Annotated in this window: 50 protein-coding genes; 21 read left to right on the top strand and 29 right to left on the bottom strand. The window is 63.6% G+C overall.

The features are described 5' to 3' along the window. Positions 1-218 precede the first annotated feature (218 nt). Together ACOZ4H_RS05280 and ACOZ4H_RS05275 are read left to right on the top strand one after the other, a co-directional pair. Entirely contained in the window at positions 219-1,442 is a 1,224-nt protein-coding gene (locus ACOZ4H_RS05280) for an FAD-dependent oxidoreductase (protein WP_424328307.1), read from the top strand. Positions 1,443-1,530: 88 nt separating this feature from the next. Continuing rightward, the gene (locus ACOZ4H_RS05275) at positions 1,531-2,382 is read left to right on the top strand and encodes a translation initiation factor eIF-2B (RefSeq protein WP_424328306.1); all 852 of its coding nucleotides are present in this window, start codon (positions 1,531-1,533) and stop codon (positions 2,380-2,382) included. A 6-nt stretch (positions 2,383-2,388) separates the two neighbouring features. Here ACOZ4H_RS05275 and malQ read toward each other — a convergent pair whose 3' ends face one another. Further along, complete coding sequence (malQ, locus tag ACOZ4H_RS05270) at positions 2,389-3,879, bottom strand: 4-alpha-glucanotransferase (protein ID WP_424328305.1); 1,491 nt, start codon at positions 3,877-3,879, stop codon at positions 2,389-2,391. A gap of 214 nt (positions 3,880-4,093) precedes the next feature. Here malQ and ACOZ4H_RS05265 point away from each other — a divergent pair, with 214 nt between their 5' ends. Then, positions 4,094-5,149, top strand: coding sequence for a glycosyltransferase family 4 protein (locus tag ACOZ4H_RS05265; protein ID WP_424328304.1), 1,056 nt, complete (start codon positions 4,094-4,096; stop codon positions 5,147-5,149). 13 nt (positions 5,150-5,162) lie between these two features. Here ACOZ4H_RS05265 and ACOZ4H_RS05260 read toward each other — a convergent pair whose 3' ends face one another. The 4 genes from ACOZ4H_RS05260 to malA all read right to left on the bottom strand — a co-directional run bounded on the left by ACOZ4H_RS05260 (position 5,163) and on the right by malA (position 13,275). Next, positions 5,163-5,492, bottom strand: coding sequence for a DUF7510 family protein (locus ACOZ4H_RS05260; RefSeq protein ID WP_424330339.1), 330 nt, complete (start codon positions 5,490-5,492; stop codon positions 5,163-5,165). 126 nt (positions 5,493-5,618) lie between these two features. Beyond that, entirely contained in the window at positions 5,619-6,563 is a 945-nt protein-coding gene (locus ACOZ4H_RS05255) for a sugar phosphate nucleotidyltransferase (protein ID WP_424328303.1), read from the bottom strand. A 50-nt stretch (positions 6,564-6,613) separates the two neighbouring features. Further along, the gene (locus ACOZ4H_RS05250; protein WP_424328302.1) at positions 6,614-11,149 is read right to left on the bottom strand and encodes a glycoside hydrolase family 15 protein; all 4,536 of its coding nucleotides are present in this window, start codon (positions 11,147-11,149) and stop codon (positions 6,614-6,616) included. Between the two features lie 122 nt (positions 11,150-11,271). Then, positions 11,272-13,275 carry an alpha-amylase MalA gene (malA, locus tag ACOZ4H_RS05245; protein ID WP_424328301.1) on the bottom strand — a complete coding sequence of 668 codons (2,004 nt, stop codon included), beginning with the start codon at positions 13,273-13,275 and terminating at the stop codon, positions 11,272-11,274. Between the two features lie 97 nt (positions 13,276-13,372). Here malA and ACOZ4H_RS05240 point away from each other — a divergent pair, with 97 nt between their 5' ends. Next, positions 13,373-13,708: a hypothetical protein gene (locus tag ACOZ4H_RS05240; protein ID WP_424328300.1), complete on the top strand. Its 336-nt coding sequence runs from the start codon at positions 13,373-13,375 to the stop codon at positions 13,706-13,708. A gap of 913 nt (positions 13,709-14,621) precedes the next feature. Here ACOZ4H_RS05240 and ACOZ4H_RS05235 read toward each other — a convergent pair. The 7 genes from ACOZ4H_RS05235 to ACOZ4H_RS05205 all read right to left on the bottom strand — a co-directional run bounded on the left by ACOZ4H_RS05235 (position 14,622) and on the right by ACOZ4H_RS05205 (position 21,088). After that, positions 14,622-14,942 carry a hypothetical protein gene (locus ACOZ4H_RS05235; protein ID WP_424328299.1) on the bottom strand — a complete coding sequence of 107 codons (321 nt, stop codon included), beginning with the start codon at positions 14,940-14,942 and terminating at the stop codon, positions 14,622-14,624. A gap of 162 nt (positions 14,943-15,104) precedes the next feature. After that, a complete protein-coding gene (locus tag ACOZ4H_RS05230) occupies positions 15,105-17,054 on the bottom strand; it encodes an aldehyde ferredoxin oxidoreductase family protein (protein WP_424328298.1) in 1,950 nt (649 codons plus the stop codon). Positions 17,055-17,214: 160 nt separating this feature from the next. After that, positions 17,215-17,613: a diol dehydratase small subunit gene (locus ACOZ4H_RS05225; protein ID WP_310895255.1), complete on the bottom strand. Its 399-nt coding sequence runs from the start codon at positions 17,611-17,613 to the stop codon at positions 17,215-17,217. A 2-nt stretch (positions 17,614-17,615) separates the two neighbouring features. Then, positions 17,616-18,188, bottom strand: a complete 573-nt coding sequence (locus ACOZ4H_RS05220) for a propanediol/glycerol family dehydratase medium subunit (RefSeq protein ID WP_424328297.1) — start codon at positions 18,186-18,188, stop codon at positions 17,616-17,618. Between the two features lie 2 nt (positions 18,189-18,190). Continuing rightward, a complete protein-coding gene (locus ACOZ4H_RS05215; protein ID WP_424328296.1) occupies positions 18,191-19,918 on the bottom strand; it encodes a propanediol/glycerol family dehydratase large subunit in 1,728 nt (575 codons plus the stop codon). A gap of 234 nt (positions 19,919-20,152) precedes the next feature. Further along, positions 20,153-20,563, bottom strand: a complete 411-nt coding sequence (locus tag ACOZ4H_RS05210; RefSeq protein WP_121511503.1) for a GlcG/HbpS family heme-binding protein — start codon at positions 20,561-20,563, stop codon at positions 20,153-20,155. A gap of 99 nt (positions 20,564-20,662) precedes the next feature. Beyond that, on the bottom strand, positions 20,663-21,088 hold the full coding sequence (locus ACOZ4H_RS05205; RefSeq protein ID WP_424328295.1) for an OsmC family protein: 426 nt from the start codon (positions 21,086-21,088) through the stop codon (positions 20,663-20,665). A gap of 126 nt (positions 21,089-21,214) precedes the next feature. Here ACOZ4H_RS05205 and ACOZ4H_RS05200 point away from each other — a divergent pair, with 126 nt between their 5' ends. Further along, a complete protein-coding gene (locus ACOZ4H_RS05200) occupies positions 21,215-22,051 on the top strand; it encodes a universal stress protein (RefSeq protein WP_424328294.1) in 837 nt (278 codons plus the stop codon). 31 nt (positions 22,052-22,082) lie between these two features. On the opposite strand, the gene ACOZ4H_RS05195 is transcribed toward ACOZ4H_RS05200, so the two are convergent. Further along, on the bottom strand, positions 22,083-22,874 hold the full coding sequence (locus ACOZ4H_RS05195) for a CbiX/SirB N-terminal domain-containing protein (RefSeq protein WP_424328293.1): 792 nt from the start codon (positions 22,872-22,874) through the stop codon (positions 22,083-22,085). 220 nt (positions 22,875-23,094) lie between these two features. Between ACOZ4H_RS05195 and ACOZ4H_RS05190 the strand changes: the two genes are divergently transcribed. From ACOZ4H_RS05190 to ACOZ4H_RS05155, 8 genes are all read left to right on the top strand, one after another. Then, entirely contained in the window at positions 23,095-24,990 is a 1,896-nt protein-coding gene (locus tag ACOZ4H_RS05190) for a diol dehydratase reactivase subunit alpha (RefSeq protein WP_424328292.1), read from the top strand. A 112-nt stretch (positions 24,991-25,102) separates the two neighbouring features. Further along, positions 25,103-25,474 carry a glycerol dehydratase reactivase beta/small subunit family protein gene (locus ACOZ4H_RS05185; protein WP_424328291.1) on the top strand — a complete coding sequence of 124 codons (372 nt, stop codon included), beginning with the start codon at positions 25,103-25,105 and terminating at the stop codon, positions 25,472-25,474. A 54-nt stretch (positions 25,475-25,528) separates the two neighbouring features. Next, complete coding sequence (locus tag ACOZ4H_RS05180) at positions 25,529-25,699, top strand: hypothetical protein (protein WP_158600442.1); 171 nt, start codon at positions 25,529-25,531, stop codon at positions 25,697-25,699. A gap of 8 nt (positions 25,700-25,707) precedes the next feature. Continuing rightward, positions 25,708-26,244 (top strand): cob(I)yrinic acid a,c-diamide adenosyltransferase, encoded by a 537-nt coding sequence (locus ACOZ4H_RS05175; RefSeq protein WP_424328290.1) that lies wholly within the window; start codon positions 25,708-25,710, stop codon positions 26,242-26,244. A 103-nt stretch (positions 26,245-26,347) separates the two neighbouring features. Continuing rightward, the gene (locus ACOZ4H_RS05170; RefSeq protein WP_424328289.1) at positions 26,348-27,289 is read left to right on the top strand and encodes an alpha/beta hydrolase; all 942 of its coding nucleotides are present in this window, start codon (positions 26,348-26,350) and stop codon (positions 27,287-27,289) included. Positions 27,290-27,397: 108 nt separating this feature from the next. Further along, the gene (locus tag ACOZ4H_RS05165; protein WP_424328288.1) at positions 27,398-28,210 is read left to right on the top strand and encodes an SDR family NAD(P)-dependent oxidoreductase; all 813 of its coding nucleotides are present in this window, start codon (positions 27,398-27,400) and stop codon (positions 28,208-28,210) included. 83 nt (positions 28,211-28,293) lie between these two features. Beyond that, entirely contained in the window at positions 28,294-29,691 is a 1,398-nt protein-coding gene (locus ACOZ4H_RS05160; RefSeq protein ID WP_424328287.1) for an E3 binding domain-containing protein, read from the top strand. 120 nt (positions 29,692-29,811) lie between these two features. Beyond that, a complete protein-coding gene (locus ACOZ4H_RS05155) occupies positions 29,812-30,891 on the top strand; it encodes a 2,3-butanediol dehydrogenase (RefSeq protein ID WP_424328286.1) in 1,080 nt (359 codons plus the stop codon). Between the two features lie 36 nt (positions 30,892-30,927). Here the strand turns inward: ACOZ4H_RS05155 and ACOZ4H_RS05150 are convergent, their stop codons facing one another. The 5 genes from ACOZ4H_RS05150 to ACOZ4H_RS05130 all read right to left on the bottom strand — a co-directional run bounded on the left by ACOZ4H_RS05150 (position 30,928) and on the right by ACOZ4H_RS05130 (position 35,677). Further along, positions 30,928-31,947, bottom strand: a complete 1,020-nt coding sequence (locus ACOZ4H_RS05150; RefSeq protein WP_424328285.1) for an NAD(+)/NADH kinase — start codon at positions 31,945-31,947, stop codon at positions 30,928-30,930. 4 nt (positions 31,948-31,951) lie between these two features. Continuing rightward, entirely contained in the window at positions 31,952-32,956 is a 1,005-nt protein-coding gene (locus ACOZ4H_RS05145) for an alpha-ketoacid dehydrogenase subunit beta (RefSeq protein WP_424328284.1), read from the bottom strand. After that, the gene (locus tag ACOZ4H_RS05140; protein WP_424328283.1) at positions 32,953-33,999 is read right to left on the bottom strand and encodes a thiamine pyrophosphate-dependent dehydrogenase E1 component subunit alpha; all 1,047 of its coding nucleotides are present in this window, start codon (positions 33,997-33,999) and stop codon (positions 32,953-32,955) included. Before ACOZ4H_RS05140 ends, ACOZ4H_RS05145 begins: the two co-directional genes overlap by 4 nt. Positions 34,000-34,096: 97 nt before the next feature. Continuing rightward, on the bottom strand, positions 34,097-34,522 hold the full coding sequence (locus ACOZ4H_RS05135; RefSeq protein WP_424328282.1) for a hypothetical protein: 426 nt from the start codon (positions 34,520-34,522) through the stop codon (positions 34,097-34,099). A 390-nt stretch (positions 34,523-34,912) separates the two neighbouring features. Continuing rightward, positions 34,913-35,677: an IclR family transcriptional regulator gene (locus ACOZ4H_RS05130; protein ID WP_424328281.1), complete on the bottom strand. Its 765-nt coding sequence runs from the start codon at positions 35,675-35,677 to the stop codon at positions 34,913-34,915. 414 nt (positions 35,678-36,091) lie between these two features. Between ACOZ4H_RS05130 and aceB the strand changes: the two genes are divergently transcribed. Further along, the gene (gene aceB / locus ACOZ4H_RS05125) at positions 36,092-37,399 is read left to right on the top strand and encodes a malate synthase AceB (RefSeq protein WP_424328280.1); all 1,308 of its coding nucleotides are present in this window, start codon (positions 36,092-36,094) and stop codon (positions 37,397-37,399) included. 44 nt (positions 37,400-37,443) lie between these two features. Here aceB and ACOZ4H_RS05120 read toward each other — a convergent pair whose 3' ends face one another. Next, positions 37,444-37,824 carry a VOC family protein gene (locus tag ACOZ4H_RS05120; RefSeq protein WP_424328279.1) on the bottom strand — a complete coding sequence of 127 codons (381 nt, stop codon included), beginning with the start codon at positions 37,822-37,824 and terminating at the stop codon, positions 37,444-37,446. 102 nt (positions 37,825-37,926) lie between these two features. On the opposite strand from ACOZ4H_RS05120, the gene ACOZ4H_RS05115 reads away from it, so the two are divergent. Continuing rightward, positions 37,927-40,977 carry an FAD-binding and (Fe-S)-binding domain-containing protein gene (locus ACOZ4H_RS05115; protein ID WP_424328278.1) on the top strand — a complete coding sequence of 1,017 codons (3,051 nt, stop codon included), beginning with the start codon at positions 37,927-37,929 and terminating at the stop codon, positions 40,975-40,977. Positions 40,978-41,069: 92 nt separating this feature from the next. Continuing rightward, positions 41,070-41,954: a VOC family protein gene (locus ACOZ4H_RS05110; protein ID WP_424328277.1), complete on the top strand. Its 885-nt coding sequence runs from the start codon at positions 41,070-41,072 to the stop codon at positions 41,952-41,954. Between the two features lie 428 nt (positions 41,955-42,382). Here ACOZ4H_RS05110 and ACOZ4H_RS05105 read toward each other — a convergent pair whose 3' ends face one another. The 3 genes from ACOZ4H_RS05105 to ACOZ4H_RS05095 form a co-directional block, all read right to left on the bottom strand. Continuing rightward, positions 42,383-43,681 carry a DUF362 domain-containing protein gene (locus ACOZ4H_RS05105; RefSeq protein WP_424328276.1) on the bottom strand — a complete coding sequence of 433 codons (1,299 nt, stop codon included), beginning with the start codon at positions 43,679-43,681 and terminating at the stop codon, positions 42,383-42,385. Between the two features lie 120 nt (positions 43,682-43,801). Beyond that, complete coding sequence (locus ACOZ4H_RS05100; RefSeq protein WP_424328275.1) at positions 43,802-44,935, bottom strand: serine hydrolase domain-containing protein; 1,134 nt, start codon at positions 44,933-44,935, stop codon at positions 43,802-43,804. 126 nt (positions 44,936-45,061) lie between these two features. Then, entirely contained in the window at positions 45,062-46,225 is a 1,164-nt protein-coding gene (locus ACOZ4H_RS05095) for an acyl-CoA dehydrogenase family protein (RefSeq protein WP_424328274.1), read from the bottom strand. A 319-nt stretch (positions 46,226-46,544) separates the two neighbouring features. On the opposite strand from ACOZ4H_RS05095, the gene ACOZ4H_RS05090 reads away from it, so the two are divergent. Continuing rightward, positions 46,545-46,880, top strand: a complete 336-nt coding sequence (locus ACOZ4H_RS05090; RefSeq protein ID WP_011223975.1) for a hypothetical protein — start codon at positions 46,545-46,547, stop codon at positions 46,878-46,880. 534 nt (positions 46,881-47,414) lie between these two features. Further along, the gene (locus ACOZ4H_RS05085; protein ID WP_424328273.1) at positions 47,415-47,762 is read left to right on the top strand and encodes a four-helix bundle copper-binding protein; all 348 of its coding nucleotides are present in this window, start codon (positions 47,415-47,417) and stop codon (positions 47,760-47,762) included. Positions 47,763-47,867: 105 nt separating this feature from the next. On the opposite strand, the gene ACOZ4H_RS05080 is transcribed toward ACOZ4H_RS05085, so the two are convergent. Beyond that, positions 47,868-48,116 (bottom strand): PRC-barrel domain containing protein, encoded by a 249-nt coding sequence (locus tag ACOZ4H_RS05080; RefSeq protein WP_424328272.1) that lies wholly within the window; start codon positions 48,114-48,116, stop codon positions 47,868-47,870. Between the two features lie 145 nt (positions 48,117-48,261). Between ACOZ4H_RS05080 and ACOZ4H_RS05075 the strand changes: the two genes are divergently transcribed. Further along, a complete protein-coding gene (locus tag ACOZ4H_RS05075) occupies positions 48,262-48,921 on the top strand; it encodes a helix-turn-helix domain-containing protein (RefSeq protein WP_424328271.1) in 660 nt (219 codons plus the stop codon). A gap of 29 nt (positions 48,922-48,950) precedes the next feature. On the opposite strand, the gene ACOZ4H_RS05070 is transcribed toward ACOZ4H_RS05075, so the two are convergent. From ACOZ4H_RS05070 to ACOZ4H_RS05060, 3 genes are all read right to left on the bottom strand, one after another. Continuing rightward, entirely contained in the window at positions 48,951-49,127 is a 177-nt protein-coding gene (locus ACOZ4H_RS05070; protein ID WP_424328270.1) for a hypothetical protein, read from the bottom strand. Between the two features lie 392 nt (positions 49,128-49,519). After that, entirely contained in the window at positions 49,520-50,509 is a 990-nt protein-coding gene (locus tag ACOZ4H_RS05065) for an aldo/keto reductase (RefSeq protein ID WP_424328269.1), read from the bottom strand. A 122-nt stretch (positions 50,510-50,631) separates the two neighbouring features. Beyond that, on the bottom strand, positions 50,632-50,781 hold the full coding sequence (locus tag ACOZ4H_RS05060; protein WP_023843402.1) for a hypothetical protein: 150 nt from the start codon (positions 50,779-50,781) through the stop codon (positions 50,632-50,634). Positions 50,782-51,041: 260 nt separating this feature from the next. Between ACOZ4H_RS05060 and ACOZ4H_RS05055 the strand changes: the two genes are divergently transcribed. Beyond that, a complete protein-coding gene (locus ACOZ4H_RS05055) occupies positions 51,042-52,223 on the top strand; it encodes a pyridoxal-phosphate-dependent aminotransferase family protein (protein ID WP_424328268.1) in 1,182 nt (393 codons plus the stop codon). 243 nt (positions 52,224-52,466) lie between these two features. Next, on the top strand, positions 52,467-53,285 hold the full coding sequence (locus ACOZ4H_RS05050) for a universal stress protein (protein ID WP_424328267.1): 819 nt from the start codon (positions 52,467-52,469) through the stop codon (positions 53,283-53,285). Between the two features lie 391 nt (positions 53,286-53,676). Here ACOZ4H_RS05050 and ACOZ4H_RS05045 read toward each other — a convergent pair whose 3' ends face one another. From ACOZ4H_RS05045 to ACOZ4H_RS05035, 3 genes are all read right to left on the bottom strand, one after another. Further along, on the bottom strand, positions 53,677-54,783 hold the full coding sequence (locus tag ACOZ4H_RS05045; RefSeq protein WP_424328266.1) for a glycosyltransferase family 4 protein: 1,107 nt from the start codon (positions 54,781-54,783) through the stop codon (positions 53,677-53,679). Between the two features lie 401 nt (positions 54,784-55,184). After that, entirely contained in the window at positions 55,185-56,228 is a 1,044-nt protein-coding gene (locus ACOZ4H_RS05040) for a tyrosine-type recombinase/integrase (protein WP_424328265.1), read from the bottom strand. After that, positions 56,225-56,482 carry a hypothetical protein gene (locus ACOZ4H_RS05035; protein WP_424328264.1) on the bottom strand — a complete coding sequence of 86 codons (258 nt, stop codon included), beginning with the start codon at positions 56,480-56,482 and terminating at the stop codon, positions 56,225-56,227. The genes ACOZ4H_RS05040 and ACOZ4H_RS05035 overlap by 4 nt, the downstream gene beginning before the upstream one ends. Positions 56,483-56,813: the final 331 nt, after the last annotated feature.

Below are 56,813 nucleotides of genomic sequence, written 5' to 3'. Positions count from 1 at the left end.
TGCTTTTTCGTAATTTAAACTCGAATCTATATCCAGAAGATCGATAAAAACGGAATGGGAGTAATACGCACGTCCGTCTATCGACCGTTCGAGCCAGCAGCACTGCGCTGTGTCCTGTCCACCGGCTGCAACCAGTCTCTCCCCGCTGAAACGGGATACACAGTTATCGAAACCCCCGGTATCGGTAGCATCTTACGTCAGCTGACCTAACAGTACACATGGCGATTGATACGGATGTCCTCGTCGTCGGTGGTGGCGCGACCGGCGCTGGCGTCGCTCGTGACCTTGCACTCCGTGGTATCGACGTGACGCTCGTCGAACGCGACGGGCTGACCAGCGGTACCTCCGGGCGCTCGCACGGACTGCTGCACAGCGGCGCCCGCTACGCCGAGGCGGATCGGGTCGGTGCAGAGGAGTGCATCACCGAAAACCGGATACTCAAGGAGATCGCCGGGGCCTGCATCCGCGACACCGGGGGCTTGTTCGTCCAGCTCGCCGAGGACGACCCCGACTACTTCGAGGCCAAGCGGGCGGCCTGTGAGGATATCGGCATCCCCGTCGAGACGCTGGACGCCGACGCGGCCCGGGAGCGAGTGCCCGACCTCGCTTCGGACATCGAGCGCGCGTTCGAGGTCCCCGACGCCGTCATCTACCCGTCGCGGCTCGTCGCCGCAAACGCCGCAGACGCCCGCGACCACGGCGCGGCGATACACCCGCACGCGCCTGTCGAGGACGTGCTTGTCGAGGACGGACAGGTGACTGGCGTGCAGGTCGGCGGGGCAATCGACGACGCTATCGAGGCCGACTACGTCGTCAACGCGACCGGTGCCTGGGCGGGCCGGTTCGCCGCGATGGCCGGCCTCGACGTCGAGATGCAACCGACGCGGGGCGTGATGGTCTCCGTCGAGTACGACGACCTCGGGCCGGTGCTCAACCGCTGTCGGGACCCCGACGACGGCGACATCGTCGTCCCACACGAGCGCGAGGCCGTCCTCGGGACGACGAGCGTGCCGGTCCGCGACCCGGACGAGTACGAGACGGAGCAGTGGGAGATCGAGGAGAGCATCGAGGAGTGTGCGGCGATGCTGCCGCCAGTTGCAGACGCACCCGAGGTCCGGACCTGGTGGGGCGTCCGGCCGCTGTACGCCCCAGACGAGGACGAGCGGGGCGGTCGCGGCATCTCGCGGGGCTTCTTCCTGCTCGACCACGCCGACGGCGGCGTGGACAACATGGCGAGCATCGTTGGCGGCAAGCTGACCACCTACCGACAGATGGCCGAGGCGACGGCCGACCTCGTCTGTGACGACCTCGCTGTCCACGCCGACTGCCGGACCGCCGACCAGACGCTCCCGAGCGTCGACGACCCGGAGCAGTTGGACGCGCTCGTGGCCGAGTTCGACGGTCAGGGACCGACCGACGAGGACGTGGTCAAGTCGGCGTAACCACGCCTATCGTTGTCATGACTCAAGACGGATGGAAGGGCGATCCGCCGGCTGTACCGTTATAAGGGAGGGAGTCACAGATAAACGCATGATAAACGAGACCGTGCGGCAGATCGAGGAAATGGAGACACAGAGTTCCTCTATTGCCGCCGTGAAAGCCGCTGAGGCGCTCCGCGAACTGACAGAGCGCGAGTGCCACACGGTCGAGGACTTCCTCCGCGTGGTCGAGCGCAACAGCAGCGCGCTCCAGCGGGCGAACCGCTCGCACGCGCCGCTGTACACGACACAGCAACGCATCGTCACAGACCTGAAAGACGCCGACCCCGACTCTGTCTCGGCGGCCAAGGAACGGTTGCTCGACACAATCGACGAAGTCGTCACGGAAATCGAGACCAGCAAGGACCGCGCGGCCGAGCGGGCGGCGACGCTCATCGACGACGGCGACGTGCTGGTGACCCACGAGAACTCCTCGACGGTGATGGCGACGCTGATGAGGGCGCTCGACGACGGCAAGGAGTTCCACCTGTACGCGAGAGAGTCCCGGCCGCATTTCCTGGGCCGGCGAACCGCCCGCCAGTTGGCCGACCGGGACGGGGCCGACGTGACGCTCATCGTCGACGGTGCGGCGGGCCACTACCTCTCGGAGGCCGACCGCGTGTTCGTCGGCATGAACTGCCTCATCGACGACACGGTGTACAACCGTATCGGGACGTTGCCGCTGGCCGCGACGGCCAACGAGATGGACGTGCCCGTGACCGTCGTCGGGACCTCGTCGAAGTTCATCGGCAGCGGCTTCTCCTTCAGGAACACGTTCCGACAGGGCTCGGACGTGATGCTCGAACCGCCGGAGGGGTTCGACATCGGCAACCCGGGCTACGACGCGACGCCGACCCGGTTGCTCGATACGGTCGTCACGGAAGACGGTATCCTGCAGTTCTGAAGGTACTCAGCGGATCGTCCTGTCGGTGACCTGTCTGAGCCGTTCGGCGACCTCGTCGTCGAGGGCGTCTTCGGTCACCCGCCACTGCCAGTTCCCGGTCGCCGTGCCGGGGACGTTGAACCGGGCGTCGCTGTCGAGCCCGAGCAGGTCCTGGACGGTCGTCATCGCGACGACGGCGTTCGAGTTCCACACCGACTCGATGAGGTCCCAGTTGATCTCGTCTCCGTCGGTGCCGAGGTTGTAGTGGAGGCAGTCCCGCTGCCGGTCCGAGAGGTCGCGGTAGTAGCCGACGATAGTGTCCGTGTCGTGGGTCGAGGTGTAGCCGACGGCCGACTCCGGGTAGTGCATCGGCTGGTACATATGCCCCTCCTCGCACCAGTCGGCGTACTGCGGCACGCGCATGCCGGGGAAGCCGAACCGGTCCCGAAGCGCGACGATGCTCTCGTCGAGAAAGCCCAGATCCTCGACGAAGAACGGCAGTTCACCGAGTCTGTCTTCGACCGTCTCGAAGAAGTGCGCGCCGGGGCCGTCCCGCCACTGCCCGGCGGCCGGGTCCTCGGCCTCGGCCGGAATCGACCAGAACTCGTCGAAGCCCTTGAAGTGGTCGATGCGGGCGATGTCGACGAGGTCGAACAGCCGCTCGAACCGGTCGACCCACCAGCCGTAGTCGTTCTCTCGCAGGGCGTCCCAGTCGTACACCGGGTTCCCCCACCGCTGGCCGTCGTCGCCGGGATTGGGCGGGACGCCGGCCACCTCTGCAGGGTGGTGGTCGTCGTCGAGTCGGAACACCTCGGGATACGCCCAGACGTCCGCCGAGTCGAGGCCGACGTAGATTGGGAGGTCGCCGACAAGATCAATATCCCGCTCGGCCGCGTACTCGGCCAGCGCCTGCCACTGGCTGTCGAAGCACCACTGGACGAACTTGTGGTAGCGGATGTCACCAGACAGTTCGTCCCGGTACCGCTCCATGGCCGCCGGCTCTCGCGTTCTGATATCGTCCGGCCAGTCCATCCAGCCGGCGTCGTCGAACTCGGCTTTCAGCGCCGTGAACAGCGCGTAGTCGTCCAGCCAGCCGGCCTCGCGGTCGCAGAACTCGGTGAACGACTGCTGGTCCGCGTCGCTTGCGCTCTCGTCGAAAGTGGCGTACGCGTCCCGGAGCCGGGCCTCCTTGAACTCGGTCACGCGGTCGTACTTGACGTGCTGTTGTGAGAGGTCCTCCGGTGGTTCGATATCGTCCTCACCGAGATAGCCACGGTCGACGAGATCGCGGAGATCGATGAGCAGCGGGTTTCCGGCGAAGGCGGACGACGACTGGTACGGGGAGTTCCCGTGGATGCTCGCCGTGGGACCCAGCGGACAGAACTGCCACAGCGACTGGTCCGCCCGGTCGAGGAAGTCGACGAACGCCCGCGCGCCGGCACCGAGGTCACCGATGCCGTGTGGCCCCGGGAGCGACGTCTGGTGGAGAAACACGCCACTCTGCCGTTCGAATTGCATACGCACCTGTTGCCCTGACAGGCATTTCAATGGGCGGGGTTTTTCGAGGCGAGGGGCGCGAACGAAGTGAGCGGCCCTCGGCGAAGCGAGCGGGGAGGGACGACCCGCGAGCAGTGAGCGGCCGCAACAAAGCGAGCGCTGGATGCCGCGAGAGGGGAGTACGCAAACATATATATTGTATCCATTTGATGCTATGAGAGAGCCAGTTACAGAGATGCCACCGAACGTTCTGATGCTTGGCTGGGGCTTCCCACCCAACATCACCGGCGGGCTTGATACCGCTATCGGGGAGCTGTTCGAGCAGCTCGAACCGAGAGACGACGTCGAGTTCGAATTGGTGTTGCCCGCCGAGTACGCGCCGCCGGACCGCGACAGCATCCACGGCGTCTCGACGGGAAGCGGCGACATCATCACCCGCATCGGCCGGCTGGCCGGGGAGTTCGCCGACCGGGCGGCCGACGCCGACATCATCCACACGAACGACTGGTTCGGCTACAACCCCGGTTCACGGGCCAAATCGTCACACGACGTCGAATGGATCTCGACGTTCCACTCGCTGTCGGCGGACCGGAACGTGACCCCACCACAGCGGGAGGTCGAGACGGAACAGCGGGTCGCCAACCGCTCGGACCACCTCGTCGCGGTGAGCAAGTTCACGCAGCGACGGATCCGCGAGCAGTACGACGCCGACTCGACGGTCATCTACAACGGGTTCTCGTCGGTAGAGCCGACGGACCGGGACATCAAAGCGGAGCTCGGTATCGACGGGAAGATGCTGTTTTTCGTCGGCCGACACACCGACCAGAAGGGGCTCTCGTATCTGTTGTACGCGCTCTCGAAGCTCGGCCGGGACGACGTCAGCCTGGTGCTTGGCGGCTCGGGCCACCTCACCGAACAGCTCGAGCGGTTCGCGGAGCTCCTGGGCGTCGAGGACCGGGTCTACTTCCCGGGGTATCTCCCCCAGTCGGAGCTCGGGGACTACTACAACAGCGCCGACCTGTTCGTCTCGCCGTCACTGGCGGAACCGTTCGGCATCACTATCGTCGAAGCACTGTCGGTCGGCACGCGCGTCGTCGCCTGCGAGAGCGGGGCCGCGGAGCTGTTGAACGAGGACTGCGTCATCGAGGTCGAACCCGACTCCGACTCGATTGCCGAGGGCATCGAGTACGCCCTGTCGCTGTCGACGCCCATCGAGTACGAGGTCCGGACCTGGGAGGAAGTGGCCGACGAACACGTCGAGTTCTACCACGAGGTTCTCGACGAAGCCTGACCGGCGGCCCCGCCTATCGGAGAAAGCGAACGTCCGTGACCGGCTCCGGATGGACGATCAGGTAGCCGTCGGCGGTCGGCTCCAGCCCCGTCACGGACGTTGTGTCGGTTTGGGTCCGATACGGGCTGTCGGCGGTCCCGTCAGCCGACTGGTAGGGGCTGTCGTAGGGCGTCTGTCTGTCCTCCGGCGGGCGGTCGAAGTCCTCGGGCGGCAGGTATATTTTCTCGCCAGATGCCGAGCGGACGACGACGGCCGTATCGCGGTCGCCCGAAACGTCGATTCTGGTCCGGCCATCGTCGATTGTCATCTCGAACGTGACTGGCTCGGTCTCTGATTGGCCCATGTTGTCAGATGACTTGCTCATGGCGAGTAGACGGTGCTGTGTCACTTAGTCCTTCGCCAGCGGCCCGGTGACCGAGGGCGGGCCGTCCGAATCCCACACCCGGGTGTAGCTCGGGTGAGCGACCTATTAGCGGTTGATGATAAGTGACCCCGACATATTGAGCCCCTCGACGTGGACATCTTCACCGAGAATCGTTTCGTCGAGGGCGCAGTCGTGGACTTCGGCGCCCGGGAAGATGATGGCCCGTTCGAGACTGCTGTCGGTCACTTCCGCCCCGGCCATCACGTGGACGGTGTCGCCGATCTCGGAGTTCTCGACAGTCGCGTCGGGGTGGATGAGCGAGCCCCCGTCGAGTTTCCACTCGACCGTCTCGAAGTACGAGTCGGGCGTCCCGATGTCGAACCAGACGTCGTCGAACGTGAACGCGTACACCGGTTCCTGCTGTTGCAGCCAGTCGATGTACCAACCGGGTTCGTCAGGGTTGTTGTCGCCCGAGAGGTACTCCTCGAAGCGAAGCGAATCGGCCGGGAAGGCGTAGCAGGCAATCGAGACGAGCGTGCTCTTGGGGTTGTCGGGCTTCTCCTGGAAGTCCACGACGCGCTCGCCGTCGAGTTCGACGAGCCCGTAGGACTTGGCTTTCTCCCGCGAACCGACATCGTAGGCGGCGAGTGCCGGCCCGTCTCGCGCCTCGAAGAAGTCCAGAAACTCCGATGGGTCGAAGCCGATGAGGTTGTCGCCGCCGATGATAAACAGGTCGTCGTCGATGTCCTCGCGGTCGATCAGTTGCGCGAGCGCGCCGACGACGCCGAACTTCTCGTCTTCGTCCTCCGTGCTCTCGACGGAGAGCTGGACCTTCTCGTAGCCCATCTCGTCGATGTGGATCTGGAACTCGTCGGCAAAGGCCTCGTTCGTGCTCAGGTACGTCGTCTCGATTCGGTCGTCGGCTTCGAGTGATTGCAGGACTCCATCGATGACGGTCGTCTCGCCGACCGGGAGCAGCATCTTCGGTCGACGACGAGTGATCGGCCACAGTCGTGTCGCGTAGCCGCCAGCTAGAACTATCGCGTCCATATCCCACAGTCAGACCCGAATTATAAAGTGGTAACTAATTGTTGGTTTCTCTAGAGGTTAAGCTGCCAGACGGTCGTTCCGGCGGTGACCAGGTCCTCGTCGTCCGCGGCGGCGACGATCACCTGGTTCTCACCGGGGTCGACGTCGACCGCGACCTCGAACTCACGGTCTTCGACGGGGATGTACGTGATATCGGCAGGGGTCTTGACGACGACACAGACACCGGTCGTCTCGCCGGAGACGACCAGTTCGTTCCCGCGGAACTGCGTGTCGACGCGCAACGCCGGGCTGCGGTCGGGCGTGTGGGCTCGGCGCTCCCGGTAGCGCTCGTCGACGAACGCCGGCGTCTCGACCGGCTCGCCGGCGCTGATGCCGTGAGCCAGCCGCACGTATTGGGCCATCGACCACGCCAGCGGCGTCGCCGAGCCGGTCCCTTCGGCGAACTCCCAGTCGTAGTCGGTCGCGTGGCCCCGGTCCCATATCTGTTCGGCGATCATCCGGCCGGAGTTCGCCACGTCCTGCATCATCCGGAGGCAGTTCTCGGGCGGGATGTCCGGATCGTCACGGTGGAGTTCGTACTCGGCGCGCTCGCCGGTGAGCAGCGGCCAGAGGCGACCCTTCCCCTTGTGTTCGACCGTCCACGGTGCGCCCTGGTCGTCCCGGCCACGCTCGCCGTAGCCGTCGCCGTTGTACCGGTAGAACCCGGGCGCGTGCTCCGTGTCCACGCTGATCGTGTCGTCAACCTCGACGAGCGAGTTCCGGATTGCTTCGTCGTCGTCGGGTTTGATGCCAAGTCGGACGAGTTCGAGGAAGCCGCCGTCGATGATGTTCCGTTCGTCCAGCGTCGGGCCGTCGTTGGCGAGCGTGCGGAGGTGGCCCGTCTCGGGGTTCCCATCGAGCGTGACCCGCGTGTAGTAGGGCGTGTTGGTGTGGCGCTCGGTCCCGGTTTCGGTCGCGGTCCAGGCCTCCACGTTGTTCGCCCACTGGTCGGCCAGCGCCAGCCAGACGAGCGCATCAGCCTCGTTGCCGGTGTCGAGTGCGAGCTTCGCCGCACACGCGAGGCCGGCGATTTCAGCCGCGATCGAGGACGGCGAGAAGCCGGCCTCCTCCTCCCAGCGTTCCTGGGCGGTCTCGGGACCGTGGCGGACGACGTACTCGGCCGACCGCCGGACGTTCTCGTAGCTGTACTCGACGTCATCGAAGCCGACGCCGCTCTCGGCGAGGCGGTACGCCATCACCTGCGGGAACGAGATGTTGTCCATCTGCTCTCCCCCCCAGCGGGTCGTCCCGTTGACGTAGGTGTTCTGCGGGATGAAGCCGGCCTCGTCCTGCTGGTACTCGTAGATGTACTCCAGTTGCTCCGTGGCGATATCCAGCGACCCGATAGCGTCGAACACGCTGAACACCTGGTACAGGTCCCGGGACCAGACGAAGTTGTAGCCGTAGCCCTTGGGCTCCTCGGCGTGGACGGCCTCGCCCCACGGCACGGACGGCGAGGCAATCGACGCGCCGCGGTAGGTCTTGTCCTCGACCGCTAACAGCGTCATCAGTGCGGTTCTGTACTGGTTCGCCAGTTCCTCGTCGCCGGCAACCGACTCCGGGAGTGGCTTGTCCGAGAGGAAGTCGGCCCAGCTGTCGGCGTACTCCGCGCTGACTGTCTCGTAGCCGCGGTCGAGCGCGCCGTCGGCTTCGCCCAGCGCGGCGGCGGTGTCGGCCTGCCGCGCGAAGCCGAGCGCGACCGTGTCGCTGACTCTGGTCCCCGAGTCCAGCCGACCGATGAGGACGAGGTTCGTCCCGTCGATGGATTCGACCGGGTCCGGGAGGTCGCCGTCGGAGTACAGCCCGTCGAGGCGGTCGCTGCCGGCCGCGCCGACGGTTGCCCAGTCGAAGCGCCCGGCCGCGGCCATCGCCACGGCGATGGAGTAGGCGTCGCCGTTCTCGTCGACGAGCAGGTCGTTGTCCGTCTGGTCGGTGTATGCGCGGGGGTTCCGGCCGACGAGGTGGTAGCTCCCGGGCTGGCCGTATCTGATGGCGCGGTCCTCGGTGACCGTGCTGGTGAGCGCGATGTCCGCGACCGAGAACACGTCGTATGATTTGCCGTCCTCGGCGCTGAAGGACACGTCGGCGACGATGGCGTCGTGCTCGGGGTCGGTCGCGTAGTCGACGGTCAGCGTCCACTCGTGGCCCCGGCCGTCGCCGGTCTCGGTGAAGACGTGGCGATAGAGGAGCGCCTCGTCGTCGACGGGCTCGACGCGTCGCCTGACGCTGTCGTCGGTCCGGCGGTTCTCCCGGTGGGTCCGGACGGCGTAGTCCGTCTCGTCCCTACACCGGACCAGAAAGTCGAGCGTCCGCAGGTTCATCAGGTCGACCTGCGGATAGCGAGCCTCAGTCAACGCGCCCTCTGTGAGCGTGAACCAGACGCGGGAGGGGTCCGGTTCGTCGTGGTCTGCGACGGTGCCGACGCCGTACTTCTCCCCGGTCGTCCAGGTCGGGCGCTCGCTCGGCCCCTCGGTCCCGGCCGATGTCGTCGGGAGCGCGTTCAGCTCGTCCAGACGGGCAGTCGCGTGGAGCCGCAGCGCGTGGGACCAGCCAAGCGGCGTCGCACTGTCGAGGGCGCCGTCGTCGAAGGCCTGTTCGGCGAGGTAGCCGGCGTCGGTCGTGAGCGGCCCGTCGTCCTCGAGCAGTTCGTACAGGTCGCTCGCGCGGTCGAGGTAGGCGTCGCCGCTCTCGTCGCGGTCGTTCAGCATGTCGCCGACGCGGGCGGCGGCGAGGGCCCCCATCGCCGTCGTAACCGTCCAGATCTTCTCGCTGTCCTGGTGCCCGGTCCGCCAGCGGTCGCCCTCGTAGCGGGCCAGTCCCGCGACCCGGCTCTCGGTGGGGTTCCGAAAGAGCGTGTCGAGCGTCGTGCTCACGTGATCAGCCAAGCGGGTGAGGTGCTGATCAGGAAGCGTGGTCGACTCGACGCCGTCGTACTCCTGCAGCGCGTCCGCGAGGTGGAGCCCCGCGGCGTCGATGCGGTGGTCCGGCGTCCCGTTTGTCAGCCCCATCACGTACACGCCCAGATCATCGTCCCAGAGCGTATTCAGCCCATCCAGCAGCCGGTCGGCTGCCGTCAGGCTCCGCTCACAAACCGACTCGGGCATCGGAGCGCGGCTCACCGCGGCGAAGGCCTCGATGAACGTCGCAGTGGTGTGCGTGAACTGGCCGATGGAGTCCTCCCAGACGTTCTGGCACGGCTCGGGGAGGTCGTTGGCCGCGATGTCTTCGATGAGCGCGTCGACGGCCGCCTCGATTGTCTCCCGAACCGTCGCCGTCAGCTCGGCGTCCATCTTGCTGCGGTGTGTTCGCAACAGTGTCGCGAGCAGGGCGGTGACGGTCGCAGTCTGGTCGGCCTGGTACTCCGGCGATTCGGCGTTGTGCTCGACTCTGGCGTTGGCCCAGCCCGGCGCGATAGCCCCGGTGTCGGCCCAGACGCGGTGGGGCCACCGCCCGTCCGAGAGCTGACTGTCACAGAGGAACTCCGCGCTCTCGGTCAACATTTCTACGGTGTCGATATCGAGTCGGTCGCCGGCTTCGAGCAGATGCCGGGAGACGGACGCGTCGTCGCGGAACCAGACGTAGCCGTAGCCGCCGGAGTTCGAGTAGAACGGGTCGAACTCCGGGGCGGCGATGCGGCCGCCGGTCGGCGAGGACAGCAGGTCAAGCACCCGTAGGTCCATCCGTATCGAGTCCGAGCGCGGCATCGAGTCGGCCACGTCGATACGGGTTCGCTCCCGCCCGGCCTGTCGGAGATCGTCGGACGTCGTATGCTCCGTCACACAGTCGGCAAGGTCGAGGAGTGCCGTCTCCCGGTCGACCTCGTCGTGATTCGAGAGCTGACTGACCAGCGTCGTGTCCTTGCTGCGCCCGGACCGGTCCAGCGGTGCGGTCACGAGGAAGTCGCCGGTGAGCCGCGTCTGGTCGCGTCGCTCGACCGGTGCCGACCGGGGGAACTCTATCGGGCTGTCTTCGAGTATCTCTGTGATGCGCTCCGGCCGCTGCCCGGCGACGGCGTCCAGCCCGGTCGACGAGGCGAGGTAATCGTGCTCTCGCCGATGGTACACCTCCAGGACGCGCGAGTTATCGGGCCCGGCGTCCTCGTGGATCAGCGAGCCGACGCCGCTGTCGCTGCTGTCTGGGGCCAGCGTGACGAACGCCACGAGTTTGGCGTTCTGTGGAACCGCCCCACGCATCGCGACGTGCGTGACGTGTGCCCGTCCCAGCGTCAGGTCGTACTGGTGGACCGTGAACGACCCCGCGTCGTATTCGGTCTCGACGAGCCGCGTCTCGCGGTAGTAGTGCTGTCTGATCGTCTCCAGGTCACTGAACCACCGTGTCTCGTCCCCAAGCATAACCCCGAGTCGGGAGCGGTCGATACCGGAGAGCCCGGAGAGCGAATCGGAATAGTCCTTCAGCGTGCCGTCTTCGCCGACGTGTACGAGGCGATCACCGTGCCCGGAGAAAGAGCCTGAAACAGTCCTGCGCTCCTCTGGAAAGCGCTCATGACGAGTCCGCTTGTATTCGTTGAGCGCTGTCGAAAGCCGCATACATATCAAAGCAGACCAATCTCTATAAACTCCTGTGGTTCGTACAAATTAGTGATATCTCGGTGTATTGACTTGATTCCCAGCGAGAGCAGAGTCACCGAACCGAAGCAGCCTCCCTGCGACTACTGACTCAGGTCGATATCGGCGGCCGGGAATACGCCGACGCTGTCGACCGTGACGGCCGTGCCCCTGTCATCAGCGGCCCCGCACTGTTCGCCGGAAACGAGGTCGGCTTCGCCGGTTTCGGCCGGCAGCCCGACCGTCGTCGGCTCGCTGCTGAAATTGAGCACTACGACAGCCGCGTCCGCCTCAGTCGTCCGGGCGTACGCGACGACGCGGTCGGACGGACCGTCCCGGACCTCGTACGGGATTCGAACGAGGTCCGCGTCGGCCGACAGCGCCGGCTGGTCGTGTCTGACCGCGGAGAGGTCACTGACGAACGACTGGAGCGCCTCGTCGGCGTGGTCCCACGCGAGGTCGTCGCGCCGGCCGCGCTGGCCGAACTCCTGGCCGGCGTACAGCAACGGCGCGCCCGGGAGTGTGAACAGCGCACCCACGGCGGCCTCGGCGGCGTCCCGCCCGTAGTCGACGATGTACCGCGTCTCGTCGTGGTTCTCCGCGTACAGCATGAACGACGCGTGCTCCGGGAAGCCGATCTCCGCCCGTCCCTCGATGGCACCGAGGACGGCCTCGGCATCGCCGCCGCCCCCGACCTGCCGGAGCGCGGCGTAGGTCGTCGAATCGAAGTGCATGTCGAACAGCCCGGCCTGGAAGTCGGGGATGTACGGGATCGTCTCGTCCAGTAGCAGGAACTCGCTGTCGCGGTCCTTGCAGTAGTCGTGGATCTCGCGCCAGAAGCTGTTCGGGACGGCCCAGGCCATGTCACACCGGAACCCGTCGACCAGTTCGGCCCACTGCGCGACCGCATCGAGCAGGTGCCGGCGGACCGGCAGGTGATCGAAGTTGAAGTTCGCGATGTGCTCCCAGTCGAAGTACGTCTCCGGTTCAGTGTCGGTGCGCCACTCGTACCAGTCGCGGTACTCGCTGTCCGGGTCGTCGCGGGCGGACTCGAAGTAGGGGTGGGTCCGCGCCGAGTGGTTACACACCAGATCGAACAGCACCTTGAACCCGCGGTCGTGGGCCGCCTCGACGAACCGCTCGTAGTCCGCGCGGGTGCCGAGGTCCGACGCGATTTCGAAGAAGTCGGTGATGTTGTAGCCGTGGGGCGCGTGGTCGTTCTGCAACACCGGCGTGAGCCAGATGACGTCGACGCCGAGCGAGTCGAGATAGTCCAGGCGGTCGATGATCGCGTCGAAGGGCGATTTATCGCTGTCGCTGGCGAACGTGCGGACGTAAATCTCGTAGATAGCCGAGTCTTCGGCCCAGGCCGGCGCGTCGTACGGTCGGCTGGCGGCGACCCCCGCGCCGCTCGCCACCGTCTCGATGCCGTCCCCGTCGCGGGTGAACTCGACGGCGTCGGGCACGCTGTAGCCGTGGTCCCCGACTGCGACGGCGTGGATGCGAGCGCGCTCCGGGAGCGCGTCCAGCGGAATCCGGAGGTCCGTCCCGTCCCGGGTCACCGTGTCGCCGTCGATGTCGTCGCGGTCGTCAAGCAGGAACTCGACGGCGAGGTCGGCGGCCGTCTCGGTCCCCTCTGGATGGGGGCTGCAGTCCGCGCGGACGACGGCTTCGTCGCCCTCGATTTCCGGCCGCAGGGTCAGCCGGGGGCGGCCGCCGCCCCCGTCGCCGTCACTGCCGTCCCCTGCCTGGGTGTACTCGTCGCCGTCGCTGTGGCCCGAACCGCTTCGCCCGCCGGAGACGCCACCGCTTCGACCGCCTGCGCTACCGGAACGTCCAGAGGTGTGTGCCCCGCTCGATTCGAGGGTCCCCGGGAACGCGCGGACGGTGAGGTCGTGCTTGCCGTCCGGTGCGCTAAGGCGGATGATGTATCGGCCCGGCGTGTCGGGGACGAAGTGTTCGACCGGGTCGTCTCCGAGTGTGGCAGTGGACTGTACTGGTGCGCGCGCGACGTGCCAACTGTACGTCGCTGTCGGGTCCGGGTCCCGGGGTGCGAGCTCGATCTCGTCACCCGTCGCCACGAACCGCGGCGGTCCAGGATGGTGCATAGGTTCACTGCGATTGTCAGTGTCTTTGTACTTGGGGTCGCCGAGAGCTTCCCACCGCCGGCAGCACCGCTTTCTGGCCGCGGCGTGTACCACCCCTGTGCCCGACTACCGACGCGACGCGGGGTTTGCCCTGCTCTGTGGACTGGCACTCGTCGCGTATCTGCGCCGGGCCGGCGCACTCGACACGCTCTGGGCAGAACCCGCCGTCGCCATCGGCGTGACCGGCGCGCTGGGTGTCGAGGCGCTCTTCGTTCTTGACACACCCGTCGCGTCGCTGTGGGAGCGCCGTGGCGTGCGCACGGCTTCGGCGGTCACTCTCCTGGCTTGCGCTGGCGGACTCGCGGTCCGCCTGGGCCCGGTCGTCGTCGCCGCGGCGTGCTGGGGGCTCATAACGTACTTCGTCATCCTCGCTGTGAGCCTGTGTTACCGGTGACCGCCGGCCCCTCAGCGACAGTTCAGTGAACGGTATCGACGGATAGACCGGCGTCAGGTGGTTTTCGGAACCTGCTCATCTCAATCAGGCATCTGCATCTAACGCTTTCATATGTATCTATACACGTTTACTGGCTGTTTCTATGTCTATTGATCCAGTTTTCAAACATACACTCGCGCTACTCTGTCTATAACACCTTATACATGTATGGATAGGGGTTTTATATTCTTTATCTGCGATATTTAAAATCTTTTTGAGGATATAGGGATGTAATCAGCCATTTTTGCCCATACAGAGGCCTGGATTCCGTGAAAGAACGAGGAGAGTTGAAACTGTAGTCGTGTGGAACCGTCAGGCAATGATAAGATGTCAGAGGCAGCTCTGCCTCACACGGGAATCCGTTACTCACTCCGGACCCGGAAAACGGGCTGTTAGCACGCCCTCGTCGCCCAGTAACTGTCCTCACGTCGCACCCCCGATGTCTCACAGACCACAGCGTATTCTCGCCTCGCTTCGGATAACAGTCGTACGGCTATTATTCACCTGGATTACGAGATCCCTGCGGCCGATGTCTGGCCATCGAGCCGTTCTTCCGGGGCTCCGGCATCAAAAACCATAATGAACCAACAATTAGTTTGCGATAGTTCAGTGATCTCGGTGGTTACACCGGCGTTTCAGACTATTGTCCGACCAAATCAGTCGATTTTCCGCTAGCCACCCAGATTACATGATTAATCATTGCTATCTTTGGCATATTTGTCGCTCTCTGACAAGAGCCGGGACGGAATCTCCCACGAGAGCAATCAGTAAAGAAACGGTTGTTCACGACGGTTCTCCGTAACATCGCCCTCTCAGTCAGCCGTCCGTTTCAGTCGCCGCCCCGCTAGTACGCGTGCCGGACCCGAAGACGAGATCACAGTCGCGGGTGTGCATCGACGGCGCGCATGTGTCGACAGGACTGCGGATCGAACGGCCGCTGTGCGACGTGGCAGTTGCAGTCGACGGCCGATCCACCGTTGACGATGACTGTGTGGGTCACTTCCTGCTCGACTGCAGACCCCATCGTGTCTGTCTCGTCGGCTGGCGAGAGCAACACCGTCCCGTCGTCCACGACTGTGAAGGAGAACCGCTCGCGGTAGTCCGCCCAGTCACGGTCCCGATTGCGGTCGACCGTCTCCCTGAGCACCTCGATGTGTTCCCGGCCCCGGTCGGGGTCTGCGCCTGTATCGGTCATACGCTGCAGTACGCGAATCCGGGGCTTAGATGTTTTCCCACCGCTATCAGAACGGCTCAACGTCTTTCGTCAGACCGAGCACGCAGCTATACCGACGACTGGGCTAGTAGGTACTACTGCACCGAGGTAGGGTGTCCGAGCGGAAACCGACGCGGGACCGACTCAGTCGTCGCTCGGTGCCGCCGCGCCGCCAGAGCTGACGCCGGTTCCCGGGCCGACCTCGATGTTTAGCTCGTCGAGTTTCTCCTCGGTGACGACGCCGTCCGCCCAGCCGCGAACCTCGTAGTACTCCTCTTTCAGTTCGTCAAGCTCGGCAAGGTCACCCTCGGAGCCGCCCTGCGCCGGGACAGCGTGCTCGTTGCCCTCGACGAAGCGTGACGGGAGGTCGTCGTCGGCTCCGTCGAAGCCCGCGAGGTTGTTGTAGTACCGCTCGAGGTTGTAGACGCGTTCGCCGGCTTCCATCAGTTCCTCCTCGCTCACGTCCAGCCCGGTCATGCCGTTGTACTGCAGGACGTACTCCTCGATGCCTTCGGCGAAGGCGTTGAACTTGCAGATGTCGAAGGAGTCGCTGATGGCATGGAGATCCTGGAAGGTAGCGCACAGCTCACCTTTGCCCTCCCACTCTCGCGGGTCGACCTTCTCCGGGATGCCCAGAATCTCCGCCGCTGGCGTGTAGCCGCGCAGGTGACACGCCCCGCGGTTCGAGGTCGCATAGCCAATCGCCATCCCCTTCATACAGCGCGGGTCGTACGCGGGGATGGACTGGTTTTTGACCGTCAGCGTGTCCGTCGTCACGTCGCCGAACTCCTCGGCGAGGTGTTCCTGCCCTTCGGCCATGTGGTCTGCGAGTTCCGTCTCGCGGTGGGCGACCCTGCCGAGCATGTCGATCATCTCGTCGGCGTCGCCCCACGCGATTCCGTCGTCCAGCTCGTCGAGCTTGCCTTCCTCGGTTAGTTCCATCGCCTGGGCCATCATGTTGCCCGCCTCGATGGTGTCTATCCCGTAGTCGTTACACCGGTCGATCATCACGGCGATCTTGTCCCGCTCGTCGGTCGCGGAGTTCGGGCCGAGCGCCCACGCGGACTCGTACTCGTAGGACTCCATCCGGACGTTCAGATCCTCGCCCTTGTGCATCGTCTGGACCTCGACCTCCTTCTTGCAGGCGACCGGGCAGGAGTGACAGGTCGGCTCGTCGACCAGGATGTTCTCCCGGACGTTCTCGCCAGAGACGTTCTCCGAGTCGATGATGCGCTCGCCGTCGCCTTCGGCGTCCGAATACGACCGCGTCGAGGAGTACCGACCGTTTTTCGTCGGGAGGCCGTCCATCTCCTCGGTGACGTTCATCAGGACGTTGGTGCCGTACATCGAGAGTCCGCCTTCGTTGGGCGCGGTCACGTCGGACTCCTGGATGACCTGCATCGCCTGCTTGTGGCCCTCCTGGAACGTCTCCTGGTCCTCGGGCTTTGGCATATTGGTGGCCGCTTTTACCACAACGGCCTTGAGGTTCTTGTTGCCCATCACACAGCCAGTGCCGCCCCGGCCCGACGCGCGGTCGTCCTCGTTGACGACACAGGCGTACTTGACTTCGTTTTCACCGCCGGGCCCGATGGCCATCACCGAGAGGTTCTTGCCCAGTGTGCCCTCGTCGATCTCGCCTTCGAGGTCGTCGACCGTATCGTGGACGCCCTGGCCCCAGAGGTGGGATGCATCGCGCAGTTCCGCTTCGCCATCCTCGACGAGCGCATACACTGGCTCGTCGGCCTGGCCCTCGAAGAGGAGTCCGTCGAAGCCCGACCACTTCAGCCGCGCCCCGGACCAGCCGCCGTGGTGGGAATCAGTGACCGTCCCTGTCAGCGGCGATTTCGTGCAAATGGCGATGCGGCCGCTCATCGTCACCTGCGTTCCGGTCAGCGGCCCGTTCATGAACGCCAGCAGGTTCTCCGGTCCCAGCGGATCCACGTCGGGCCCCTGGTCGAAGACGTACTTCACGCCGAGCCCGCGCGCGCCGATGTACTTTTTCGCGTCCTCCTCGTCAATACCCTCGTAGGCTACGTCGCCGTCATCGAGGTCGATACGTGCCACGTGATCGTGGAAACCACCCAGATCAGTCATGATTGTATATTACGTTTCGACGTTATAGCTGAACCCTCTTAGAGATTACCGCTACGACACCGGACCGACGAGTGGATCGGCCACAGACGGACTGTCCTGTCAGTACCGGTGTGGCCGAGCCGAGGTCGACGAACACCGGGTGACAGTGACACAACCCGTATCAGACGAGACCCCGCTCCTCGTACACTTCGGCGGCTTCGCGGACGTGCTCGGCGTTGATCTCCGCACCGTACTCGTTTTCCAGTTCGTCGGCGATCTCCTGCAACGTCTCCTTGTCGGCCCCGCTCGGTCGCAGTGCGTTGTATATCTCGAGAATGCGGTCGTCCGGGACTTCGGTCAGTTCGGCCGCCCGCCGGAAGTTCCGCGCGACCTGGGGTCGCCCCTCCTGTTCGGCGATCTGTGCCTGTTTCTCCAGCGTCTCCGGCGAGATGACAAGCTCTTCGCCGTCGATCTCACCTTCGACGACCTTCTCCAGTGTGATCTCCGAGAGTTTCGTTCCCTCGGGCGTTTCGACGTCGTCCGGATTGTCTGCCAGTGGGTAGTGAATGTCGTCGCTCATTGTTACTCGAAGGAGACCTCCATCTCCATCGGGTCTTTGTCTTCGTCCTTGTACCCCATCTCCTTGATGTGCCACAGCGCCGCGAGCGCCTGGTATTTCGGTCGGGCCATCGGGTCGTTGGCGACTGGGACCGGTTCGGGCGTCTCGCCTTTGGCGTACAGCGCCGCGTTCTTGCCGATTGCACGGTACGTTTCGAGGTCGATCAGCGGGGCCTGGGGGAACAGCTCCAGGTTGCTGAGCGGGACGAGATCCTCCTGATGGATGAGCGTCGTCCCGCGCGTCTGAATGCCGATGGAGATGCCCGACCCGGAGAGCTTCGCGCCCCTGAGGCCGATGACGCCGAGGTCGAGGTTGTCAGTGAAGCGTACCACACGGGCCGAGAGTCCCTCTTCTTCGATGCCGGCCATCATCTCGCGGAGGATCTCGGCGAGTTTGACGCCCGCCAGCGTCTCGTCTTTCATCTCGTTGAACCCCGCACTGATCGAGATGACGACCTCGTCCGTGTCCGTGCCCTCCTCGGCGACGCCTTTCTCTGACAGGACCAGTGTCCGCTCCTGCTGTTGTGCTTGTGCCATCGTCAGATGTCCTCCGGGTCGACCGCGAACCGAACCTGTTTCTTTTCCTCCCAGTCCTCACCTTCGAGGCGGTGACCCGTCCCGGGACCCTGGTAGTCGTTGGGGTCGTTGACGGCGCTGACGACGTCGAAGTCGCCGTCGCCCTCGAAGATGCCCGAGGTCTGGATGTAGTCGCCGGCGACGCGGCCTTTGAGGATGCCGAGCAGGTTCTCGGCGATCTCCTCGAAGCCGTTATCGGCCAGGATCTTCACGAGCTCCGCGCCGTTGAGACCCTCTTCCATCATCTCCTCGGCAGCCTTGATGTCCTCGGCCGTGCTGCGCTCGGGCATGTCCTTGCTGCCGTTGGCGTAGACGGCGGCCTCGACCTCCTCGTCGGAGATCGGCGGGAACCCGAGTTCCTCGAAGACGGACTGGACGGCCTTGGCGGCCCGCTCGCGGTACTCCAGGACGGTGTCCTCGTCGACGGGTTTCGTGCCGCCCTCGACCTGCAGGTCCCGCTGCATGATGTTGTACTCGTCGAAGTCGTAGGAGTCGAACGTCGACCCGGCGAACATGTTGTCGTAGTTCGGGACGGCGCTGTACCCCGAGAAGATGAAGTCCGTGCCGGCGAGGAACTGCGGCATCATCCGGGCGGTGCGGCGCTTGTCCGAGTGGGTGAACGTCTGGTCGTTCCCGGAGGCGACTTCGAGGTCGGCCATCATCGTGATGAGGTTCTCGGCGGCGACCTCCTTGACGCCGGCCGGGACAGACGTGGGAATCGCGATACAGCTGATACCGCCGTTCTGGAGCCCCTGGACCCCACAGCCTTTCGTGACGAGGATACAGCGGCTCTCCAGATACAGCATCGATTTGCCTTCGGCCTGTCCCATGTTGAGTTCCGATCCGGCCCCCGACGTGTACCGCATCTTCAGGCCGCGGGAGGCGTACCCCGAGGCGAGGAACGCCTTGGACCACGGCGTGTCGTCGCCGTCCTTGAACACGTCTTCGGTGCCGTAGACGGAGACGGTCTCGGCGTAGCCGGTCATCCCGCGCATCCCGAGTTCGAGTTCAGTCGCCTCCTCGACGGCACACTGCGTGATGACGCCGCCGCGACCGCACTGGGCCCCGATCTGCTGTGCGAGGGCTGTCAGCGGGGCCATCCGGGCGACCCCGACCGTGTTCTCGATCTCGTAGAACCCCCGGAGCGCGGCCTCCGCGGCGTCCGCGGCGATCTGTGCCACGTTGTCCTCGACGCTGGTGACGTGGCACTGGTTGCCCGGTGTCTGGCGCGTCCGCATCTTCTTCATCGCCATGATGATCTCGGCGGTGTCGAGGTGGTTGACGACCGCCGACAACTTCGCCGGCGTCATCGCGGTCGTCAGTTCGACGATGTCCTCGCGCGGCACGTTGATGTCGACGAGGTCGCGGGCGACCTGTTCGGAATCAGTCGCCATCGCCTCCTCGGCCTTGTCGACGTTGATCGCGTAATCGGCGATGAACCGGTCGATGAAGTCGAACTCCTCGCGGTCTTTCCCGTCCATCTCGACGATTTTCCCGTCCTCGACAGTTATGCTCGGATCGGGGTCGTTCGGACTCTCCATCGCGACGAATCCGACCTCCGGCCACTCGTTCACGAACCCGTCTTCCGTGACAGCCCGTTCGTCCAGCGCCTCGAAGCGTTTCGACCGCTTCGGCGCTGTCTCCTCGAGTTCGCCTGAGCCATCGGCTACAGGCTTGTCATCATCTGTCATACACATATCTCATTGGAGTGTCAGGTTATATAATTTTGCGTTTTTATTATTCAAGAATATAAAGAAAATATAAGTAAGGCAACCATAGTTGTATTTCGGGTCTGAGATAGGGCTATCGGCCGGTGCCAGTGAGAAGTGGCCGTCCGTGTTGGGACGCCAACGAAACGCTACTGCAGGCGACAGTCCTGTCGACATTCCGAAGTACGACAGGAGGTCGGCGACACACGGCCGGTCTCAGCCTTCGAAGGCGTCGACACCGGCCTGTGCGACCTCCATGTCCTCCTCGGCACTGCCGCCCGAGACACCGACGCCGCCGACGACGGTGCCATCGGCGTCCTCCAGCGGGTAACCACCCCCGAAGGTGACGATGCGGCCGTCGTTTGTCGTTCCCAGTCCGTACAGCGACTCGCCGGGCTGTGAGACTTCGTGAATTGTCTTCGTATCCAGTTTCAGCGACACCGACGAGTAGGCCTTGTTCTGCGCGATGTCGATGCTCGCCAGGAGCGCGCCGTCCATCCGGTGGAAGCCGACGAGGTTCGCCCCGTCGTCCATCACCGCGATGCACATGGGAACGTCTATCTCCTCGGCTTTCTCCTCTGCCGCTGCGATAATCGTCTTTGCAACGTCGAGTGTTACCGCTGTCATAGTGAAGTCCGTCCGCACCGTCGTCGTGACAGAAAATAAAACTATCCCCCCAGCTAGGAGTTCTTCCTTCGAGCGGAGCTTTTCGCTGCCCACGCGCACTCACCCCGAGATGACCTCGTGCTCGACCGAGACCGGGAAGTCGACAGACTGGAGTATGAAACAGTGCTCCCGGGTCCGCTCCAACAGTACCTCGGCTTTCCTGTCAGGCGACTCGACCTGTAGTTCAACCGTGAGGTCGAATGAGTCGACGGCGGTCGAACCGTCGTCGGGCCGCAGGCGGAGCGTCCCGTCGGCGTTCACCTCCTGAAACGAGAAATCGGAGTTATCGGCCATAACGGTGAACGTGGCGACGTAGCAGTTCGTGAGCGCGATGGCGTAGTAGTTCTCGGGAGCCGGCCCGTCGAATGTCCCGCCGAACTCCTGTGGGATGCCAACCTCGAACTGCCCACGGGACTCAGTCGTCCAGCGGTCGGTGTCGTCCGTCGCAGTGGCCTGTGCGTGGTAGTCTTCCGAGTACTCGACCATACAGTGACTGATGACTGGACGGAAAAAAGCGTATGCACGGCAGGGCGACCATCTCCCCAGTTCGAGTGTCGGCCCTCAGGCCACTGCCGCCAACGGTATATAGAAGCGGTGTGTTATTGTCACTCAGTGACATACAATCGGGTGCTCGTTCTGATCGGGGACGAGGCAGTCGCAGCGCGAAACGCCGAGGTCGGCATCGCGCTCGCGGAGCGGCTGGACGCCGCCGTCCACCTCCTGCGTGTCGTCGAAACACAGTCGTCCCGCCTCTCACTAGGTTCGGACGCACCGACCGTCGCGACCAAGCAGGCAGTTCCGCCGGAGGTCGAGAAATTGATCACGGAGGCAGCGGTGGACGGCAGAATACACACCGCAGAGGGACCCCGACAGGAGCAGGTCCTGCGCTACGCGACCGAACAGGACATCGACCTCGTCCTGATCCGGCCACAGGCGAGCACCAGGGCGTTCGACAGCCTCGTCGACGGCGTGGGGCGGGCGGCCGATATCCCGATTCTCGCAGTTCCCGACGACAAGACGCAGATACAGTTCGAGCAGTTGGTCGTGCCCAACCTGGAGACGGTCCCGAGCGAAGCAGCGACCGAGCACGCTGTGGCGGTCGCCGAGGCGCACGGAACAACAGTGCGCGTCGTCACCGTCATCGACCTCCAGCGGGCGGCCGGGCCGTTCAACGCCGGCGGTGTCTCCGAGGAGTTCATCGAGCGCAAGGAACGGGAACTGCGGTCCCCAGTCGAAGCCGTGGGCGACCCGGACGGCGACCTGACGTTCGAAACGCTCACCGCACCCAACCGGCCTGAGGAGACACTCGACGAGTACGTCGCCGATGCCGGCGCGGACGCCCTGGTCGTCGGCCACGACAAGACCTCCCCGCTGGTCGGGCGACTCCGTCCGACTGGCGTCAATCGCATTCGGCAGACGGTCGACGTGCCGGTACTCGTCGTTCCGTAGAGACGACCCGACACTGGCACGGGACCCGGACTCAGTCCGATGGACCCTTGCCGTCAGTCACGACCGGACGGGCCGGAACCGCAGGGGGACGGCTGACGCGGTCCGCACTGTGCTCGTCCGATAGCTGTTCGAGGGCACGGTGTCTCACTACTTCGGCGTGAATCGCGTCGGTAAGGCCTTCGTGTGCGCCGATAGGCGCAGCGTAGTCGATGCCATCGCGGTCGATATCGAGTTTCTCCGGGACGGTTTCCGCCGTGACGGGCGACGGTGCGACGAACACCGGCACCGCGACCACCGCCTCGTTCGAGACGTTGTACCGCGCACACTCGACGACAGGGTCCTGAAGGACGTAACACGACCGCACCTCGTCGTAGGCCGTCCGGTCCCGCAGTCGTTGTTCGTGGTATTCGACCGTCCGCCGCTGGTCCGACAGGGACCCGCTACCGAGGCCGACGAGGAGCAGCGAGGTCTCCGACGGACGGTCGGCGTGTTCGTCCGCGCGCTCCGCGATGATGTCGGTGAGTGCCGGACTGTGGCCGATGGGGTCACAGAGTGACACCGCATCGCCCCACCGCCGAGCAATCGTGGAGATCACGTGCCTCGTCTCGTTCGTGTACGCAACCGTGAGTGGCACCACCAGCACCGATCCGTCCGCGCGCTCGGGTGCGGTGTCCGCGACAGTTTCGTCCCACGTCTCGTCGTACGTCTCGACCCGCACCGTGGCTGCGGCGTTCCGGTCGCGCAGACGCGCCGCGTGTGTCTGGATCGGCTGTGGCGATTCCGCCGTCTGCCGGCCGACGAGTAGCAGTGTTCCAGGTGTCATGGCTGGCTCTGTAACTTCTTTTGTGTTACTACAACCTCGGTTGTCTTCGTGTCGTGCGTGAGCAAGTGTCAAATAGATTTCGGTGAGCGAGCCGGTTCCCCGTCGGCGACCGCCGACCGGAATTACGACATACCGCGGGACAGCGGGCCGCAGACGCCTCTCCGCGTGTCACCGTCAGCGCTGGGGAAAGCTATTTTATATTTCCCTCGATAGCAGGGGTATGGCGTATCTCGCAGGTGTCGATATCGGCAATTCCAGTACGGAGGTCGCGCTGTTGCGCCAGCGGGACGGGCATCGCCCGGAGTTCTGTGCCAGTGCCCTCTACAGGACGACCGGGCTGAAAGGGACGAAAAAGAACGTCCCGGGCGTCGTAAGTGCGCTCTCCCGGGCCGCAACTGACGCGGACATCGACGTGGACGATATCGAGACGGTGCTTCTCAACGAAGCCGCACCTGTCATCGGCGACGTGGCGATGGAGACGATCACCGAGACCGTCATCACGGAGTCGACGATGATCGGCCACGACCCGTCGACGCCGGGCGGCGTCGGTCTCGGGAAAGGGACGGGCATCGAGATCACGGCGGCGATGGACGAGCACGACCCCGGCGAGCCCGTCGTTTTCCTGGTGCCCGAAACGGTCGATTTCGCCGTCGCCGCCGAAATCATCAACGAATGGTCGGCGGCGGGTTATGAGGTCGCCGGCGCTATCGTCCAGCGGGACGACGCCGTCCTCATTCACAACCGGATCGACATCGACATCCCGATTATCGACGAGGTGTCTGATCTGGGGAAGGTCCCGCGGGGTCAGCCCACAGCCGTGGAAGTCGCGCCCGAAGCGACGGGGCGAACCATCGACGAACTGTCGAACCCCTACGGCATCGCGACTGTGTTCGACCTCTCCTCCGAGGAGACCCAGAAAATAATCCCTGTCGCTCGTGCCCTCGTGGGAAATAAATCTGCAGTGGTCATCAAGACGCCGGCAGGCGACGTCGAGGAGCGGACGATACCCGCCGGCGAACTCCGTATTATCGACGAGCGCGGGAACACGACCGAGGTGCCGGTCGACGAAGGAGCGGACGTCATCATGGACGCGGTGATGGACAGCTGGCCGGTGTCAGACGTTCAGGGGGAGAGCGGGTCGAACATCGGCGGCATGCTGAATCGGGCGCGGAGCCAGATGGCCGAAGTCACCGGGCAGCCGGTCGACGCCATCGAGATCCGGGACATCATGGCGGTCGACACGCTCGTCCCGCAGAAAGTGGAGGGCGGCGTGGCCGACGAGCACAGCATGGAGAGCGCGGTCGCCCTGGCCGCGATGGTGAAAACCCAGCAGCTCCCGATGCAACAGATCGCGGACGGCATCGAGGACGAAATCGGCGCGGAGGTCGTCATCCAGGGCGTCGAGGCGAACATGGCGGTGCTGGGCTCGCTCACGACACCGGGGACGGACCACCCGCTCGCGATCCTCGACATGGGCGGCGGGTCGACCGACGCGGCGTACATGGACGAGGACAAGGAAATCGATTCGATCCACCTCTCGGGTGCCGGCGACCTGGTCACGATGCTCATCGACTCCGAACTCGGGCTGGACGACCGCGACCTGGCGGAGGCGATCAAGAAGTACCCCTCGGCGAAGGTCCAGTCCCTCTACAGCATCCGCGAGGAAGACGGAACGGTCGACTTCTTCGACGATCCCGTCGACCCGAGCCTCTACGGCCGGACGGTCGTCCTCGAAGACGGCGGGAGCATGCGGCCGGTGCCGGTCGACAAATCCCCAGAGGAGATACGCCGCGTCCGGCGGCGGGCCAAACGGAACGTGTTCGTCGAGAACGCCGAGCGTGCGCTCAACATCATCACACCGACGGAGAGCATCAGGCGGCTACCGTTCGTCGTCATGACCGGCCGCTCCGCGCTCGATTTCGAAATCCCGGAGATGATCTCCGACGCGATGGCCGAGTACGGCATCGTCTGTGGCCGGGCGAACGTCCGCGGCGAGATGGGACCGCGGAACGCCGTCGCGACCGGACTCGTGCTGTCACACGTCGGCGGCGAGGGCTATCTGGACCTGGAGATCCCGTCCGGGCTCTCGACGTCGCTGGAACGGTCCACGGTCTGACACCGCGGCCGTCGTGGGGCCGACACAGCGACACGAACTGTGGCGGGACAGCGTTCGCAAATACGAAACTGCGCCACCTGATTTTATAGTTGTGAGTGTAGAACAGAGACGTATGAGTGGGTGCCGCGGCCCAGTCGATCAGAACGACCAGATCCCGCGCGTGTTCGTGTGGTGCATCGGCGAGGAGCTACCGGACCCAGTGGAGTACATCGAGTACGGCTTGGAAGAGGAGGGTGTCTCGTGGGCGGTCCAGTCGGGCTTCGACGGCGACGGTGTCCCGGTCGCCTACGACGCCTCGGTCAGTTCGCCGCTGAAGATCGGGGTGAGCGTGACGCCGGCTCAGCGAGTGGTCGTCCACCACAAGCAGCTACCCGACGACGACCCGATGTTCGACATTCCCCACGTGACCACTGAAACCGCCCGGAAGCTCGGCTCGAACGCCGCCCGGCTCGCGAAGGGGACGCCGCTCAAAACGGTCGCCTGACCGGCCGGGACGGAGACAGTATTTTTTGTCAGGGGGTCGCAATCGGGAGCGTGTATGGCACCGGAACACACGGCCTACATCGAGACGTTAGCACACGTGAACTGCGGCGCGTGTGACGGCTACTGGGGGCTGAGCGACATCACCAGAACAGACCTGACAGACCGTGACTGGACCTGTCCCCATTGCGGGACGGAGAACCGGATCGGCGAACTCGTCGAGGAGTGATCCCGCGTATGAAAATCTACACCCGACGCGGCGACGAGGGACAGACCGACCTGCGGGACATGAGCCGAGTCTCGAAGGGGAGTCCCCGCATCGAGGCGTACGGCAACGCGGACGAACTGAACTCGCTCATCGGGACGATCCGGCCGACGGGCTACGAGGATATCGACGAGGACCTGGCAGCGGTGCAGAACCACCTCCACATCGTCCAGGCCGACTTCGCCAACCCGGATCCCGACCCCGACGACCCGGTCATCGAGGAGCGACACGTCGACCAGCTGGAGACGTGGATCGACGAGGCCTCGGCGGAGCTCGACCCGCTCGAATCGTTCATTCTCCCCGGCGGGAGCGACGCCGGGGCGGCGCTCCATCACGCGCGCTCGGTCTGTCGGCGCGCCGAGCGGCGAGCGGTCGCGTTCCAGGCCGAGGCCGACGGGGTCAACGGGCAGGCGGTCGCCTATCTGAACCGGCTCTCGGACCTGCTGTTCACGCTGGCCCGTCTGGTCAACGAACGCGAAGGTGTCGCCGAGGCACATCCGACGTACTGAACAGCTGGTCGTCGTTTCAGTGTCTGGGCAGCGACGAGCCGGCCGCTCGGCCCGTCCGGAGATAGAACTATACGTTCGTGCCGAGATAGCGTGGAACAGACCGATGGCGTCGACACTCGATCCGCAAGTGCAGGAGTACCTCCACGGGCTCTCGGAGCAGGGACTGCCGCCGCTGTACCGGTTGCCTCTGGCCGAGGCCCGCGAGACCTACCGCGACCTGAGCGTGCCCGACGAGCCGCCGGAGCCAGTCGACTCGGTCACGGACAGGACCATCCCCGGCCCGGACGGCGAGGTTCCGATCCGCATCTACTGGCCGACGACTGACGGACCGCGACCGGCTATCGCGTTCTTCCACGGCGGCGGCTGGATGCTCGGGGGCATCGAAACCCACGACGCGCTGTGTCGGGCTCTCACCAACGCGGCTGACTGCGTCGTCGTCGCCGTCGACTACCGGCTGGCTCCGGAACACCGGTTCCCGGACGGCCTGGAGGACTGCTACGCCGCGACGCAGTGGCTCGCAGCCAACGCCGAGGAGATCGGTGCGACGCCCGGTGCACTGGCCGTCGCCGGGGACAGCGCCGGTGCGACGCTCGCACTTGGGGTCAGCCTCCTCGCTCGTGACAGGGACGGCCCGTCTATCGGTTACCAGGTGTTGGCGTATCCGCCAGCAGAGTTCGGGTTCGACACGGACTCCTACGAAGAGAACGCACAGGGATACTTCCTGACGCGGAAGGACATGGAGCGGTTCTGGAACGGCTACGTCCGGAGCGAACTGGACGGCGATCATCCGTATGCCGCCCCGCTACAGGCCGAACGGCTGGACGGACTGCCGCCAACGTTCCTCCTCACCTGTGGGTTCGACCCGCTCCGGGACGACGGCCGCGCGCTCGCGGACCGTCTCGACGCCGCGGGCGTCCCGACCCGCCACGTCCAGTACGACGACATGATCCACGGGTTCCTGACGATGCTCGCCGACCCGGAACTCGACCGCGCGCGGGAGGCCATCGACGAGATCGGCGACGCGGTTCGGTCGGAACTGGGGTGAGACAATCCGGAGTGTAACCCCGGCAGCAGTCGATACGCTGTCGTAGGCAGTCACGCCGCGGGTGCGTCACTATGTTTTATTGTGATAGTTGATAGACAGTTCTGTGGGATGGTTGAACAAACCACACTAGACGGAGCTGTATCGATTGTGACGGGCGGGGCCGGCGACATCGGGGGCGGTATCGCCGCCGAGCTCGCGGCCGCGGGCAGCGACGTCGTCATCGCCGACGTGGACGTGATGGAGTCGGCGTACAACCAGCGGTCGTCTACCGAGATGGCCGGTACCGAGCGCGCCCAGGATGTCGTCGACCGCGTCGAGTCCGAGGGCCAGCGCGCTCACGTCATCGACTGCGACGTGACGAAGGCAGACCAGGTCGAGGCGATGGTCAAGGCGGTCGTCGACGAGTTCGGCCGCATCGACGTCCTCGCGAACAACGCGGGCGTCATCACCGTCGCCCCGGTCGAGGAAATGGCCGAGGAGGAGTGGGACACGGTCATGGACGTGAACATGAAGGGGATGTTCCTCACGGCCCGGGCCGCGGCCCCGCATCTCAGGGAGACGGAGGGTTCGATCGTCAATACCGCCTCAATCGCGGGGTCTATCGGGGCCGCCGGCCTCGCCCACTACTGCGCGTCGAAACACGCCGTCCTCGGGTTTACCAAGTCGCTGTGTCTCGAACTCGCGCCGGACGTGACAGTCAACGCCATCTGTCCGGGCATCGTCGAGACGCCGATGTGGGAGGACGTGCTGACACCGGAACTCGGGGAGGCCTACGAGGACACCATCGACCGGACGATCCCGATGGGCCGCGACCAGACCCCCGAGGACATGGGTCGGACCGTGGTCTTCCTCGCAGAGAACCGGAACATCACCGGGCAGGCGGTTGTCGTCGACGGCGGCATCTTGCAGAACGTCATCTAGAACGACCCGACGGGGGCCGGCCGCTACGACGGCCGGCCCCGCCACATGTTTTTTAGTAACCGCGCGGCGATAGGTAGCGTACCGTGTCATACATTGTCAAGATGCCGAAGCTCGGGCTGGAGATGGAACAGGGAACCGTGCTCGAATGGACCGTCAGGCAAGGCGATGAGGTCTCGGAGGGCGAGATGATCGCCGAAGTCGAGTCCGAGAAGAGCATCGGCGAAGTCGAGGCACGCGAGGACGGGACGCTCCGGCGCGTCTACGCCGAGGAGGGGGACGCTGTGCCGCCGGGAACGCCGATCGGCATCTTCGCAGCGCCGGACGCCGACATTGCCGACCTGGAGGCGGAAGCCGAGGCCGAACTGGAAGGCGACGCCGAGACGGCTGAGAGCGAGGGCGAAACAGCCGCGACAGAGACGGCAGAAGCATCGGGAGCGGTCGCCGCGACTCCCGAAACGGCAGGGGGCGGCGGTGACGACGGGAGCCAGACGGGCGACACTGGAGGGAGCAGCGACGACGTGAAGGCCTCGCCGCGTGCACAGAAGCGAGCCGAAGAACTGGGCGTCGACCTGGCGACTGTCGAGGGGACCGGGTTCGACGGTGCGGTCACGGAAGACGACGTCGAAGCGGCCGCCGACGCGGCCGAGAGCGAACCGGCGGGCGAAGGCGACACAGAGGAAGTGAAAGCCTCACCGCGTGCGCAGAAGCGGGCCGAGGAGTTAGGCGTCGACCTGACCACCGTCGACGGGACCGGCTTTGAGGGTGCGATTACCGAAAGTGACGTCGAGGCCGCCGCCGAGGCGGAACCACCCGTCAAGAGGGCCGAGCGACAGCGCGGTGGCGTGGAGTGGCTCTCGGCCGAACGGCCGGAACTGGACCGGTACGAACGGGTCACAGCCACCGCGGACCCGCCCGCCGGTGAGGCGCTGTTCGAGACGATGGAAGCGGTCCGGACAGCCTTCGAGCAGCGCGTGACGATGACCGACGTGGCGCTCGTCCTCGCCTCGACGACGCTCACCGAACACGCCGTCATGAACGGCACGTTCACCGAGTCCACCCACCAGGTCGCGGAGCCACAGCACATCGCCCTCGTCGCCGACATCAACGGCTCGGTTTCGGGAGTCATCCCCGACGCGGCGAACAAGTCCCTCACCGAGATCGTCGACATCCGCCAGTCGGTCGACGGCGAGAGCGAGCCGTCCCACCAGGCCACCTTCACCGTCACGAACGCCGCCGAGACCGACGGCAGCGGTCGGCTGATCAATCCGCCGGCCGTCGCGGCGCTCGAACTAGATCCGACCGGCGAGCGGGCCGTCCCGGGCGAGAACGGCGTTACTATCCAGCCGCTCGTGACTGCCAGCCTGACGTATGACACGCGCGCGATTGGTGCCGGGGAGGCGCAGGCGTTCCTCGACGGGTTCTTCGAGCGGGCGGCACGAGCGTCGGAACTCGTTCTCGGCTCGTACCGCGGGCGGGAGTGAGTTCGAGGCGCGCGTCGCCGTCTCGGCGCTTCTACCGCAGACCGTCGGCGCCGATCACGCTGTGGCCGATCTACAAAAAGCTAGACATTCATATATAATGAAAAGAAATTATAGAAAGCTATGCAAGCCGCAACCTATCACGGTCCGAAAGACATCCGGGTCGAAGAGGTAGCCGAAGGGAGTGTAGACGCGGGAGAGGTTCGGATCGATATCGACTCGTGCGGGATCTGTGGATCGGATCTCCACGAGTACACCGCCGGCCCCATCTTCGTGCCGGAGGGAGAGCCACACCCAGTATCGGGAGAGAAAGCGCCGATCCGGATGGGACACGAGTACAGCGGCACAATCACAGAAGTGGGTGACGCAGTGACAGACCTGTCCGTTGGGGATGCCGTGGCTATCAATCCCATCCTCTACTGCGGCGAGTGCCGGCAGTGTCACGAGGGGAACTACCACATCTGCGACTCAATCGGTTTCATCGGTCTCTCCGGTGGGGACGGTGGGTTCGCCGAGAGCGCCGTCGTCGACGCTGAGCGGGCTGTCCCGCTGGGAGACGACGTGCCCGTCGAACACGGTGCGTTGGTTGAGCCGCTGAGCGTCGGCCTGCACGCGGTTCGCCGGTCGGAACTACAGGCCGGTGACGCGGTTGCCGTGTTCGGGAGCGGGCCGATCGGTCTCTCGGTGATCCAGTGCGCTCGCGCGGCCGGTGCGGGACGGATTTTCGTCTCCGAACCGCGCGACGCCAGGCGGAACCGGGCCGATGACTGCGGAGCCGATGAACTCATCGATCCGACGACGACTGACCCGGTCGAGTACATCCAGTCGCACACGGACGGCGGAGCCGACGTTACGTTCGAAGTCGCCGGCGTCGAACCCTCGTTCAACGCAGCAGTCGAGAGCACGGCCCCGAGTGGCCGGACGACTATCGTCAGTATCTGGGAGGAAGAGGTGAACACACATCCGAACACCCTCGTCCTCGGTGAGCGGACGGTGACTGGAACGCTCGCTTACCTCGGCGGACCGCGGTCGGGCGAGGAGTACGGAATGGTGATCGACATGCTCGCTGACGGCCGCCTGAACCCCGAACCGTTCATCACTGGCCGAATCGGCCTGGAAGAGATCGTCGAGGAAGGGTTCGACCGGCTCATTGACCCCGAGAGCGACCACGTCAAAATCCTGGTCAAACCCGACATGACGTAGCGGCTCCGACCACACCAAGGGGGAGATTTGGTCCCCTCAGGGGTTCTCGACTGTCGTCGCGTCCTGCAGCAGCGCGCCCGCGTCGGCCGCGGCACCGAGCGCGGCGTCGACATCTACCAGTCGCGGCCCGTTGGCGACGGGCGTGATCTCGACAGTCGCGTCGACCAGTTCGAGTTCCCGCTCGCCGTCCGCGCCGACGACGCCGTCCTCGACTGTGAACGTCGCGGGCTCGTCCCAGTCCAGTGGGTCGTGATCGACGACCCCGACCTCGGTCGTCATCCCCGGTGCGAGGATTCCCCGGATCGTCCGGGCTGCGTCCGCAGGGTCACCCAGGCGGAGCGCCGCGCCGCCCGGCTCGTCGGGGGCCAGCGGCTCCAGACAGCCAGCGACGCAACTGAGGCCGATTTCGGACGGGTGCGCCCGCGAGACGACCCCACCCAGCAGTTCCGAGGGGTCGATGACGGCGCGGGTCCCCACGAACGGACGGTCCGTGACTTCGACGGCGGCCAGCCCGGTGAGTCGCTTCGTGCCGTTGACGTCATCGGCTACTACTTCGATTTTCCCGTGTCGATAGGTGACGGAGTCGTCGGCGATGACGTCGCTCGCGACGACGGCCGCGGCCGCGCCGGCGGTCGTCCCGTCGACCGGCGTCGGAACGACGTTGTTCGTCCCGGTCGAAACGGAGACGAGCGGCACGTCGCCGAGTTCCATCGCCGCGTCGCGGGTCGTCCCGTCGCCGCCCAGCACGACCACCGCGTCGGCGTGCTCGCGGAAGTGGGCCGCCGCGCGCCGCGTGTCGGCCGCCGACTTCTCGACGGGCATGTCCACCTGTTCGATAGTGACGCCGTCGGGAGCCTCCGAAACCGCGTGGGCCGCGATACCGGCGTTGTCCGGCATGACCGCGACGGTCGGGGTGTCGGGAACGATGGTCAGGCCCGCAAGGACGCACTCGGCGACGCGGCGCTTAGCGTAGTTGTCGACGACGCTCGCGCCGCCGGTGAGGCGGCGGATGTCGCGACCGGCGGCCGGATTGACGACCAGGCCTACGCGAGCCACGTGTTCAGGTTATCCGCTCGATAGCGTGCTGGACCTCGTCCCCGTCGGGCAGGACCTCCTGTTCGAGCGGCGGGCTGAACGGCATGTGCGTGTCCGGCGTGCCGACCCGCTGGATCGGCGCGTCGAGGCTGAAGAAGGCCTCTTCCTGCGCTCTAGCGGCGACTTCGGCGTGGATGCCGTAGGAGAGCGGGCTCTCGTCGGCGACGACGAGGCGGCCCGTCTTCTCGACGCTCTCGACGATGGTGTCCGTGTCGAGCGGGTACAGCGACCGGGCGTCGATGACCTCGACGTCGATGTCGCCGTCCAGGGTCTCGGCCACGTCCAGCGACTCGCCGACGAGGCGCTGGGTTGCGACGACGGTTACGTCGTCGCCCTCCTGTTCGATGCTCGCCTCACCGATGGGGACGGTGAAATCCTCGTCGGTCGGGACCGACCCCTTCTGCTCGTAGATCATCTTGTTCTCGAAGACGAACACGGGGTCGTCCGAGCGGATGGCGGCCTTGGTGAGGCCCTTCGCGCTGGCCGCCGTCCCGGGTGCGACCGCTTTCAGGCCGGGGAAGTGGGCGATCCAGGCGTGGACCGTGCCGGAATGCTGGCTGGCGGCCCCCATGCCGCCGCCCTCGGTCGTCCGGACGGTGACGGGCATCTCCGTCTTCCCGCCGAACATGTAGCGCATCTTCGCCATCTGGTTCATGATCTGCTCCATCGAGACGCCCATGAAGTCGCTGAACATGAGTTCCACGACCGGTCGCGTGCCGGTCGCGGCCGCGCCCGTCGCAGCGCCCATGAACCCGGCCTCGGCGATGGGGGTGTCCCGAACGCGTTCCTCGCCGAACTCCTCGAAGAGATCGCCGGTCACTTCGAGGACGCCACCGAACAGGCCGACGTCTTCGCCCATGATGTACACGTCCTCGTCGCGCTCCATCTCCTCACGGAGGGCCTGTCTGATGGCCTCCCGAACGGTCATCGTCTCAGTCTGTTCCGGATCGAGTTGCGCCTGTGCAGTCATCGTGTGTCACCTCCGCGCGTCCCCCCGTCGGCACGCGGGCGGGCCGCGAACTGTTCGATTTCGGGGACCGGTTCGCCGAACATGTCCTCGTAGGCCTCGGAGGGATCGGGCATGTCCGCGTCCTGTGCGTAGTCGACGGCATCGGCGATGGTTTCCTCGACCTCGGACTGGAGCTCTTCGAACTCGGACTCGGTGAGTTCGCCACGGTCGATGAGCCGCTGTTTGAACGACTCGATGGCGTCGCGCTCCTGCCACTGCTCGATTTCCTCTTTCGTGCGGTACGGCTGCTCGTCGCCCTCGTAGTGACCGCGGTAGCGATACGTCTCAGCCTCGATCAGCGTCGGCCCGTCGCCCGCCCGGGCGCGCTTCCGGGCCTCCTCGACGGCCTCGGCGACAGCGGTGACGTCCATACCGTCGACGGTGACGCCCGGAATGTCGTAGGCCTGGGCCGTGTCGCTGAGGTTCTCGACGTTGTGCTGTTTCTCGACCGGGGTGGCCTCGCCGTACTGGTTGTTCTCGACCAGGAAGACGGCCGGGAGGTCCCACGTCGAGGCCATGTTGATCGCCTCGTGGACCTGTCCCTGTGCGACGGCCCCGTCGCCGAGGAAGCCAAGGGCGACCTTGTCCAGGTCTTTGTAGTCGATGGTGAGCGCCGCACCGGTCGCCATGGGCGGGCCGGCACCGACGATGCCGTTCGCACCGAGCATCCCCGAGTCCACGTCGGCGATGTGCATCGAGCCCCCCTTGCCGTTGCAGTAGCCGTCCTGTTTGCCGAACAACTCGGCCATCATCAGCTCAGGGTCGAGCCCCTTCGCGATGCAGTGGCCGTGCCCCCGGTGCGTACTGGCGATGTAGTCGTCCGGATCGAGCGCCGCACAGGCACCGACCCCGACCGCTTCCTCACCGATATAGAGGTGGACGAACCCCGGGATTTCACCGTCTGCGAAGTACTCGCCTGCTGTCGTGTCGAACTCCCGTATCAGGAGCATCCGACGCAGGGCTTCGAGCCGTCCGTCGTCCGTGGCTAGTGTATAGTCTGCCATACTACGTTAACTGATGACACTTAACACGATATTAGTAGTACCGATTATTATTTGGTAGTATCAAAAGATAATATCCCTCGAAGGCGAATATGCAAGGCTATCTGATAGAAACCGAGAGTAGTTCCTCAGGTGTCGGGTCCCGAAACCGGTACCGCGTCGGTGACCGTCGGACCGCGAACAGCTCCAAAACGACGACCAGTCGCCGGCCATCGCTGAGCGTTCCGCGACAGAGCGGACCCCGACTCGTGATGACGAGGTACGGCGGGGCCGGGATCGGTCTGCCCTGCACTGTCTCGCCCATCGCTGCCGTCCCAGTCTGTAGCATCGCAAGGAGGTCCGCGGCCAGCCCCTGCTCTCGAAGGAGGTGCTCCAGCGGCTCCGTCACTGCACCGGATTCCTGCACGTCGTCGGTCGGCCAGGCGGTGGCCACCGAGTGGCCGGCGTCGATAACCGACTGCAGGGTCTCGCGATGCGCTTCGAGGAGCCGCGTTCGAATTGTCGACTCCAGCTGTGTCACAGGCACGTGTTAGAAGGGTACATTCAAAAAGCAAACTGTTCTGTCAGGAGCGGTCGACGCAAACGAGCTTTCGGCGCAGTATCGTCCAATACAGAGACACTTTCTCCCTTTCCACAGGTATATCGAAAAGAAACTGTTTCGACAGTCACCAGTAACTGACAGAACAGATTAATTAATGAATAATAATGTGATATACGTCAACAACTGTCGGTTACGTGTGAGAGGATCTAGCTCTCAAAAAAACGGCCGGCCGTTCGAAGCCAGCAGGAGATACCACCGCAGGTGGCGGGTACTCGGCCGTCGAATAACAACTGTACGGGTATTAGATTCTACCGGAGACCGGGCAGCCGTCCGCGATTGCTATCGGTAGATCTGTCGATAAAACAAACAGTGCTATCACTCGTGGGCCAGGTTGACCTCGATGACGTTGGCAGCCTGTTGTACCGTGTCGATGAGGTGCGCTTTGCGGCCCGGCGATTGCAACCGATTAATGGGTGCGGTGATACTGATAGCGGCCTCGCGTCGGTCGCCGGTATCGATGGGGACCCCGACACAGCCGGTCCCGTCGACCCGCTCCTCGGTGTCGTCGGCGACCCCCCGCTCTCGGATCGTCTCGAGCTCCGCGAACAGCGTCTCGCGGTCTGTGATGGTATTCTCCGTCTCGGCTGGCAGCCCGCGAGTCTCGATGATTTCGGCGACCCGGTCGTCGTCGAAACTCGACAGGAGCGCTTTGCCGATAGCGGTCTTGTGGAGGTGGATGCGCTTCCCGAGGCGCGTATCGAGCGCGACCGCCTGGTCGCCGCTGGTCGTATGGATGTAGATGCCGTAGCCCTGCTCTTCGATCATCAGGTTCGCCAGTTCGCCGGTCTCGACGGCCATCCGTCTGACCTCGGGCTTTGCCACTTCGTAGATGCCGTCGTAGCGCTGTGCGATACCGCCGAACTCCAGCCACCGGAGCCCGATTCGGTACTCGCCGTCCCGTTCCACCACCAGCCCCTCGTCTTCCAGTGTCACCAGGTGTTTGTATATCGTGCTCTTGGCTGGCTCCAGCGAATCGGCGAGTTCCACCAGCGTGGCACTCCCACCGAGTTCCTTGATACCCGAGAGTACCGCCAGCGAGGTCTGCGTCGCCCGGACCGAGTCCGTTTTCGCCCGTGTCATTGGACACCAGTTCTGGTGCCGCTCGAATAAAATTGCCGTATCGGCTGTGACAAACGCTCTACGTTAGCTGCCGACACTGAACGTGCCACCGGGTCGGCCTCCCAGGTACGTGGACCCACACGGGTATTCGAAAATACGAAACGGGAAACCGGGCCCAGTGGCGCGAAAGCAACAGCCGAAGTCGTCGGTACCACCGTGGCGTGGCGACCGAGCGGTCCCGAGATACCGACGAATCAGTCGCGTGCCGTCGGCCGTCGGATCGCCCGAGTGGCCAAGCACTGAAAGATAATATAGTGAAGATATTTCTCATTTTCGAATATACTGCGAGAGAGTGGAACGACGGCTCTCGCTGGTGGTTCGGTTGTCGGCGGACGGTAGATTTAAGCGGTTCCGTTGGGTTCTTTGAGGTGAGTTATGAGTGTGACGCGACACTACGACCGCGAGTTCGTCAGAACGTTCTTTACCTCTCCGACAGCAGTGGACGGGGAGGAGGACTCCGCGAAGATGCTGCGGAGTGCAGGCCAGCTCCGGGGCCTCCAGGCCCCTGACGTCTGGGTCCCGGACAACGAAGACGCGACGGCACCGAACATGCGCGAGGAAGGCGTCCAGAACATTATCGAGGTCGTCTCCGAACAGGGCGCCGAGTTCCCCGGCGAGATCCACCCGCGCGTCGTCTGGCACCGCGAGTCCCCGACGACCCGCTACCAGGGGTTCCAGCAGATGCTGGAGATTACCGACCCGGACAACGGCGCGGTCGAACACATCGACGGCTTCGTCATTCCGGAGGTCGGCGACATCGACGACTGGAAGAAGGCCGACGAGTTCTTCACCATCATCGAGCACGAGCACGGGCTCGAAGAGGGGAGCCTCTCCATGTCGGTCATCGTCGAGAGCGGCGAGGCCGAACTGGCGATGGGCGACCTCCGCGAGGAGATGGGCAAGCCCTCGAACAACCTCGAACGCATGTTCCTGCTCGTCGACGGCGAGGTCGACTACACCAAGGACATGCGCGCAATGACGCCGACCGGCGAACTCCCGCCGTGGCCGGAACTGCGCCACAACACCTCCCGGGGTGCCAGTGCCGCCGGCCTCATCGCCGTCGACGGCCCCTACGACGACATCCGCGACGTCGAAGGCTACCGCGAGCGGATGAAGGACAACCGCGCGAAGGGGATGACCGGCATCTGGTCGCTGACGCCGGGTCAGGTCGTGGAGGCGAACACGGCCCCGCTCCCGCCGAAGACCGGCAGCTGGCTGCTCGAAGCCGGCGGCCAGGAGGTCGAACTCGAAGAACAGGACGGCAAGCAGGTGTACGACGGCGACGACCTCTCGCTGGAAACGGACGGCGAGGGCGGCTATGTCCTGCAGGCGGGTGGCGAGCGACTGGAACTGGACGAGGAGGAACTCACCGAGGAACTGCTCGACCGCACCGCGTACATCCCCAGTATGAACGACATCGTGGACTCCATGGAGGAGTTCGAGGCCGCCAAGGAGGCCGGCAAGGGTGCCATCGCCATGACCCAGGCCGCGACGCTGGTCATCGACGGCGTCGAAGTCGAGGTCAGCAAGGACCGGATGTGGGACGAAGCGACCTACCAGGCCGCACAGACGCCCATCACGCTGTTCCAGGACGTGTACGAGCACCGCCCGGACCAGCACGAGGAACTGGAGGAGATGTACGGCACTGACATCGTCGAACGCGCCACGGCCGTCGGGAACTGACGGTCGTACTTAGCGTTTCGTCATTCGAAACACCGTGGGTTCGGTCAGTCGTCGAGCGGTTCGATGAGTTCGACGTGATGGCCGTCGGGGTCCGCGACGAAGGCCGTGTACGCGCCGGCCTCCGGCTGTGGGCCCGGCTCTTTGACGACGCCGTGGTGGTCGATGCGGTCGACCGTCGCGTCGACATCGTCCACGCCGAGCGCGAGGTGGTCCCAGCCGGTCCCCATCTCGAAGCTCGTCTCTCCTGCTGTCTCCGAGAGTTGCAGTTCGACACCGTTGTCGTCGGCCACGTAGTAGTTGGTCGTCTCGCCGTCCGGCGTGGTGAACTGCCAGGACTCCTCGAAGCCGAACTGCTCGTAGAACGCGATCGATTCCGCCGCGTCGGCGACGTTCAGACACATGTGGAGTACGCTTGCACTGCCCATACACCGCATCCGACGTCCCGGGGCAAATAGCTGGCGGGCCGCGTCGGGAAAATTGTGACCGCATGCCACAGATTTTAATGATTATTACCCCTGAATGCAGGTATGGCAATCGAAAACGTCGAGGACACCTGGTCGGCACAGGAACTGGACCTCGACCGACCGGATGTTGACGCGTATCGGGACCTGGCGGAAGCGCTCCGTTCACAGGTCTCAGGTGGGGTCGAGTTCGATGAGTACGCCCGGGTTCTGTACGCAACGGACGGGAGCATCTACCGCGCCGAGCCGGCAGGGGTCGTGTATCCGACTGACATCGACGACGTGCGAGCGGCCGTCGAGGTGGCGACGAGCCACGGCGTCCCGATCATGCCCCGCGGGACCGGGTCGTCGCTCGCTGGACAGGCCGTCGGCCCGGGCTGTGTCGTCCTGGATATGTCCCGGCACATGAACGAGATCCTCGATATTCGGCCGGACGAGCAGACGGCGCACATCCAGCCCGGCGTGGTGCAAGACGATCTGGACGACGCGCTGGCCGACTATGGTCTGAAGTTCGCGCCGGACCCGGCGTCGTCGAACCGCGCCTCTGTCGGCGGCGGTATCGGGAACAACTCCACCGGGGCGCACTCCGTCAGGTACGGTATCACCGACGCCTACACAGACGCGGTGAAAGCCGTCCTCTCGGACGGGTCGCTCATCCACGCCCGCGAGGTCGTCATCGACTCGCCGGAGTGGGACGACATCGTGGACAAGGACGACCGCGAGGCCGACATCTACCGGACGGTCCGCGAAATAGTCGAGGACAACGCCGACGAAATCGAGGCGCGCTACCCGGACCTGAAACGGCGGGTGTCGGGCTACAACCTCGACCGCGTCATCTACGAGAACGACGACGGCGAGCGCGTGCTGAACCTCGCGAAGCTGTTCGTCGGGAGCGAGGGGACGCTCGGAGTCATCGTCGAAGCCGAACTCTCGCTGGTGACGGTTCCCGAAGAGACCGCCCTGGCGCTGTACTGCTTCGACACGCTCGCGGACGCGATGCGAGCCGTCCCGGTCGCGCTCGACTACGACGTCAGCGCGGTCGAGTTGATGGACGACGAGGTGTTCAGGCTCGCGGCCGGCTCCGACGGTTACGCCGAGTACGTCGACCCGATTCCCGACCGCGCGGCCGCGGCGTTGATGCTGGAATACGACTCGGAACTCCACGACGACTTCGAGGCGGCCATCGCTCGGACCAACGAACGGTTCGTGGACGAGGGGGAAGCCTTCGACGTGGTCGAGGCCTACACCGATGCGGACCAGGACGACCTCTGGAAACTCCGGAAGGCGGCGATTCCGCTCCTGATGTCCATGGACGGGGACCCCAAACCGTACCCGTTCATCGAGGACGCGACGGTCCCGCCGGCCGAACTGGCCGAGTACGTCGAGAAGTTCGAGGGTGTGCTGGCTGACCACGACACGTCGGCCGCGTACTTCGCCCACGCCGGTTCCGGAACGCTCCACATCCGCCCGATTCTCAACCTGAAGGAAGAATCCGGCATCGAGGACATGCACTCCATCACCGACGACGTGACAGACCTCGTGCTCGAACACAACGGATCGTTCTCCGGCGAGCACGGCGACGGGATGGCCCGGACGGAGTTCAACCCCAAGATGTACGGCGAGACGCTCTGGGACGCGTTCAAGCAGGTCAAAACGGCCTTCGACCCGCAGTGGTGGATGCACCCGGGCAACGTCGTCTACCGCGATGACCCGGACGATATCGGCCCCGACGCTGACCGGGGTGTCGGCGCGGACATGCGCGAGAATCTCCGGTACGGTCCTGACTACCAGTCCCTGGAGCCACAGACGGCGCTCGACTTCGAGGACGAGGGTGGCTTCTCGCACCTCGTCGAACTGTGTAACGGCTGTGGGACCTGCCGGCAGACCGACGGGGACGTGATGTGTCCAACGTACCGCGCCTCGGAGGAGGAAGTCCAGACGACGCGCGGCCGAGCGAACCTCCTCCGGTCGGCCATCAGCGGCGACCTGGACGAGGACGAGATCCACTCCGAGCGGTTCCAGGAGGAGGTGCTTGACCTCTGTGTCGGCTGCAAGGGCTGCAAGAGCGACTGCCCGACCGGCGTCGACATGGCGAAGCTCAAGACCGAACTGAAACACCAGCACCACGAGAAGGAGGGAACGAGCCGCCGGGAGCGCCTGTTCGCCAACATCGATGCCGCCTCGAAAATCGGGTCGGCGCTGGCCCCGGTCTCGAACTGGGCGACGGACCTCCCGGGTGCGCGGCTCGTCATGCAGAAAGTGTTCGGCATCGCACCGGAGCGCGAACTCCCGACGTTCAGCCGGGAAACGCTGCAGGACTGGTTCGACGACCGCGGCGGTTCGACCGTCTCACGGGCCGAGGCCGACCGGAAGGTCCTGCTGTTCCCCGACACGTACACGAACTACTCGTACCCGGCCGCCGGCAAGGCCGCCGTCGAAACTCTCGAAGCCGCGGGCGTCCACGTCACCATTCCGGACGACACCGCACCGTCCGGGCGGGCGGCGTACTCCACTGGCATGCTGGATCTGGCTCGTGAGCGGGCCGAGACGAACGCGAATCGGCTGTCGGATCGCGTCGCGGAGGGGTGGGACATCGTGTTCGTCGAGCCCTCCGATGCCGTGATGTTCCAGGACGAGTACCGCGACCTGCTCGACGGCTCCGAAGTCTCGCGGGTGGCCGAGAGCGCCTACGGCGTGCTGGAGTATCTCGATACCTTCCGGCTCGACGACGCGCTGCCGGTCGAGGACCGCTCGCTCGGGGCCGCCGGCGCGGTCAGCTATCACGGCCACTGCAACCAGAAGGGGACCAACAAGGACCACCACGCCGTCGGCGTCATGCGCCGCGTCGGCTACGAGGTCGACCCGCTGGATTCGACGTGCTGTGGCATGGCCGGAAGCTTCGGCTACCACGACGAGCACTACGATCTCTCGAAGACTATCGGGCGGCTGCTGTTCGACAAGGTCGAGGAAAGCGACGGTGACCGCGTCGTTGCCCCTGGTGGGTCCTGCCGCTCGCAGTTGGGTGACCGCGACGGCGTCGACGAGCTCCCGCCCCATCCTATCGAAGTTGTCGCCGAGCGAGTGTCGGGCGCGACGACAGCCTCACGGTCGGTGTGACAGGCACGGCGACGCCCTCGACCGGGAGTCAGGCGATTTCATGACAGATATTTTTGAATAATATTATATATAATCTCCTCGTCCATTCGGCCATGGCAGAGAAGGGCGTCGTCAACTGTGCACACCTGCGCGTGCCGGATCTGAAGCGTGGAGTGCGGTTCTACACGGAGACGCTGGGATTCGCTGAGCAGTCCCGGGCAGCAGGGGTGAGTCGGCTCGCGACGCCAGCACAGCAGGGCAGTCGGTGTGCTCTCACACTCAGCGAGGGCCAGCGCGGTCTGAACCGACTCGCTGTCGGCGTCAGCGAGACGGGATTCCGCGAGATCGAATCCCGACTCACCGGACGGGATACTGACTTCACCCGCCGAAACGCTACCGAGACAGACGAGAGGCGGACGATTCAGGTCACACTACCCGGTGGCTTGCCAATCGAACTCTATAGCCGCGGTCCGGGACAGATACGGGGGCAGGCCCCGGTACCATCAACGGAGACGTCGCGTGCGCCACACGGAATCGACCACGTTACATTGACAGCAGCGGACGTGAAAGCTGACGCCCAGTTCCTGCGGGACGAACTCGGCTTCCAGTTGTCGGATATTGCGATGGCCGGACCCGGTATCTGGGGACGTGCGTTCGCCAGCCGTGGAGACGGGACACACGACGTGGCGCTGGTGATGGAGCCACTGGCACCGTCAACACGGTTGCATCACGTGGCCTGGCGAACCAGCGATGTCGACCACGTGACGCGGCTCATCGAACGGGTTCGGACGGCGGGGTTCAATGTGGATATCGACACCAAAACGGGGGTACGCGACACGCGTGCCGCTGTGTACGTCCGCGACCCCGCCGGAAACCGACTGGAGCTCACGACAGCGGCCACGGGCCAGACACCTGCCGCACCGATTAGGCTGTCGCGGGCGGACCTCGACGACATCGACGCCCTCTGGCCGGAGACACATCCACGGCGGACTGGATAGGACAGAGCCCCAAGCGGCCCTATTTCGAGTGTTAACAGGGCTATCGCTGCCGCCGCACCAGCGTCCGTGTTTCCAGGATGGGCGTCCACCGCCGTGTTTTGTCCTGATGGCAAATATGATCCCGCATACGCGATTTTTACACCTTTTTCGATAATCTGTAGTCTTATTTCTACCAAGTATATTCATACTCTACCCCTATGGGAAATTTATGGCATATATAGAATTAGATAGACTATAAGAAATCCCAATTTGGCGTAGAGTAATGCTATATCTCCATAGCTCAGCGCTGCTTCAGCTCTTGTACCGGTTCGGCCCGGTGTTATCTCGGTCACTCATTCGAGCACGCCGACACGGTTCGGTCAGAGAAACGAATGTACAGTTGTTAGAAATTGTTCCAGGGGCATGACGGCGGCCGTCATCACCCGGAGTCAGTCTCGGGTGAACGACGCTGTGCCGTCGGTGAAGGTAAGCGATTCGCGGTCGGTGACTTCGGCGGCGGTCGGCAGGTCTTCGACAAGCGGCTCGGAGACGTGGAGCGGGGACAGGTCCTGCGTGCTCTGTATCCAGACGATTCGAACGGTGTCGGGATCGTAGCCACCGAGCGCTGACAGGGCCGTCCGGACGGCGAACTCGTCGTCCGGCGCGACGAGCGGGAGCTTCGCCTTCGCTGTCGACCCGCTGGTGAGCGCGTTCGCGTACGTCTTCTGCAGGTCCAACTGGTCGACCGCGGCCTGGCGGGTGATGTCCGCCAGCCCGATGCCGTTGCCGTTGCCCTTCGTCGCCTCGGTGAGCCCGCGGGCGTACAGCAGTTTGATCGCCGGCTCGTCGGGGTCCGGCGCGTTGAGGACGCGGTAGCGACCGATCACGTTCGTGTCCATCCCCGCGCCGGAGACGTCCTTCCCGAGCTCGTCGACGACGAGCAGGTCGATATCGTCGACCGGCAGCGTCGCCATCTCGTCGTAGGCCTGCTCCAGCAGCGCTGGCTCGCGGTCGGTGAACGAGCCCGCCGGAATCGCTTCGACATGCGCCGTCTCCTCGTGGAAGTTCTCGATCAGCGCCACGCCGCCGACCAGCGGCAGCGCTGCTTCGACGACCGGGAGCGCGGTTTCGAGTGTCTCGACGTATCCCTCTTTGATAGCTGTCGAGTGGAACGCTTTCGCACCGTGTTGTTTGCCCAGCCCGACGACGGTCATCTTCGTCAGACCGCTCTCGATGCGACCGCTGTAGTTGGTGTGGGGCTTCACCCGGTTCACGACGACCACGGCATCCGTTTCCTGTGCCGCCACCGAAACGTGGACCGGGAGTTCGGTGTCACCGACAGTGACCGTGTCGACCTGCGTGGTGTCCATCCGGGCGTCGATGGGGGCATCGAGGCGCGATGCCGTGATTCCCAGGCTCTCCAGCACCTCGCGCTGGCCCTCCGGCGTCGCCCCGCCGTGACTCCCCATCGCCGGGACGACGACCGGGTCGAAGCCCCGGTCGTGAATCGCCTCAACGACGGCCTCGGCGATATCACCGATGCGGTGGATGCCGCGGCTGCCGACGGCGACGGCGACAGTCGCACCCGGTTCCAGCCCGTCGAAGTCGAGCCGGTCGAGTTCGGTCCGCGCCGCTGCCGACGGGTCGTCGACGGCGGCCGTCTCCGGCTCGTACCGGACGCGAGCGAAGCCCGGCAACGGCTGTGGGTCAATGAGGTGGTCCACGTCGCCTCGGTCGGGGAAGTTCATATCGGAGGATTAGCGGCAAGCCATACAAAAACCGGGGTCGCCCGGTGCCACCGCGGCTGGGTACACGAGTATCGTTCCAAAGGGGTAGAACGCCTGCCAATACGCCCCAGAACGCCGCGTTCAGTCCTGTAACAGCAGCCGGACGGCGTCGGAAAGCTGGCCGACGCGAGCGGCGTGTTCGAACGACTCCTCGCGGATGCCGTTCGTGACGAGCGCGAACCCGACGTTCAGTTCGGGGTCGCCCCATCCGAACGAACTCCCGAGGCCGGCGTGGCCGAACATGCGCTCGCGGCTGGCGGCCCCGAACATGTCGGCGGCCAGTCCGCCAGTCCAGAGGCCAAGTCCGTACCGGGCCGGGCGCGACAGTGTGCCGTCGGACTCGGTTTCGGCGTGGGTCGTGGTCGCTTCGTCGACGGTCGCTTCGGTCAGCAGTTGCGTCCCGTCCAGCGACCCGCCGTTTGCGAGACAGGCGTAGAACCGGGCCATGTCCCGGGCAGTGCCGATGCCGTTCGCCGCTGGAATCACCGCCCGGTGAGTCGCTTCCTGATTGAACGCCGCGGCGTACGCTGCGGCGGGGTCTTCGAGCCCTTCGTCGATATCGCGACAGCGCTCGAACTCCTCGTAGCCGGCCAGGGTGGCCACGTCGTCGGGTTCGTCCTCGCGGAGCCCGATACCGGTGTTGTCCATCCCCAGCGGCTCGAACACGTGCTCCGCGACGTACTCCTCGACCGGCTGGCCGCTACAGCGGCGGATGAGTTCGCCGACCAGCCAGCCGTAGTTGATGGCGTGATACGCCGGGGTCGTTCCGGGCTCGAAGACGGGGTCGATGTCTTCCATCGCCGCAACGACGGCGTCCCAGTCGCCCCATCGCTCGGGCTGGTCGTCGAACTCTCCAAAGGGGATGCCGGCGGTGTGGCTGAGCACCTGCCGGACTGTGATCGACGCTTTCTGTGTCCCTTCGTCGGCAAACTCGGGCCAGTGCTCGACGACCCGGTCGTCGTAGTCGAGGTCGCCCTGCTCGACGAGTTGGTGCAGGCCGACGCCGGCGAACGGCTTCGTGCAGGAAAACAGGAGATGCCGCGTCTCGACCGTCGTCTCGTCGCCCTCGGGACCCGTGACGCCGCCGGCGAAATCGATGACGAGATCGCCGTCGACGTACACCGCCAACTGTGCGCCGTGATGCAGTCCGACTTCGAGTTGTCGGTCGAACTGAGCCCGGAGCTGTTCGATGTCAGCCGCGCTAAGCTGTGGCATGGCCTGTCCTGTGTCCGGCTACATAATAGAAGTTGGGCTCAGTTCGAGGGCAGTCACGGACGACCGTGCGATCCTATCTGAGGGCGACACAGGCGCATCCGCGCGGCGTCCGTAGCCAGGACCACGCTACTCGAACGCCGGGATGCCGGTCAGGTCGTGCCCGACGATGAGCGAGTGGATGTCGTGGGTGCCTTCGTAGGTATAAACGGTTTCGAGGTTCGTCAGGTGCCGCATCGGGGAGTAATCGGCCGTGATGCCGTTGCCACCGAGCATCTCGCGGGCCACCCGGGACTGCTCGCGGGCCATCCGCGCGTTGTTGCGCTTGGCCATCGACACCTGCTCGGGGCGAAGGTCCCCCCGCTCCTTCAGGTCGGCGAGCCGGTGGGCGAGCAGCTGACCGAGGGATATCTGCGTCGCCATCTCCGCGAGTTTCTCCTGCTGGAGCTGGTAGCCGGCGATTGGTTTCCCGAACTGCTCGCGGTCGGTGGCGTACTCGCGGGCGGTCTCGAAACAGTCCATCGCGGCCCCGACCGTCCCCCAGGCGATGCCGTAGCGGGCCTGCGTGAGACAGGACAGCGGCCCCTTCATCCCCTCGACGCCCGGCAGGACGTTCGCCTCGGGGACGCGGGCGTTCTGCAGGCTGATCTCGCCCGTGATGGATGCGCGCAGCGAGAGCTTCTCGTCGATCTCGTTCGTCGTGACGCCGTCGCGGTCGGTCTCGACCAGAAAGCCCCGAACGGGGTCGCCGTCGGCGGACGTGACCTTCGCCCAGACCAGCGCGAGGTCGCTGATGGGCGCGTTCGTGATCCACGTCTTCGAGCCGTTCAGGACGTAGCCGTCGGCGTCGCGCTCGGCCGTCGTCTCCATCGCCGAGGGATTCGATCCGTGTTCAGGCTCGGTCAGGCCGAAACAGCCAACCTGCTCGCCGCTGCCCAGCGCCGGCAGCCACTCTTCCTTCTGGGCGTCGCTGCCGTAGGCGTGAATCGGGTACATGACGAGCGCGCCCTGGACGCTGGCCATCGAGCGCAGGCCGCTGTCACCGGCCTCCAGTTCCTGCATCAGGAGACCGTAGGCTGTCTCGCTGAGTCCCGGCAGCCCGTACCCGTCGAGGGTCGGTGCGTAGAACCCGAGGTCGCCCATCTCGGCGATAAGCTCCGTCGGGAACGTCCCGTCGAGCCAGTGCTGCCCGACGTCCGGCCTGACTTCGTTCTCGACGAACTCCCGTGCCGTGTCACGGACCATCCGCTCTTCCTCGCCGAGATCGCCTTCGAGACCGAGGTAATCAATCATATAGGATCTGAGGCCGGGCTTCAATTAAGCGTTTGCCCGGTCGTGCCGGTAGCTTCCACCTTGCGGTATTGTAATGTCGATTGTGGTCAAAAGCCCTCTAAATCCGCTTTTTTGTATTCATATTTATTTCTTTGTATCGTTATCTCCTAATATATACCCATTTGCAGTATTTCGTGAATATATTTTACGTTTCCAGTACCACACCTCCCGGTTTTGCAAACACTTATTGACTGCTATTTTGCAGAGAAACGACCGCTAGATACACACGTTGCTCCAGATATAGAAACATATTTCTACAAGTATGCACATATTTGTTCCTATGGGAGACGAAGAAGACATAGAAGACGAGGCCGTGTCCGTATCGATGGAGATATCGGGTAATTACGACGAAGTCATGTCGAAACTGGCCACAGAGGACGAGGGGTCGACGTCGCTCGTCTCGCTGCTCGACGACCTCGAACAGTTGCTTGACACAGTGGTTCGGATGGACGGTGGGACACGCAGTGCAATTGCCCAGCAACTGCCCGAGGATATGACCGTCTCCTTCGACGCCCAGGCGGTCGTCGACACGCTCCAGGTGCTCGAACGCTACGACCTTGTTGTTCTCGAAGGCAACACCTGGAAGCCCGGTCCGAAACTAACCACGGAGGAATAAGAGCCACTGCGGCATGTCTGCCGTGGACCGACTCGTCCCGCGTCGGGAAGGCTAGTGGTCCACCACGCGGTGTATCCCGGCCGGTAGCGGTTGGCTAGTGCGTTGCAAACGGACAGTAACGGCTGAAGTCGTGGACACAGCGCCGGCCGAAACACCAGTTGCGGCGGCCAACGGCGACGTGCTTCCGTCCGGGTCGAACGAAGCTCGGTAGTGTCCGCCTGCCGCTCAGTCCGTCGAATGCCACCGCGTAAAGAGCTGTATAACAAACATCGGATAGCACGGAGGACTGCATGCGAGCACAGTGCGTGCTCGTACTCTCCCGACGCCAACCGTCCCACGCTCCCCTGTACGGGACGGTTTCACGCCGGGTTTGCCCACCCGGCATTGGTTCTCGATACGGCCGCTCAGCGTCTTATTGCTCGAATCGAACCCGTCGAAGCGCATCGACAGCCCGGGTTCAACTGTGAAACCAACTGCCGACTTTCGCATGCAAGCTACAGTCTCGTGGGTGACCAGACGGTAGCAGCAACTGCAATGTCACAACCCCTCACCGAGGCAACGCATCTGAGCAAGCGCGAACGCGAGTGTCTGGAGCTGTGTCGGCAAGCAGTCGAAGTGTGTGAGTGGTGTGCCGACGAGTGTGCGGGACTCGACGGCATGACTGAGTGTGTTCGCCACTGTCGTGACGTGACGGACGTCGCATCCCTCCACTGCAAACTCCTCGCACGTGGGTCCGCGCACCGAGAAGCGCTGGCCGGACTCTGTGCGACGGTCTGTCGGGAGTGTGCCGAGGAATGTCGACAGCACGACCACGACCACTGGCGTACCTGCGCGGAGGTCCTTTCGGAATGTGCCGAGGTCTGTGAGTCGATGGTCAAGTAACGGCTGACGGAACGAGCGGAGAGAAGCCCGCCACGGCCTCGTTAGTCAGAATCAGACGCGAGGAATCAGTCGCGGTGCGATACCCCGACTCCTGAACCACGTCACCTACAGGTCCGAACTGAGTCGGATCTGTTCCTCGGTAATCGTATCGACAGCGTCGGTCTGCAGCGGGTAGCCGTCATCGTCGGTAGTGTCTTCCCAGCCGAGTTTCGTCAGGAGCGTCGTTTTCAGCCCGGGGTCCGGGTCGACGTAGGCAGTACCGTATCTGTACCCGCTGACGATGCCGACCTCGTCACCAGTACTCGTGACAACTGTCTTGCCGATGTCGTCGTCGGTCAGTTGGATCGTGGACATTGCAGTCCTCGCTACCGGCGTGACAAGCATCACCGGCGTGCTTGCACACGCAGCCGCCGGAGCGGATCGATACAGTCGCGTGACTTCGGATCGGTACGAGTCAACGAAAAGACATACCAGCGTGCCACTCGCAGTTCTGGTATCCATGCCCACCATCGTCTCCGGGACGGTTCCCGCCAGCGACCTCGCGCTCAATCATTCGCTGGAGCAGTTGCCGGAGCTGCAGTTCGAGATTGAGCGGATCGTTACGAGCGGTGACGACGCACTCATGCCGATGCTGTGGGTCCGCGGGAGTCGGCGCGAGGACATCGAGCAGACACTCGGAGCCGACCCCACCGTCGACAACGTCGAACTACTGGGCGACTTCGAGGACGAGTGGCTGTTCAGGATGGAATGGATCGACCACGTCGACCTTATCGTCCAGATGCTCACCAACTCAGAGGCGACGATTCTCGATGCTGTGGGCCAGGGGACTGCCTGGAAACTGCGCGTTTTGTATCCGCGCCGGTCGCTGTTCTCCCAGACTCACGACTTCTGTGAGGAGCACAACCTCGCGTTCAGGGTGTCGACGATACGGGAACTTGACGAAGACCCCGCGGGCCGCTACGGACTCACGTCCGCCCAGTACGAAATCCTCGCCGAGGCATCCGACCGCGGCTACTTCGAGGTGCCCCGCGAGGTGAGCCTGGCGGAACTCGCCGACGAGCTGGGCATCACACACCAGGCGGCCTCCGAGCGACTCAGACGCGCGACTGACGCCCTCGTCGAAGATGTACTGTTCGTCGACTTCGACGGCTTCGACTGACCGAAAGGCCTGTCGCGTCGCTGGCGGCGTTAGTCGTTCCGTGTAGAGTACTTGCGGCGACGAAGGTAGGTCCCGAGTTCGACAAGCCCGAGCGCGAGCAGCGGAACGGTAGAGGCAATCGCGTAGTAGGCGATACTGGCCGCCACGAACGGGACGTTTTCCTCGCGAACCGTCCGGGCGATCTCGCGCCCGGTTACGATAACCACTCACCGAGGTTGGGGGCGCGTTCCGGTGAAACGGAGTGTAACCGATAGCTGAACTGGACTCACAGTGCGTGGATCAAGAGCCACGGGAATAGAGCGCACGCCTGCGATGGCAGGCATGGGCCCGGCGTCCGCCGACGGCCGAGAGGCAGTTGCTAGTGCGAGGCGCGGCACAGTCGATAGCTCGTCAGACTCGTTACCGTATTCTGATACGACGATATCCGGAAACTGTCTGTGTTCGTATGTATACCGCCACCCAAACAGTCAGGTTTAGTATAGTAATCCAAGCACTGTAACGCATTTCGCAGTAAAATTCTGAACCTGATTCTACTGCTTCAGTCGTGCGCTACCACTATAAAAAATATATGAGATCAGATACGTCGGTGAAGCGGCGACTACCAGCGATGGTGGACGTCATCAAAGACGTACTCCTCGTAGATGTCTCGCACCGCGCCGTGGACCTGATTCGAGAGCGGGTCCATCTCGCTGACCGCTGCGTTCGCTTGGACGTGGTCCGGGTTGGTCGAGCCGGGGATGACAGTCGACACCGCGTCGTGGTCCAGGATCCAGCGCAACGCCATCTGGGCCATCGTCATCCGCTCGGGGACGTGCTCGCGGAGCTCGTCGACGGCATCGAAGCCCGCGTCGACCGGGAGGCCGGCGAAGGTTTCGCCGCGGTCGAACGCCTCGCCCTCGATGTTGAAGTTCCGGTGGTCGTTCTCGGGGAACTCCATGTCCCGGGAGAGCTTGCCAGTCAGGAGTCCGGAGGCCAGCGGGACACGGACGATGACGCCGATGTCGCGGCGCTTGGCCTCTTCGAAGAACAGCTCCGCGGGTCGCTGGCGGAACATGTTGAAGATTATCTGGACAGTCTCGACGCCGGGATACTCGATAGCTTTCAGTGCTTCCTCGACGCGTTCGACGCTGACACCGTAGTGATCGACCTTCCCTTCGTCTTTCAGCCGCGCAAGGGCGTCGAACGTCTCTGGCTGGTAATAGGCGTCAGTCGGCGGGCAGTGCAGTTGCAGGAGTTCGAGCGTGTCGGTCCCGAGGTACTCCCGCGAGCGGTCGACGTACTCGGAGAGGTTGTCGTAGTTGTAGCGGTCAGCCGTATGTGGGTCGAGCCGGCGGCCGGCCTTCGTCGCGACGGTCACCTCGTCGCGGACTTCGCGTTCGTCTAGCACTTCGCCGATGCGCTGCTCGCTGAAGCCGTCGCCGTACACGTCGGCGGTATCGATGAAATCGACGCCCGCATCGAGCGCGGTCCGGACCGTCTCTCGGCCCTCCTCCTCGGAGACGTCGCCCCAGTCGCCACCGATGTTCCAGGTGCCCAGTCCGACATCTGTCACGTCATACCCCGTCGTACCTAACTGTCGTCGGTTCACATACGGCCGTACCGTCGGCGGTCACTTGGTGGCTGTGGTACGCGGCAACAACCTGAACAAAAAAGGGCAGTGTAGCCCGATAGCAGGCAGTCCGGTGGACGTGCCAACGTGGACGCCGGGGGCTACGTGAGCCACTTCGTCCGGCGGATGTCGTACGCACCGCAGTCCGGACACGAGTGGTACTGAACGTCGAACGACGCCTGGCAGACCAGACAGGTGTACCGGCGTCTCGGTTCCTCCCCAGGGGACACGGCGTTATCGAACAATCCCATCGACGACCACACGCTACCTTCGCAGTACGAGAGTAAAAACAGGGCAGATCGTTCATGCGCTTCATATCGGTGCCGTCTTGCGGTTACGATTATGGGAGAGGGTGGTGTCCGCTGGTGACTGGCAACACAAACGTGATACTTGGGCGATATTTTTGAAACGAGAGAGTTGCCGCCCCAGCGAAGTTGTGGGGCCGCCCTCGACGCTGACCAGAGAGCCCTGACCACGGAATTTAAAACCCACACACCGGGTAACACAGGGTATGGACGAACCACCTGCTGTCGGTGAGTTGACACCGCCGGACCGAACGCTGATGGGTCCCGGCCCGAGCGACGTGCACCCGCGTGTGCTCAAGGCGATGAGCACGCCGCTGGTCGGCCATCTCGACCCCTCGTTCATCGAGATCATGGAGGAGGTCCAGGACCTCCTCCGGTACACGTTCCGAACGGACAACAAGTGGACGATTCCGGTCTCCGGGACCGGCTCCGCGGCGATGGAGGCGGCCATCGGAAACGTCGTCGAGCCGGGCGATACGATGCTCGTCCCGACGAACGGCTACTTCGGCGGCCGGATGGCGAGCATGGCCGAGCGAGCCGGCGGCGATGTCGTCACCGTCGACGCCCCCTGGGGCCAGCCGCTCGACCCGGCGGCGGTCGAAGACGCCTTCGACGAACACAGTCCGGACGTGTTCGGGTTCGTCCACGCCGAGACCAGCACCGGCGTCCTCCAGCCGTCGGTGCCCGAGCTAACCGATATCGCCCACGCGAACGACGCCCTGGTCATCGCCGACAGCGTGACTTCGCTGGGTGGCGTCGAACTCCGCGTCGACGAGTGGGGCATCGACGTTGCCTACTCCGGCCCGCAGAAGTGCCTCTCCTGTCCGCCGGGTGCGAGCCCGCTCACGCTCAACGACGACGCGATGGACAAGGTCCTCTCCCGCGAGTCCGAGGCCCGCTCGTGGTATCTGGACATCTCCTTGCTGGAAGGGTACTGGGGCGAGGAGCGTGCCTACCATCACACGGCCCCGATTACGAACGTGTATGCCCTCCGTGAAGCGCTTCGACTCGTCGCCGAGGAAGGCATCGAAGACCGCTGGGACCGCCACCTGCGCGTCGCTGGCGCGCTGAAAGCCGGCGTCGAGGGCATGGGGCTGGAGATGAACGCCCCCGAGGACTTCTGGCTCCCGAGTCTGAACACCGTCCGCGTGCCCGACGGCGTCGACGACGGCGCAGTCATCCAGCACCTGCTGGACGAGTACGACCTCGAGATCGCCAGCGGCCTGGGCGCACTGGAGGGCGACATCTGGCGCATCGGCTGTATGGGCCATTCGGCCCGACGGCAGAACGTCAGCTACCTGCTTGCAGCGCTGGGCAACGCACTTGGGGAGCAGGGCGCGACCGTGGACGTGGACGCCGGACTGGCGGCGATGAGCGAGCGGTTCTGACGCCACGCCGAGCCGACACCGGCAGTTCAGTTCGAGATTCTGCCGGATTCAACTTCCACAGACCTCGCGACCCCATCGTTTGTTGCTCTGTTTCGAGACCCGTGGCATCTACTGCTTCGAGCGCGTCCCAGCGGTACGATTCACGCCGTCCAGTCGGTCGATAGGACCGGCCAAACTGGTTTTCTTAGCCTGTGAGAATTTGTAACACAGTTTAATTCAGTTGAGGTAACATGTCTATGTGTGATGTACAGTGTACTCATACCCGTCGACAGGGACGAGGCGCGCGCGTCCAACCAAGCGACATACGTTTCACAGCTCCCGGATGCCACTGAAACCGTCGAGGCGACAGTGCTCTACGTGATGCCGCCCGACGAATTCGCCGATGCCGACGAGGTGGAGTTCGACGACATAGACGCCGCCGTCCAGGCAGCCGATCAACTGGAAGCAGCCGGCGTCTCCGTGAGTCGAACGGTTGACGACGGCGGCGTTGCCCAACAGATCGTCCGTACCGCGACTGAACTGGACAGTGATGAGATCGTTGTCGGCGGACGCAAGCGGTCGGGCGTCTCGAAAGTCTTGCTCGGTAGCACTGCACAGGACGTGTTGCTCTCGGCCGACAGACCAGTCACGATCACGGGCGAGAGCGTCGTGCTCGGCGAAGGGATACGGCAAGTACTCGTCCCGGTCGATACGAGCGAAGAGCGAGCACGGAACCAGGCTGAATACTTGGCCGCTCTTCCCAATGCCCCCCAATCAGTCGAAGCAACGGTCCTCTTCGTGTTCCCACACCAGGATTACAAGGGGGCTCCACCGCACGAGTTCGAGGATGTCGACGCCGCTGTCACTGCCGCCGAGCACCTGGAAGCGGAGGGCATTTCCGTCGAACGCGTCGCTGTCGGCGGCGAAGTCGGTTCGAAGATACTCGACGCCGCAACGGACCGCGATGCCGATAGCATCGTTATGGGCGGACGCAAGCGTTCGGGTATCACGAACGTCCTCCTCGGGAGCACCACTCAGGACATCATGCTCGCCGCCGAACGTCCGGTTACGCTCACCGGCTGACCGTCTCCAGTCAGACGGGGCGCAGATGAAAAAATACAGTTACGCTCCAGGCTGAGCCGCTGGAAGGCACAAGCATGGCAATCGGACATCTTGCCGTGATGCCAGAGATGATCCATCAACCCCGTTTTGGCGAGAACCGTAGCGTAAAAAATAACAGACATCGGTTAATTAATTGGCTTTCATTGAGTTGCGAAGATGATAGTTGGTGACCCAGAAACGTGGGTGCACTACACCAGATCTCTATTTCGCACAATATAAAACCGATTTCACCGTAGATTATTTACGAAAATCGATTTCCGTTACATCGGTTCCGAAACACGATCTCCCCGGTAGGAACTCTCATAGAAGATTGAATGCTATTTCTGATTCCGTGACAGCAACTAACGAATCCTCAGACGAGATGCCTGTACAACGATTCATACCGAGCAGCAACGTCTTCGATTTGGTACCGTGATTGGATAAGGTTACTGCCACACGCCGAAAGTTTATTTTGCAGAGTTTCATCTGATAGTAATAGTTCAATCGTTGCCGCTAACCCATTAAAGTCATCTACGGAGTGATATAACGCACAGTCGCCGTAGACCTCTTTGAAAACATCGATATCTGAGAGGACACAAGGGGTGCCAAGTGCCATAGCTTCGGCGACGCCTACACAATATCCTTCCCAGCGAGACGGCATTACATATATGTCCACATCTGATAGTAATCGATAAAGTCTATTTTGTTCAATAAGACCAAGAAAGTGGACGTGATTTTCAATGCCTTCGTTCTTGGCTAGACGTTTTAGAGAGTCCTCTAAAGGCCCTGTTCCGGTTATCACGAGGTCGATATTGTACCCCTGCGAATGTAACTCGGAAATCGCTCGGAGTAGTACATCGTGTGCTTTTTGTTCGGTGTGCATCGCGCTGATACCGATAAGATGTCTGTCGGCATTCACATTTATATGATCATATGTTGACGTTCCAACATTCGTCGCCGAGGCTATCTTATCAATATCAATGCCATTATAGACAACTTCTATATCTTGAGAGGATATGATTCTTTTTTCCCACCAGCGAAACGAATCGTAAACTGACTGCGACACACAGGTGATTACATCGGAAAGTGAGTTTGTAAGCCCATTCAGAATCCGTCCCTTGCGAGAGTAACCCTTATGATTATTATGCTCAGTCGTGACTATTTTCTTACCAACATTTGAGCCAATAATTTTACCGAAAGCTCCTGAATGCGGATGGTGAGTGTGAACGATATCAAATTCTGAAAGGATATTCTGTACTTTTTTTATGATCTGAGTGTTTATCCCAATTGAGGTCTGTGGTGGGTTGGCACTATAGAGATCGATGCACTCCATTTGTTTGAAATCTGTTGTATCAAACCAAGATAAAACACCGATTTGGATGTCTGTGGATTGCTGTAACTCTACTGCTATATCTGCGGGGATACTAGTTGGTCCGACAGCGTTCACGACGTGACAGACCTGGATTGGGTTTTCGGCCATAATATCCTACGATACAGAGTTGACTTTTGGCTTCTTATAATTCTCGGATGGGAGAGTCATTCAATCCGAAAATAGATCACTCACCGATACTATTACTCTCCTACGTCGGTCAGCAGTCCCACAATAGGTAGATAACCACAAGACTGTGATCCGGACATATGGTCAGTAACCCGCTCAGCAGTGGATGTTGTAATCTTCATATCGCTTGTATTGCCATTCACTTGGTCAAACAACATGTTTTTCCCACCGCTCGTGAGAAACCGAGGTCCAACGTCAAAAGTAGCTGGACAACAAATACGTGGCGTACGCTATCAGCCATAGTTCGGCTGAAAACCAAGTCCGCCCTCCCCGACGTGGGGTATTCTCCTGCCTGTATCTCTCGGTAGTGAACTTGTCTGAACTCATAGGTCGAATAGGTTCCGTCGCTGCTCTGCCTTCTGGCGCTGGCTACGCCGGTCGTAGTGCTTATCCAGAACATCCTCACTCGCGTTCATCCGATCAGACACGAGCGTACGATCCTCGTCTGCCAAGCGGTGGGCAGTCACCCTCCCACTCCGGACGTCATGGGGAGATCGCGCCGACGGGCACTGGCTCATCTTCGAATAATGGGTTGCCTCACACTCCTCCGGGTCGCGGTTATGCGGACACCCCTCACCGCGCCAGCACGGTCGCGTGACGCGATAGAGCGTATCCCGACAGGCCGACACCGACACCCGGCCGTTCCGCGTCGTAATCAGCGGGGTACGGCCATGCTCGTCAGTCACCGCCTTGCGTTTCCCCTCGATGTAATCATCCAACACCTGAGCGACATGGGCGCTGATCGCGTTCCACCGCTCGCTGTTCTCCTGATTCTTGAGCGGCGTTCCCGACTCCGGCCGATGCACAAAATGAATCGCCGGTCCATCGGCGCGGGGCCGGTTCCCGTCCAGATCCACGTCGCCCAAGTCGAGCGCACGAAGCTCCCCCACACGGCACCCAGTGTGCCAGAGCAACAGGACGATGACGTGCCGCCGACTCGCGTACTCGTATCGCTCCAACCAATCGACGATCTCCACGGCGCGGTCGGGGTCGAGCGTGGATTCGCTAACGTCTTCCCCGTTGTTCATCCGGGGTAGCGGCACCTGGTCATACAACTCCTCAGATACCGCGTCGATCTTCGCGCAGAAACGGAGGAACGCCCGGAGGGTTGCCAAGTCGCCGCGGAGTGTGACCGTCTTCAGTTCCTCGTTGGAGTAGCCACCCTCCCGCCGCCAGACGCGGTAGGCGTACAGGTCGCGGCCGGACAGTTCGTTGAGGTTCGCAATACCCTCTTCGTCGCACCAAGCGAGGAACGCACGTAGACGGTAGTACTGACCTTCGAGGGTATTTTCTGCGGCATCATCTCTGGATTCGAGATACAGATCCACCGCTTCCTCCGGTGCAAGCGGTTCCAACTCCGCACTCACGTCGATCCCTCCCGATCAATCTCTGGATCGTAGGGACCGTACGGGGTCACCAATCGCACCTGCTCGCGTTCCAGCAACCGGTCGTCACGGCGGTCGTGCAGTTTGTAGAACACGCCGTCGACATCATCGCGGCGAGCGCAGGCAGCACACCAGAAGTGGTGATTGGTGGGCTCCCAGTCGCGGTGACCTCGGGGACACACGAATCGCCATCTGTCGCTTCGACTCTCTATTCGGACGGCTTCCTTACCCGACATACCCAATCCGGACTGACGGAATGGGGTATAAAAGAGGAAATCCTTGTACGGGGGGTGAAAGTGAACGGAACACCGCCCCGTCCCTCCAATATTCGCTATACTGCGGGTGAAAGTGAAACCGTGATTCGGACGGACTTCTCTGTTACCTGACTTATGCTGGCGTCCATCTGTGTTTGTCATGTGTTCGCTCTTACGAGCGACACACCGGCCGACGGTGGCTCGTCGGTACTCGACTCCTTCCCCTACCTTCCTGCTCCCTCGATAGACCGATGTGCGCTCTCGCGTCGTACCAATGAACCACCCTAACTTAAATCTACTTCACGAAATCGTT

The organism is Haloarcula amylolytica, assembly GCF_049705545.1.
GTDB classification, from domain to species: Archaea; Halobacteriota; Halobacteria; order Halobacteriales; family Haloarculaceae; genus Haloarcula; species Haloarcula amylolytica_B.
This window is presented reverse-complemented; position numbering and strand designations above follow the sequence as displayed.

Excerpts from the sequence above, each read along its gene's own strand:
- ACOZ4H_RS05230 (WP_424328298.1), bottom strand. The coding sequence starts at position 17,054 with ATGACTGATCTGGGTGGTTTCCACGATCACGTGGCACGTATCGACCTC.
- ACOZ4H_RS05235 (WP_424328299.1), bottom strand. The coding sequence starts at position 14,942 with ATGACCGATACAGGCGCAGACCCCGACCGGGGCCGGGAACACATCGAG.
- ACOZ4H_RS05090 (WP_011223975.1), top strand. The coding sequence starts at position 46,545 with ATGGGAGACGAAGAAGACATAGAAGACGAGGCCGTGTCCGTATCGATG.
- ACOZ4H_RS05255 (WP_424328303.1), bottom strand. The coding sequence starts at position 6,563 with ATGGACGCGATAGTTCTAGCTGGCGGCTACGCGACACGACTGTGGCCG.
- ACOZ4H_RS05195 (WP_424328293.1), bottom strand. The coding sequence starts at position 22,874 with ATGACACCTGGAACACTGCTACTCGTCGGCCGGCAGACGGCGGAATCG.
- ACOZ4H_RS05110 (WP_424328277.1), top strand. The coding sequence starts at position 41,070 with ATGGCAGAGAAGGGCGTCGTCAACTGTGCACACCTGCGCGTGCCGGAT.
- ACOZ4H_RS05190 (WP_424328292.1), top strand. The coding sequence starts at position 23,095 with ATGGCGTATCTCGCAGGTGTCGATATCGGCAATTCCAGTACGGAGGTC.
- ACOZ4H_RS05165 (WP_424328288.1), top strand. The coding sequence starts at position 27,398 with ATGGTTGAACAAACCACACTAGACGGAGCTGTATCGATTGTGACGGGC.
- ACOZ4H_RS05185 (WP_424328291.1), top strand. The coding sequence starts at position 25,103 with ATGAGTGGGTGCCGCGGCCCAGTCGATCAGAACGACCAGATCCCGCGC.
- ACOZ4H_RS05260 (WP_424330339.1), bottom strand. The coding sequence starts at position 5,492 with ATGGGCCAATCAGAGACCGAGCCAGTCACGTTCGAGATGACAATCGAC.
- ACOZ4H_RS05215 (WP_424328296.1), bottom strand. The coding sequence starts at position 19,918 with ATGACAGATGATGACAAGCCTGTAGCCGATGGCTCAGGCGAACTCGAG.
- ACOZ4H_RS05140 (WP_424328283.1), bottom strand. The coding sequence starts at position 33,999 with ATGGCAGACTATACACTAGCCACGGACGACGGACGGCTCGAAGCCCTG.
- ACOZ4H_RS05280 (WP_424328307.1), top strand. The coding sequence starts at position 219 with ATGGCGATTGATACGGATGTCCTCGTCGTCGGTGGTGGCGCGACCGGC.
- ACOZ4H_RS05100 (WP_424328275.1), bottom strand. The coding sequence starts at position 44,935 with ATGCCACAGCTTAGCGCGGCTGACATCGAACAGCTCCGGGCTCAGTTC.
- ACOZ4H_RS05115 (WP_424328278.1), top strand. The coding sequence starts at position 37,927 with ATGGCAATCGAAAACGTCGAGGACACCTGGTCGGCACAGGAACTGGAC.
- aceB (WP_424328280.1), top strand. The coding sequence starts at position 36,092 with ATGAGTGTGACGCGACACTACGACCGCGAGTTCGTCAGAACGTTCTTT.
- ACOZ4H_RS05155 (WP_424328286.1), top strand. The coding sequence starts at position 29,812 with ATGCAAGCCGCAACCTATCACGGTCCGAAAGACATCCGGGTCGAAGAG.
- ACOZ4H_RS05060 (WP_023843402.1), bottom strand. The coding sequence starts at position 50,781 with ATGGGATTGTTCGATAACGCCGTGTCCCCTGGGGAGGAACCGAGACGC.
- ACOZ4H_RS05175 (WP_424328290.1), top strand. The coding sequence starts at position 25,708 with ATGAAAATCTACACCCGACGCGGCGACGAGGGACAGACCGACCTGCGG.
- ACOZ4H_RS05120 (WP_424328279.1), bottom strand. The coding sequence starts at position 37,824 with ATGGGCAGTGCAAGCGTACTCCACATGTGTCTGAACGTCGCCGACGCG.
- ACOZ4H_RS05275 (WP_424328306.1), top strand. The coding sequence starts at position 1,531 with ATGATAAACGAGACCGTGCGGCAGATCGAGGAAATGGAGACACAGAGT.
- ACOZ4H_RS05170 (WP_424328289.1), top strand. The coding sequence starts at position 26,348 with ATGGCGTCGACACTCGATCCGCAAGTGCAGGAGTACCTCCACGGGCTC.
- malQ (WP_424328305.1), bottom strand. The coding sequence starts at position 3,879 with ATGCAATTCGAACGGCAGAGTGGCGTGTTTCTCCACCAGACGTCGCTC.
- ACOZ4H_RS05105 (WP_424328276.1), bottom strand. The coding sequence starts at position 43,681 with ATGAACTTCCCCGACCGAGGCGACGTGGACCACCTCATTGACCCACAG.
- ACOZ4H_RS05180 (WP_158600442.1), top strand. The coding sequence starts at position 25,529 with ATGGCACCGGAACACACGGCCTACATCGAGACGTTAGCACACGTGAAC.
- malA (WP_424328301.1), bottom strand. The coding sequence starts at position 13,275 with ATGCACCATCCTGGACCGCCGCGGTTCGTGGCGACGGGTGACGAGATC.
- ACOZ4H_RS05035 (WP_424328264.1), bottom strand. The coding sequence starts at position 56,482 with ATGTCGGGTAAGGAAGCCGTCCGAATAGAGAGTCGAAGCGACAGATGG.
- ACOZ4H_RS05045 (WP_424328266.1), bottom strand. The coding sequence starts at position 54,783 with ATGGCCGAAAACCCAATCCAGGTCTGTCACGTCGTGAACGCTGTCGGA.
- ACOZ4H_RS05075 (WP_424328271.1), top strand. The coding sequence starts at position 48,262 with ATGCCCACCATCGTCTCCGGGACGGTTCCCGCCAGCGACCTCGCGCTC.
- ACOZ4H_RS05050 (WP_424328267.1), top strand. The coding sequence starts at position 52,467 with ATGTACAGTGTACTCATACCCGTCGACAGGGACGAGGCGCGCGCGTCC.
- ACOZ4H_RS05250 (WP_424328302.1), bottom strand. The coding sequence starts at position 11,149 with ATGCGGCTTTCGACAGCGCTCAACGAATACAAGCGGACTCGTCATGAG.
- ACOZ4H_RS05085 (WP_424328273.1), top strand. The coding sequence starts at position 47,415 with ATGTCACAACCCCTCACCGAGGCAACGCATCTGAGCAAGCGCGAACGC.
- ACOZ4H_RS05210 (WP_121511503.1), bottom strand. The coding sequence starts at position 20,563 with ATGACAGCGGTAACACTCGACGTTGCAAAGACGATTATCGCAGCGGCA.
- ACOZ4H_RS05220 (WP_424328297.1), bottom strand. The coding sequence starts at position 18,188 with ATGGCACAAGCACAACAGCAGGAGCGGACACTGGTCCTGTCAGAGAAA.
- ACOZ4H_RS05055 (WP_424328268.1), top strand. The coding sequence starts at position 51,042 with ATGGACGAACCACCTGCTGTCGGTGAGTTGACACCGCCGGACCGAACG.
- ACOZ4H_RS05080 (WP_424328272.1), bottom strand. The coding sequence starts at position 48,116 with ATGTCCACGATCCAACTGACCGACGACGACATCGGCAAGACAGTTGTC.
- ACOZ4H_RS05095 (WP_424328274.1), bottom strand. The coding sequence starts at position 46,225 with ATGATTGATTACCTCGGTCTCGAAGGCGATCTCGGCGAGGAAGAGCGG.
- ACOZ4H_RS05205 (WP_424328295.1), bottom strand. The coding sequence starts at position 21,088 with ATGGTCGAGTACTCGGAAGACTACCACGCACAGGCCACTGCGACGGAC.
- ACOZ4H_RS05225 (WP_310895255.1), bottom strand. The coding sequence starts at position 17,613 with ATGAGCGACGACATTCACTACCCACTGGCAGACAATCCGGACGACGTC.
- ACOZ4H_RS05265 (WP_424328304.1), top strand. The coding sequence starts at position 4,094 with ATGCCACCGAACGTTCTGATGCTTGGCTGGGGCTTCCCACCCAACATC.
- ACOZ4H_RS05145 (WP_424328284.1), bottom strand. The coding sequence starts at position 32,956 with ATGACTGCACAGGCGCAACTCGATCCGGAACAGACTGAGACGATGACC.
- ACOZ4H_RS05130 (WP_424328281.1), bottom strand. The coding sequence starts at position 35,677 with ATGACACGGGCGAAAACGGACTCGGTCCGGGCGACGCAGACCTCGCTG.